Source organism: Geodermatophilus sp. SYSU D00758 (genome assembly GCF_054049955.1).
Map to the genome: position 1 here is coordinate 281,320 of NZ_JBJGYK010000001.1, position 56,410 is coordinate 337,729.

Here is a 56,410-nt window from a genome sequence, read left to right on the forward strand (position 1 = left end):
TGCCCGGGACCGAGGGCGGTCGTGAGGTCCTCGGCCGCGCGGGCGGCCAGGGCGGCAGGGTCGGCGGGGAGGGGCTCGTCCACGCCCGGACGCTAACGCAGCGAGCCGGGAGGCTCCCGGGCCACGGGTCTTAGGCAGCGCCTCACACCCGCGGCCGGACAGGTCATGGACGTCGCCGGCCGGGCCCCCGACGCTGGCCGCACCGAATGCCGACGAGGAGGTCGCCATGACGCTCGCAGCCGAACGACCCGACACCACCACCACCCCGATGCCCACGCCGGTCGAGTCACCGGGCGCGGTCCACGCCCGGTTCGGCACGACGTTCGCCGACGGCTCGGAGCTGGTGCACGCCGGTGACATCCCGTGGACGCCGTGGGGGATGCCCGGCACCCACTTCAAGCTGCTGCACGTCGACGACGACAGCTCGCTCATGGTCTTCCTGCTGCGGGTGGAACCCGGCACCGTGGCGGCCCTGCACAAGCACTACGGCGCCGCGCACGCCTTCACGCTGCAGGGCTGGTGGGGCTACGACGACCGCTACGTCGGCGAGGGCGAGTACATCAAGGAGGCCGGCGGGATCACCCACATGCCGGTGGTCAGCCCCGAGGGCACCACGATGCTCGCCTTCGGCTACGGCCCGATCGCCGGTGTCGACGAGGACGGCACGGTCCTCGGCGTCATCGACATCGACTGGATGTACGAGGCGGCGAAGGCCAACGGCGCCGCCGACCACATCCGGCGCAGGGGCGCGGCGGCGGGCTGATCGCCGTCCCCCGAGGCGCCCGACCGACCGCGTCCGTCCCCTCGGGCAGAGGAAGCTCTACCCGCGTCCGGGACCGCGCGACGTGGGGAGAGCTCCCTGTGCCGGGGTGGTCCGCAGCTCGCGGACCACCTCCAGCAGGCAGTCGACGAGCGGGTCCCGGTGGTGGCGGGGGACGACGAGGGCCACCACCGTGGGCTCGACGTCGACGACCGGCGCGAACACCAGGTCGGCGCGCGGGTACACGTGCCGGACCGACTCGGCGGTGATGGCCACGACATCGGAGACCGCGACGGCCTCGAGCATCTCCTCGATGCCGTGCACCGTCGGGCCGAACCGGGCGCGCGAGCCGTCGGGGCGGGGGTCGACCGACCACCAGCGCACCCACTCGGGCGGCGCGGCGTCGGTCCACGGCTGGACCACCCCGGCCAGGTCGGCGATGCGCAGCGGCGTGCGCCCGGCCAGCGGGTGCCCGGCGCGCATGACCGCGACCCGGGGCTCGGCCAGCACCCGCTCGACGAGCACGCCGTCCGCGGCCGGCAGGGGCGGCCGGGCGAACGCCGCGTCCACCCGGCCGCTGACCACCGCCCCCACCTGGTCGCCCCAGCCGAGGGCGACCAGCTCGACCGACGTGCCCGGGGCCCGCTCCGCCAGCCGGTCGAGGATGGGCCGGGTGAGCGGGCCGGCGACGCCCGTGAGGAAGCCGACCCGCAGCACGGCCCGGCGCGCCCGGCCGTGCCGGCGGGTGACGGCGAGGGCGCGGTCCTGCACGGCCAGCAGCTCGCGGGCCAGCGGGAGGAACTCCTCGCCGGCCGCGGTGAGCCGGGCGCCGCGGTGGTCGCGCTCGAACAGCACGCAGCCCAGCTGCTGCTCGAACCGGCGGATCTGCTGCGACAGCGACGGCGTGGCCACGTGCAGGGCGGCGGCCGCGCGCCCGTAGGTGCCCGCGTCGGCGATCGCCACGACGTAGCGCACCAGCCGCAGGTCCACGTCCACCCGGCCAGCATGCGGCGCGCGGCCCCCCGGGGGAACGGTCTTCCCCGGGGGCCCGGGACACGACCCGGCGGTCCCGGGCCGCCGAACCTAGACTCGTGGGGTGCAGATCCCCTTCCACTCCTCCGAACGCGCCAGCCTCGGCGTCGAGTGGGAGCTGCAGCTCGTCGACCCGGAGACCCGGGAGCTGACCTCCGGCGCCGTGGAGATCCTCCGCGAGCTGACGCCGGAAGGGGCCACGGAGCACCCCAAGGCCAAGCACGAGCTGCTGCAGTCGACCGTCGAGATCATCACCGGCGTCTGCACCACCGTGGCCGAGGCCAAGGCCGACCTCGCGGGCACCCTCGCCGAGGTGTGCGCGGCGGCCGAGGCGCGCGGCCTCGGTGTGATGTGCGCCGGCACCCACCCCCTCACCGACTGGCAGACGCAGCAGATCTCGCCCAAGGAGCGCTACCTGCAGCTGGTCGAGAAGATGCAGTGGCTGGCGCGGCGGCTGCAGATCTTCGGGGTGCACGTGCACGTCGGCGTCCGGGCGCCGGAGAAGGCGATCCCGATCGTCAACGCGCTCACCCAGTACGTGCCCCACTTCCTCGCCCTCTCGGCGTCCTCCCCGTTCTGGGTCGGGTGCGACACCGGGCTGGCCAGCGCCCGGTCGAAGGTGTTCGAGGGGATGCCGACCGCGGGCCTGCCCTACCAGCTCTCCGGCTGGGACCGCTTCGAGACCTACATGGAAACCCTCATCAGCACGCACACCATCGAGAGCGTGCGCGAGGTGTGGTGGGACATCCGCCCGCACCCGGACTTCGGCACCGTCGAGCTGCGCATCTGCGACGGGCTGCCGACCCTCGACGAGGTCGGTGCGGTCGCGGCGCTGTCCCAGTGCCTGGTCGAGCAGTTCGACACCCAGCTCGACCGCGGCTACACCCTGCCGACGCCGGCCGACTGGGTGCTGCGCGAGAACAAGTGGCGGGCGGCCCGCTACGGCCTGGACGCCGACATCGTGATCGACGAGAAGGGCACCGTCGTCCCCGTGCGGCAGGCCATCGCCGACCTGGTCGAGGACCTCGCGCCCACCGCCCGCCGGCTGGGCTGCTCGGCCGAGCTGGCCGACGTGGAGCGGATCCTGGCCGTCGGCGCCTCCTACCAGCGGCAGCGGGCGGCGGCCGCCGCGGCCGACGGCGACCTGCGCGCGGTCGTGGACAGCCTGCTGACCGAGCTGCGGGACGGCCTGCCGTCGGCACCGGTCGCCGCCCCGCCCGGCCCGGTGACCGGCACGGCCAGCTGCGCCGGGGGGCGATCGGCATGACAGCCGGGGGGCACGTGGCATGACACCGGTCGTCGACAAGCTCGGCGCCGCGGTCGACGAGTGGGTCGGGGAACGGCACGCGAAGCTGGTCGCCGTCCGCCGGCACCTGCACGCGCACCCCGAGCTGGCCTTCGCGGAGTTCGAGACCACCTCCTTCCTGGAGCAGAAGCTGCGCGACGCCGGGCTCGCCCCGCGGCGGCTGCCCACCGGCACCGGCCTGGTGGTGGAGGTCGGCGCCGGCGACCCGGTCGTCGTCCTCCGCGCCGACATCGACGCGCTGCCCCTGGCCGACCTCAAGGACGTCCCGTACGCCTCCACCCGCGAGGGCATGTGCCACGCCTGCGGGCACGACGTGCACACCACCGTCGTCCTCGGGGCCGTGCTGGCCCTCGCCGCGCTGGACGACCTGCCCGGGACGGTGCGCTGCGTGTTCCAGCCGGCGGAGGAGACCGTGCCCGGCGGTGCGACCGAGGTGGTGGCCGCCGGCGTGCTCGACGGCGCCTCCCGCGCGTTCGCGCTGCACTGCGACCCGTCGATCCCGGTCGGCACCGTGGGGCTGCGGACCGGCGCGATCACCGCGGCCTGCGACCGCATGGACGTCGTCCTCACCGGGCCCGGGGGGCACACCGCCCGGCCGCAGCTCACCGTCGACCTCGTCGACGCCCTGGGGCGCCTGATCACCGACCTGCCGGCCCTGCTCTCCCGGCAGGTCGACCCGCGGGCCGGGATGTCCCTGGTGTGGGGGGCGGTCAGCGCCGGGGTCGCGGCCAACGCCATCCCGCAGCGCGGCCAGCTCCGCGGGACCGTCCGGGTGCTGGACCGCAGCACCTGGCAGGACGCCGAGACGCTGCTGCGCGGTCTGGTCGAGCGGGTCGCGGCCACCACCGGCGCCCGGTGCGAGGTCGACTACGTGCGCGGCGTCCCCCCGGTGGTCAACGACCCGCGGTCGGTGGCGCTCATGCGGGCGGCCGCGCTGGAGACCGTCGGCAGCGAGTCGGTGCGGCTGTCCCCGCAGAGCATGGGCGGGGAGGACTTCGGCTGGTTCGCCGACGTCATGCCGATCTCGCTGGCCCGGCTGGGCACCAACGGCAAGGGTGCCCCGCTGGACCTGCACCGCGGCACCTTCGACGTCGACGAGCAGGCCATCTCCGTCGGCGTCCGGCTGCTGGCCCGGACCGCGCTGCACGCCCTCGCCGCCGACGCGGGCGCCCCGCCACCCGGCCCGTCACCGCACCCCGGGCGCACCGGGCGCCCCGGTCGGCGGTAGACACTCCGGGAAGACACCGCCGCCTCGCCCCGGGAGCCATCGATGACGAGCCCGCCCGAGACGGCCGGCCCCGGCGACGCCGAGGTGCCGGCCGAGCACGCGACCCCCGACGAGCTGCGGCTGGCCGACGGGTTCCCGGCCGCCACCCGCGACCGGTGGCGCGAGCTCGTCGCCGGGGTGCTGCGCAAGGCGGGGCACGAGCAGCTGCCCGACCCGGTGGAGGACGCGCTGCGCCGCACCGTCGCCACCGGCGTCACCGTGGGCCCGCTCTACACCGCCGAGGACGCCGGCGACCTCCCGGCCGCCGTCGGCGTGCCCGGCCTGGCGCCCTTCGTCCGCGGCGCCCGCCCGGGGACGGCGGACGGCGGCGTGCCCGCCGGCTGGGACCTCCGTCAGCGGCACGCCGACCCCGACGTGGCGCTCACGAAGGAGGCGGTGCACGCCGACCTGGAGAACGGCGGCACCTCGCTGTGGCTGGTGCTGGGCGAGGGCGCCGTCCCGGTCGGGGCCCTGCGGGACGTGCTCGACGGGGTCTACCTCGACCTCGCCCCCGTCGCCGTCTCCGGCGGGGTGCCCGCCGCCGAGGCGCTGCTGGCCCTGGTCGAGGGGCGCACCGACCTGGCGCCCGGTGGCTCCCTCGGGCTGGACCCGCTGGGGGAGCAGGCCGCCTCCGGGCAGGAGCAGGACCTCACCGGCCTGGCCGCCCTGGCCCGGCGCGCCCCGGCCGGGTGGCGCGCGGTCACCGTCGACGCCACCGTCTTCCACGACGCCGGGGCCTCCGCGGTGGAGGAGCTCGGCTGCTCCCTGGCCGCCGGCGTGGCCTACCTGCGGGCGCTCACCGACGGCGGCCTGACCGTGGACGAGGCCTTCACCGCGCTCGAGTTCCGCTACGCGGCCACCGCCGACCAGTTCACGACCATCGCGGCGCTCCGGGCGGCCCGCCGGCTCTGGGACCGCGTCGGGGAGGCCAGCGGCGCCTCCCCGGAGGCGCGGGCGCAGCGCCAGCACGCCGTCACCTCGTCGGTGATGACCACCCGGCGCGACCCCTGGGTCAACATGCTCCGCACGACGGTGGCCTGCTTCGCCGCCGGCGTGGGCGGCGCCGGTGTGGTCACCGTGCAGCCCTTCGACGCCGCGCTCGGCCTGCCCGACGCCTTCTCCCGGCGGATCGCCCGCAACACGCAGAGCCTGCTGGTGGAGGAGGGCTCCCTGGCCCGCGTGCTCGACCCGGCCGGGGGCTCCTGGTACGTCGAGCGCCTCACCGAGGACCTCGCGCAGGCCGCCTGGGCCTGGTTCACCGAGATCGAGCGGGCCGGCGGGCTGCCGGCGGCGCTGGGCTCCGGGCTGGTGGGCGACCGCATCGCCGCCGCCTGGGACGCCCGCGCGACGCGGCTCGCCCGGCGCAGCGACGCCATCACCGGGGTCAGCGAGTTCCCGAACCTCGCCGAGCGGCTGCCCGAGCGCCGGCCCGCGGCCGACCTGCGCCCGGCCGGGGGGTTGCCGCGGGTGCGCGCCGCGCAGGCCTTCGAGGAGCTTCGGGACGCCGCCGACGCCGCGGCGTCGGGGTCGGGCACCCGCCCGTCGGTCTACCTGGCGACCCTCGGCCCCGTCGCCCGGCACACCGCCCGCGCCACCTTCGCGGCCAACCTCTTCCAGGCCGGCGGCCTGGCCACCCCCGCCGGCGACGGGGCGGCCGGGCTGGCCGGGGCCGGGACGACGGTCGCCTGCATCTGCGGCACCGACGCCGACTACGCGGAGTCGGCCGCCGGGCTGGCCGCGGACCTGAAGGCCGCCGGCGCCACCTCCGTGTGGCTGGCCGGCAAGCCGGGCCTCGCCGTCGACGGCGTCGACGGGTACGCCCACGCCGGGTGCGACGCCCTGGACGTGCTCCGCACCGTGCACGAGCAGCTGGGAGTGAGCCGATGAGCAGCATCCCCGACTTCGGGAACCTCGAGCTGGGCCGGCCGTCGGCGGGGGCGGCGGGCGAGGAGTGGGCGAAGGCCTTCGAGGCGGCCACCGGCCGGAGCGCGGCCGAGGCGGCCTGGGAGACCCCCGAGGGCATCGCCGTCCCGCCGCTGTTCACGCCCGCCGACCTCGACGGGCTGGACTTCCTCGGGACCTACCCCGGCATCGCGCCGTTCCTGCGCGGCCCGTACCCGACGATGTACACCACCCAGCCGTGGACGGTCCGGCAGTACGCCGGCTTCTCCACCGCCGCTGCGTCCAACGCCTTCTACCGGCGCAACCTGGCCGCCGGGCAGAAGGGCCTGTCGATCGCCTTCGACCTGCCCACGCACCGCGGCTACGACTCCGACCACCCGCGCGTCGTGGGCGACGTCGGCATGGCCGGCGTCGCCATCGACTCCATCCTGGACATGCGCCAGCTCTTCGACGGCATCCCGCTGGACCGCATGACGGTGTCGATGACCATGAACGGCGCCGTCCTGCCCGTGATGGCGCTCTACGTGCTGGCCGCGGAGGAGCAGGGCGTGGCGCCCGAGCAGCTGGCCGGGACCATCCAGAACGACATCCTCAAGGAGTTCATGGTCCGCAACACCTACATCTACCCGCCGAAGCCGTCGATGCAGATCGTCAGCGACATCTTCGCGTTCACCTCGCAGCGGATGCCGCGGTTCAACTCGATCTCCATCTCCGGCTACCACATCCAGGAGGCCGGGGCGACGGCCGACCTGGAGCTGGCCTACACGCTGGCCGACGGGGTGGAGTACGTGCAGGCGGGCAAGGACGCCGGGCTGGACGTCGACGCGTTCGCCCCGCGGTTGAGCTTCTTCTGGGCCATCGGCATGAACTTCTTCATGGAGGTGGCCAAGCTGCGCGCCGCCCGGCTGCTGTGGGCGCGGCTCATGCGGGAGGCCGGTGCGGAGGACCCGAAGTCGATGTCGCTGCGCACCCACTCGCAGACCTCCGGCTGGTCGCTGACCGCGCAGGACGTCTACAACAACGTCGTCCGCACCTGTCTCGAGGCGATGGCCGCGACCCAGGGGCACACCCAGTCGCTGCACACCAACGCCCTCGACGAGGCGCTCGCCCTGCCCACCGACTTCTCCGCCCGGATCGCCCGCAACACCCAGCTGCTCCTGCAGCAGGAGTCGGGCACCACGCGGGTCATCGACCCGTGGGGTGGGTCGGCCTACGTGGAGAAGCTGACCTACGACCTGGCCCGCCGGGCGTGGGCGCACATCGAGGAGGTCGGGGAGCACGGCGGCATGGCCCAGGCCATCGACGACGGCATCCCGAAGCTGCGCATCGAGGAGGCCGCCGCCCGCACCCAGGCCCGGATCGACTCCGGCCGCCAGCCGGTGATCGGGGTCAACAAGTACCGGGTGGACGCCGACGAGGCCATCGAGGTGCTCCGCGTGGACAACGCCCAGGTGCTCGCCGAGCAGAAGGCCAAGCTGGCCGAGCTGCGCGCCTCCCGTGACGACGCCGGCGTCCGGGAGGCGCTGGGCCGGCTCACCGACGCCGCCCGCGCGGCGGCGGAGGGACGGCGGGACTCCTCCCTGGACTCGAACCTGCTGAAGCTGGCCGTCGACGCCGCGCGCGCCCGGGCCACCGTCGGGGAGATCTCCGACGCGCTGGAGGCCGTCTACGGGCGGCACGCCGGCCAGGTGCGCACCATCTCCGGTGTGTACCGCGACGAATCGCTGGGGTCGGGCCGGGCGGGGGAGGACAACCCGGTCGAGCGGACCCGCCGCATGGCCGAGGCCTTCGAGGAGGCCGAGGGCCGGCGGCCGCGCATCCTGGTGGCCAAGATGGGCCAGGACGGGCACGACCGCGGCCAGAAGGTCATCGCCACCGCCTTCGCCGACCTGGGCTTCGACGTCGACGTCGGCCCGCTGTTCCAGACGCCGGAGGAGGTCGCCCGGCAGGCCGTGGAGGCCGACGTGCACGTCGTGGGCGTCTCCTCGCTGGCCGCGGGGCACCTCACGCTGGTGCCGGCGCTCAAGCAGGCGCTCGCCGACTCCGGCGCCGACGACGTGCTCGTCGTGGTCGGCGGCGTCATCCCGCCCGACGACGTCCCGACGCTGCGCGAGATGGGGGCCGCGGCGGTCTTCCCGCCCGGCACGGTGATCGCCGAGGCCGCCCAGGAGCTGCTGCGCACGCTGTCGTCCCGCCTCGGCCACGCGTGAGCGACCTGCCCGCCGCGGTCGCCGACCGCCTCCCGGCCGGGCCCGCGGCATGAGCCGCGGGGTGGACGTCCCGGCGCTGACCGAGGGGGTGCTGGCCGGCGACCGGCGCGCGGTCTCGCGCGCCATCACGCTGGTCGAGTCCCGGCGCGCCGACCACCGGGAGCGGGCGCAGGAGCTGCTGGTCGAGCTGCTGCCGCACACCGGGGGCGCCCGCCGGGTCGGGATCAGCGGCGTCCCCGGCGTCGGCAAGTCGACGTTCATCGACATGCTGGGGGTGACCCTCACCGGAGAGGGGCACCGGGTCGCGGTGCTCGCCGTCGACCCGTCGTCCGCCCGCTCCGGGGGGTCCATCCTCGGGGACAAGACCCGGATGAGCCGCCTGGCGGTCGACCCCGCGGCCTTCATCCGCCCGGCCCCCACCGCGGGAACCCTCGGCGGGGTGGCCCAGGCGACGCGGGAGTCGATGGTGGTGGTCGAGGCCGCCGGCCACGACGTCGTCCTGGTCGAGACCGTCGGCGTCGGGCAGTCCGAGACCGCCGTCGCCGAGATGGTCGACTCCTTCCTGTTCCTCACGCTGGCCCGCACCGGCGACCAGCTGCAGGGCATCAAGCGGGGCATCCTCGAGCTCGCCGACGTCATCGCGGTCAACAAGGCCGACGGCCCGGCGGCGACCGACGCCCGCAAGGCCGCGCGAGAGCTCGCCGGCGCGATCCGGATGCTGCGCGGCCACGACGAGAACTGGGACGTCCCGGTGCTGACCTGCTCCGGGCTCTCCGGTGCGGGGCTCGACGAGGTGTGGGCCGCGCTGGTGTCGCACCAGGACCGGGCCAGGGCCTCCGGGGCGTTCGAGGAACGCCGGCGGGCCCAGCAGGTGCGCTGGACCTGGCAGCTGGTCCGCGACGGCCTCGAGCACCGGCTGCGGTCGCACCCCGGCGTCCGGGCGGCCGCACCGGAGCTGGAGAAGGCGGTGCTGGCCGGGGAGCTCACCCCCGCCCTGGCCGCCCGGCAGCTGCTGGAGACCTTCCTGTCCGCCCCCGAGGGCTCTCCCGGGGGCTGATCCCCGGGGGCTGACCCCCGGGCCGGACCGAGTGCGACGAACCCGTGGCGATCGGCCGGTGAGGACCACGAGTCCGTCGCACTCGCCGACGGCGGGCGCGGCGGTGGGGACCAGACCGCCGGGCAGACCTCCCGTTGTGCCCCTGTCGCCGTTGCCCCTGATGCTGGGGGTGCAGTTGCGACGAAATGACGACGAGCGCACCTGGTCCATTGCGGGACCGGTGCTAGCGTCGATGCACGGGGTTGCGCAGAACGATTCACCCGGCGACGCATTCGATGGCAGAGCGGCTGGGTCGGTGGTGGATCCGAGCGATTCTGGTTTGCACCCGGGCGCAATTTCGACGAGTCGGCTCGGGAGCCAGGGCGCAGCCATCACGATGCACACAGATCTCTCACCGCATCAGGCGGACGCGAAGGTGTCGCTCCCGCGTGTCCCCACGGACGACGTCCCGGTGACGGGTGCCGCGGCAACCCCAGCGGGGCCGCTCCGACGGCTGTTCGGGATGCGCCCGTCCAGGTTCGTGGCCGCGGGCCTGCTGGCCCTCGTCACCGACTACGCCACCTTCTCCGTCGCCTACGGTGTGCTCCACGCCGACGTCGGCGCGGCTACCGTGGCGGGTTTCCTGGTCAGCCTCGCCGTCAGCTTCGGCCTGAACAAGCTCTGGGTGTTCGAGAGCCGGCGGGACCCGGTGGCGCGCAGCGCGAGGCAGCTGCTGCTCTACGGGCTCCTGCTCGCGGTCAACATCGCCTTCACGTACGCCTTCGTCGCGGCGCTGCGCGACTCCTGGGACGTCGACCCGCGGGTCGGCAAGGTGCTCGCCATCGTCGTCGTGACCACCTGGAACTACGTCCTGTACAGCAAGGTCGTCTTCCCGACGGGGCAGGCCGCGCAGCCCTCCGGCAGGACGAGGACCATCGCTGCCGCCTCGCTCGGCGCCGCCTTCCTGCTGTACCTCGTGGGCGTCCCGTTCGTGCTGCTCGGGATGTGCCTGGTGATCGGGGTCCTCGTGCTCCCGCCCGTCCCCGTCATGGGGAGTGTCGCCGGACGCCTCGTCCTGTCGGTGCTCCTGTTCTTCGCCGTGTTCCAGGTCGCGGCGACGGTGCAGTTCCTCGTGCTGCCTTCCTCGCGTTTCGGGGTGTCCGCTGCTCTCACGGCGGGCGTCTACCTGACTGCCGTGGTGCTGGCCGACCTCGACGCGATCCCCGTGCGAGACCGCGTCGCCGGTCTCGTCAACCGGTACGACGGCGCCGCGGCGATCGTGGTGGCGGTCTTCCTGCTGCCCTTCACGCCGATCGTGGTCGGGGACGACGCGGTGGCGAGGGTGGCGCAGATCGGCGGCGGCACCGCGATCGACGCCACCAACCACTTCGCCATGATCGGGCGCCTCATGGGCCAGCAGCACTGGAGCTACGGGGGAGCCGACGGCTACTACCCCCAGGGCTTCCACATCGTCGTGGCCTTCGTGCAGGACGGTCTCGGCATCGCGCAGACCAGCGCGGACTGGCGCCAGGGCGTGCTCGTCTACATCGGCCAGTACCTGGTGTCCGGCGCGCTCATGGCCGCCGCCATCGGCTACTGCCTCTCCGGGCTGCTGCTCCGCCTCGCGGGACGTGGCGCGCCGGAGGGCGGCGGTCTCCTCCTCCACGCGGCCGGCACCGCCGCGGGCGCCATCGCCGGGCCCTTCCTGCTCTGGTCCTTCGTGACGCAGGGGTTCCTGAACTACTACTACGTGATCGCCACGGTCCTGGTCGCCTTCGTCCTGCTGCTGACGGGGACGCAGGACCGTCCGTTCGCCGGGGTGTCCCTGTACCTGGTCCTCGTCTTCGGGGCAGGGCTGTCGTGGCCGTTGCTGATCCCGCCGCTGCTCGCGACCGTCGTCCTGGTGGTGGGCCGGAAGGGCTGCCTGGGTGCGGTGCGCGCGATGCCCCGGCGCCAGGTGCTCGGCCTGGTCGTCGCGATCGGCATGCAGTTCGTCCCCCTCGCGCTCCAGCTGCACTACGACGGCTCGGGTGGCCGCATCAACTTCACCGGGGGGCTGCGGGACTTCCACCCGCTCAGCCTCCTGCTGAGCGCGGCGGTGCTCCTCGTGGTCGCCACCAGTAGCAGGCTGGATCGCGAGCTCAGGGAGCGGTGCATCGCGCTGGTGCTGCCCCTGCTGGCCTTCGTCGGCCTCCTGTCGCTCGTGCAGTTCTTCCTCGTCGGTGAGGTGCGGTACTACGCCATCAAGAGTGCGTTCCTGCTGGAGTCCCTCAACCTCGTCTTCCTGTGCTGCCTCGTCGCGGTGGCCCTGCTGCGCCTGGACCTCGGGGCTGCCGGGAAGTTCGCCACGGCCGCGGTGGTGCCGGTCGCGGTCGTGTTCTCGTTGCTCGCCGTGACGGCCAACCCGCTGACCGACGTGCGCAACCTGTTCCGGACGGAAGCCGGCCAGGTGAAGCCCGACTTCTACGACGCCGACCTGAGCACCTACGTCGCCCTGGGGATCGCCGGGGACGTCGGCAACTTCAACACCACGTTGCTGCACCACGACGCCGGATCGGACAAGTATTTCGCGCACATGCAGATCTCGTTCTGGGCGAACATGATGCGGTACGACGGAGAAACGATCCGCAACGATGTCCACGAGTGCAACAAGGACGTCTACGAGAACCTGGCATTCGGAACTGCGACGGATGCGGAGCAACGGCGCCTGATCGCCAGGATCAAGGAATGCGCACGGCTCACGAGAGAAGACGGTGAGGAATACGTCATCGTGACCGATCCGGCGTCGGAGAGCCTCATCAGGGACGAGTTCGGCGCGGTCGCGAGGGTCGTGGTGCACGGTGGGCGGTGATGTCGTGACCGACGCCGGGGTGGGCCGGACCCTGACCGTGATCATCCCGGCGTACAACGAGTCGGGTTCGATCGGACGTGTCGTCGGATCCATTCCCGCGACGCTGGCGGTGGGCGGCCGGACGTTCCGGACGCAGGTCGTCGTGGTCGACGACTGCTCGAGGGACTCCACCTACGAGGAGGCGCTCCGAGCGGGTGCGACCGTCATCCGGCACCTCATCAACTCGGGTGCCGGAGCCGCCACCAGGACGGGGTTCAGCTACGTGCTGAAGAACGCGGAGCAGCTGGACGTCGCGTACGTGGCGACCATCGACGCCGACGGTCAGCACTCCAGCGACGACCTCCTCCGGATGCTCGAGGCGGCGCTGGTGACCCAGGCGGACGTGGTCGTCGGCAACCGGCTGCACGAGGGCAACCGGGAGGACATGCCCCGGCACCGGACGATGGGCAACCGCGGCCTGTCCCTGATCAGCAGGATGCTCTTCGGGATCACCACCCGAGACACCCAGAGCGGCATGCGCCTGATCTCCTTCGGGGCACTTCCCCGCCTCGGCCGGTTCACCATCGACCGGTACGGCTTCTGCACCGAGATCCTCTGGCGGGCGAGGCAGAACGGGCTGAAGGTCGTCGAGGTGCCGACGGCCGTGACGTACTCGGAGGAGACCCTCGGCAAGGGGCAGACCAACTGGGGAGTGTTCGACCTGGTGACCGACCTCGTCCTGCTCCGGACGCTCGGGTAGGAGTGGCATGAGCAAGTACGTCCTGATGATCGTCATCAACGCGCCGTTGATCCTGATCGCCGTCCTCATGGCCGTGACCAGCTACAAGACCCGGCGCTCCACTCGGCGGCGCTGCAGGATCCTGGTGACCTTCTGGCTGTCGGTGGGCGTCGGCATGTTGTTCATCGAGCCGGCGTACGACTCGCTCGTGCGGGCCAACCTGACCGACTCGCCACCGATGAGCCTGTTCGACATCGTCCTGCTCACCGCGATCATCTTCCTGGTGCTGCTCCTGGTGCAGCTCTACGAGAGGCTGACCACCCTCAACCGCAAGGTGTCGAGGATGCACGAGGGGATCGCCATCCTCGAGCAGAGCAGAGCGACGGTCGACGGCTCGGTGCCCACCCCCTGAGCAGGCGTGGTGGGCCGTGGTTGCCGCGCCAGATGCCGGCCGGGCGGCTCGGCGCGCGCACGCCCCGGCCCGACGGGGTGGTCGGCGTGGCGCAGGACGCTGCCGCACCGCCGGCCCGCAGGAGCGTCACCGACGCGGGGCGGAGCGACCGGCCCGGTACGGTGCAGGACATGCGAGACGCGGTGCCGGGCGGTCAGCAGTCGGCACAGGAGGTCCTCGACGACTGGTACCGGGACCACTACTCGCACGTCGCCGCCACGGCCGACGGGTCGTTCTTCGAACGCTTCATGCACCGTGCCATGGAGCGGAGGTTCAACGGCGCCGACCGTTTCCCCGAGGTTCTGGAGGTCGGGGGGAACCGGGGGGAGCACGTCCCCTACGTCCGCCACTCCTACGACCGGTACCTCCTGACCGACCTGCGCCGCCCGGTGGTGCTCGAGGCGTTGGAGAGCGACGCGAGGATCGAGCCGCAGGCCTGCGACGTCACCCGCATGTCCTTCGAGTCCGGACGCTTCGACCGGGTCATCTCGACGTGCCTGCTGCACCACGTGGGCTCGCCCCTGGACGCTCTCTCCGAGATGCGGAGGGTCGCGCGACCCGCCGGCGGCGTCGTGACCATCCTCGTCCCCACCGACCCCGGGCTCGCCTACCGCGCCGGCCGGGCGTTGACCTCCGTCCGCGCGGCGAGGAAGCGCGGCATCGCGACCATGCAGGAGCTGGTGCACGCGATCGACCACCGCAACCACTTCCGCTCCGTCTACACGCAGGTGCGGCACGTGTTCCGCGGTGACGACGTGACGGTGGACTGGTACCCGTGGCGCGCGCCCAGCGTGGAGCTCAACGCCTTCGTCGTGATCCACGCGAGGCTGTCCGCGGCGATGCGACCCCCGCTCCGGCGCTCAGCGCAGCAGAGGGGTCAGAGGCCGGTCGAGCGGCACTCCCGGGACCGCAGCTCCTCCAGGTAGTCGTCCGGGGCGCCGGCGGCCTCCGCGGCGTCGGCCAGCGCGCCCAGGTAGCGGGCCGAGGGCAGCCCGCCCTCGAAGGCGTCGAGCACGTAGACGTAGGCCACGAGATCCCCGCCGAGGGTGTGCACCCGCAGGTGCAGCTTCCGGTACAGGCCGAGGTCGGCGCCCTCCCAGGCGTCGAGGGCCCGCTCGTCGGCCTCGGTCAGGTCGTAGAGCGCGACGAACACGCCGGGGACCTCGACGTCGTGCGGCGGCCGGTCGTCGGGGACCAGGGTGGCCAGCGCCCCCTCCCAGCCGTACTCCTCGGCGCCGAACGTCAGCCGCCACCCGCGGATCCAGCCGGTGCCGGTGTGCGGGGAGGACGGGCAGCGACGGCGCATCTGCGCGGGGTCCATGTTCGACCCGTAGGCGGCGTAGAGGCCCATCGCCGCCGAGCCTACGGGCGTGTGGCCGGGGGAACCCCCTCGGTGGGCGACGTTCCCGCGCCGTGCGGGGAGAATGGGCGCCGCACCCCCACCCCGCAGCAGAGCAGAAGGACCCCCATGACCCGCATCGTGATCATCGGCGGAGGCCCCGCCGGCTACGAGGCCGCGCTGGTCGCCGCATCGCTCGGTGCGCAGGTCACCGTCGTCGAGCGGGACGGCCTCGGCGGCGCCAGCGTGCTCACCGACTGCGTGCCCTCCAAGACCTTCATCGCCTCCGCCGGCGCCATGACCGCCGTCCGCGACTCGACGTCCCTCGGCGTGCAGGGCGCGGAGCCGGCCACCGTCGGCCTGGACCTCGCCGCGGTCAACTCGCGGGTCAAGGGCCTGGCGGTCGCCCAGTCCGCCGACATCAAGGCGCGGCTGGTCGCCGAGGGGGTGCGGGTGCTCGCCGGGCAGGGGCGGCTGGCCGACGACGTCCGGGGCCTGGTGGAGCACCGCGTCGAGGTCGTCGACCGGGACGGCGCGGTGACCGAGACGCTGACCACGGACGTCGTCCTGGTCGCGACCGGCGCCGACCCGCGCGTGCTCCCCGGCGCGGAGCCCGACCACGAGCGCGTCCTCGACTGGCGCGACGTCTACGACCTCGACGAGATGCCCGAGCACCTGGTCGTGGTCGGCTCGGGTGTCACCGGAGCCGAGTTCGCCTCCGGGTACCTGGAGGCCGGCGTGCCGGTCACGCTCGTCTCCTCCCGCGACCGGGTCCTGCCCGGGGAGGACTCCGACGCCGCCGAGGTGCTCGAGCAGGTCTTCCAGGCCCGCGGCGGGCGGATCGCCGAGCGCGGCCGCGCGGCCGCGGTCCGGCGCACGGAGAAGGGCGTCGTCGTGGAGCTCACCGACGGGCGCACCGTGGAGGGCTCCCACGCCCTCATGACCGTCGGCACCGTGCCGAACACGGCGGGGCTGAACCTGGAGCGCTGCGGGGTCGAGGTCACCGAGAGCGGCCACGTCGTCGTCGACCGCGTCTCCCGGACGACGGTGCCCGGCATCTACGCGGCAGGCGACGTCACCGGGGTCTTCCAGCTCGCCTCGGTCGCCGCGATGCAGGGGCGGATCGCCATGTGGCACGCGCTGGGCGAGGCCGTCCAGCCGATCCGCCTCAAGACGGTGGCGGCCAACGTCTTCACCCACCCGGAGATCGCCACCGTGGGGGTGCAGGAGAAGTCGCTGCCCGAGGACATGCCGATCGACGTCGTCCAGCTGCCGCTGGCCACCAACGCGCGGGCCAAGATGAGCGACCTGCGGGACGGCTTCGTCAAGCTCTTCGCCCGCCAGGCCACCGGAGTGGTCGTCGGCGGCGTGGTGGTCGCCCCGGGCGCCTCGGAGCTGGTCCTGCCGATCGCGCTCGCGGTCACCAAGGGGCTCACGGTGACCGACCTGGCGCACACCTTCGCGATCTACCCCTCGCTGTCGGGTTCGATCACCGAGGCCGGCCGGCGGCTCATGGGGGCCGACGCGCTCGCCTGAGAGATGCTCCCACCGGGGCTGACGGTGGCCGTGCGACGGGTGTGACGGCGGGTTCGGCTGGAGTCCGCGGCGCCGGTGCCGACGGGTGCGCGGCCCGCCGATGCCAGGGGGGATGCACCCCTCGCCGATGCCCCGCCCCCGGCGCCCCCTGCGGGCCCTGGGCGCCCTCGCGCTGGCCGTCGCCGTCCCGGTCGTCCTCGCGCCGGCCGGCGCGCGGGCCGACGAGGCCGAGACGGTGGTCGGCGAGGTCGTGCAGGTGTGGGCCGATCCGGCCCACGACGCCGAGGAGGACCACGCGCACGCGGCGGATGCCCCGCTGACCTGGGTCGCGACCGAGGACGGCGGCGCGGTCCGGCTGCCCGCCGCGGCCGCCGAGGGGCTGCCGGTCGGTGCCACGGTCGAGGTCAGCGTGGGCGGCGAGGTGGCCGACGAGGCGGCCGGCGACGGCTACGGGCCGGCGCGCGACCTGCTGGCCGCCGACGTGCTGGCGGCCGCCCCGGAGGTCCCGATCCGCACGGCCGCGGTCACCAACGAGGTCACCGTGGTGCGGGCCGTGCCGCCCGGCGGCGCGGCCGACACCACCACGGTCCGGGAGCTGGTCGATGCGGTCGACGGCCCGGTGGCCGAGTTCTGGGCCGGCGAGACCGGCGGGGCCCTGCGCTTCGGGGTCACCGCCGCCGTCGCCGGCTGGGTCCCCACCACGGCCGGCTGCGCCCGCCCCACCGCGCTGTGGGACGAGGTCGCCGCGGCCGTCGGCTTCTCCGCCGCGCCCGGCCGGCACCTGCTGGTCTACCTCGGCGGTGCGGCCGCGGCCGGCTGCAGCTGGGCCATGGCGGAGGTGGGCGCGGGCCCCGCGGCCGGCGGCCGGCTCTACGTCAGCGAGGTGCTGCCCTCGGTCATCGCCCACGAGCTCGGCCACAACCTCGGCCTCGGGCACTCCTCGGCCCGGCAGTGCGACGGCGAGGTGGGGACCGGGTCGTGCCGCACCGCGGCCTACCGCGACTACTACGACGTCATGGGCGCCTCCTGGAGCCGGCTCGGCTCGCTCAACGCCGTCCAGGCCGCCGCCCTGGGGGTGCTGCCGGACGCGGCGGTCGCCGCGGTCAACGGGCCCTCCAGCACCCTGACCCTCGCACCCTGGTCCGGGGGCTCGGGCACCCGGGCCGCGCGGCTCACCGACCCCGAGGGCGCCACGTACTGGCTGGAGTACCGCACGGCGGCCGGCCGGGACGAGTGGCTCGGGACCCCGGCCGACCCCTTCGGCCTCCAGCCCGGCGTCCTGCTGCGCCGCGTGGGCACGATGCCCGACACCTCGCTGCTGCTCGACGGCACCCCGTCGGCCGCGACGGGGTGGGACGGCGACCTGCAGACCGCCCTCCCCGTGGGCGTGCCGGTGCCGGTGTCCGGCGGCGACCTCACCGTGACGGTGCACGAGGTCGGCGCCGCCGGGGCCACGGTCACCGTGACCGGCGCCCCCGGTGCCGACCCGGCCACCCCGCTGCCGGAGCCGGCGTCGGCCGTCCCGTCCGTGCTGGCCGCGACCTCCGACGCCGTGGCGGCGCCTGGGTCGGGCGAGGGCGCGGTGCCCGCGGCCGGTCCGCGGTCGGCGGAGGACCCGGCCGGGAGGACGGCGGAGGACCCGGCCGGGAGGACGGCGGAGGACCCGGCCGCGGGGACGGCGGAGGTCCGGGCCGGGGCGGACGCGGTGGCGGTCGGCCGGGTGGCCCCGCGCGGGCCCGTGCCGGTGGAGCCGGCCGCGCTCGCCGACCCGGCGGGTGGGACCGGCCGCACGGCGCTCCTCGTCGCGGTGTCCGCGCTCGCCGGCGCAGCGGGACTGGCGGCGGCGCTCCGCAGGACCCACCGGCGGCGCTGAGTCACAGCTGCATCACTGCCCGTGTGTCGGACCCGCCGGAGCCGGAACTCCGGGGGGAGGGTGGCGCGGGAGCCGAGACGGGGGGCGGAGCGGTGCGGTCGTGCGGTCGGCGAGGGCTGTCCGTCGGACGGGGCGTGCTGGTCGTGGTGCTGTGCACCCTGGCGCTGAGCGGCCTGTCGGCGGTGCGGGCAGCGCCCGCGGCAGCCGGTGACCTCCCCCGTGTGGCGTGGCAGGGGGCCAACCCGTACGTGTTCGCCATCGGCGACTCGCTGCTCGAGCAGTGCCGCCAGGACTTCGGGATGGGCTGGCGCTCCCTGGGCTACATCGCCTGGCCGGGCGCGACCGCCGGGGACATGCGCGGCCGGCTCGACGGCACGGGGTCGGGCTGGCCCCGCTGGACGGTCACCGAGTCCTCCGTCGAGGAGGAACGGCTCTGGTTCCGCGACGCCGGGTCGCTGGTCGTCGCGCTCGGCACCAACGACGTCAAGTTCACCTCGGTGGCAGAGTGGCGCGACAACATCGACTGGTTCATGCAGCAGTCGCGGGGCCGGCCGGTGCAGTGGTTCACCGTCCACAACCCGCCCTTCCAGGGCATGGTCGACGCGTTCAACCTGGAGCTGCGGTTGGCGACCGATCGCTGGCCGAACCTCAAGCTCATGGACTGGGAGGCCTTCTCGCGGGCCAACCCCGGCGTGCTGCTCTCCGACGGGGTGCACCTGGCCACCTACCGCGAGGGGTGCCAGCTGGCCCGCAACCGGCTGATCCAGACAGGTGCGCCGGCCGTGCCCGGGCGCACGGCCCCGGTGGGCTGGTGGTACGAGGACCCGCGGCGGACCGGCCCCGTGTGGCTCAACGGCTGGGGCGCCGGCCGCGTGCCGAGCCCGCAGGCGCCGGTGGCGGTCAACGTGCGCGTGGACTGGCGCCACCACGCCCGCCTGCCGGTGGACCGGCCCAGCGGCGACATCTGGGCCCAGACGGCGTCCGGCCGGGCCTTCAGCCACAGCATCGCCGCCGGGTACCGCGGGCACGTCGTCTGCCTCGACCTCGTGGACAGCCGGGGCCAGTTCACCGCGCTGGGGTGCCGCCGGGTCTGAGCGGGCCGGCCCGGCCGTGCCACCCGGCCGTGCCACCCGGCGGGGGTCCAGGGCGCCCCCCCGACTGCCGATGACGGAGCAGCCCCTCTGCACTGGAGTCCTGCGTGCCCTTCCCCCGTCGCTCCCGCCCGCACCGCGCCCGGGCGGTGCTCGCCGTCCCGGCGGCGGTCCTGCTCGTGCTCACCGCACCGGCCACCGCGTCCGCCGGGGACGAGACCCCCGCGCCCACCCCGGCCCCGTCCGCCCCGGCCGGGGACGCCCCGGCCGGGGACGCCGGGGTCGACGCCGGGGGCGCCGCCGACCCCACGGGGACCGCGGCCCCGTCCTCCGCGGGCACCGGGGCCGCGCCGACGGCGGCACCGGGCACCGCGGACCCCGCGCCCACCGCCGACCCGGCCCCGACCGCCGGGCCGACCGCCGTCCCCGCCCCGACCGCCGGGGCCTCCGACGCGGACGGTCCCGCCGGGACGCCGACCGTGCCGGCCGCCCCGGGGACGACGGTCGTGGGCGAGCTGGTCGTGGCCTGGCCCGAGCACGAGGACCCCGACGAGGCCCGGGCGCACGCCCACGAGGGACCGCTCACCTGGGTCGAGACGCCCGCCGGCGCGAGCGTCCGGGTCCCGGTCGACGACATCGCCGGCTTCGTCGGCGAGGAGGACGCCGCGGTGGCCGAGGCCGGACCGGGCCTGCCGGCCGGGGCCACCGTCGAGGTGGTGCTCGGTCGCGAGGTGACCGACGAGCCGGCCCGGGAGGACGGGCTGGCCCCGGCCCGGGACGTGCTGGCCGCCGAGGTGGTGCAGGAGGCGGAGCCGGCACCGCAGGAGCCGCTGCTGCCCGCCGCCACCGTCACCAACGAGGTGACCGTGGCGATGGTCGTGCCCGCCGGGGCCACGCAGGACGCCATGACGCTGGACCGGGTGGTGGCCGCCGTGGACGGGCCGGTGGCCGACTTCTGGGCCGAGCAGAGCAACGGGGCGGTCCGGCTCGCGGTCACCGCGCAGCACCCCTGGCGGCGGACCGCCGCCGGGTGCGCGAACCCCTCCGCGCTGTGGGCGGAGGTCGCCGCGGCCGTCGGCTTCACCGAGGGCCCCGGCAAGCACCTGCTGCTCTACGTGAGCAGCACCCCGGCCACCCAGTCCAGCTGCGCCTACGGGTTGGCCACCGTCGGGAGCTCGCCCGCCTCGGGCGGCCGCCTCTACGTGCGGGGAACGGGCACCTCGGTGCTCGCCCACGAGTTCGGCCACAACTTCGGGCTCGGGCACTCCTCGGCGCTGCAGTGCGACGCCTCGGTCGAGAGCGGCCGGTGCGAGCTGCAGGCCTACCGCGACCTCTGGGACGTCATGGGCGTCTCCTGGGACGAGGTCGGTTCGCTCAACGCCGCGCAGGCCGCCCGGCTGGGGGTCCTGCCCGCCGGGGCCCAGCAGTCCCTCTCGGTCCCCACCTCGCCGGTCACGCTGACCCTCGCCCCGCTGGCCGGGGGCACGGGGACCCGCGCCGTGCGGCTGACCGACGCGAAGGGCGTCGCCTACTGGCTGGAGTACCGGGCACCCACCGGCCGGGACGCCTGGCTGGCCACCGCCGCCAACCGCTACGGCCTGGACTCCGGGGTGCAGCTGCGGCGCGCGGGCGGGCAGCCGGACACGTCGGTCCTGCTCGACGGCACGCCGTCGGCCTACGCCGGGTGGACGCGGGACACGCGGGTCGCCCTGCCGGTCGGCCGCGCGGTGAGCGTCTCCGGCGGCGACCTGCGCATCACCGTCGAGGCCGTGTCGGACGCCGGGGCCCGGGTCCGCGTCGCCCGCGGGGTGCCCCCGACGGTCCCGGCCACCGCGATCAGCCTCGCCTACGACCGCTCCGGGGGCCCGGACGGCCCCCTGGGGTACCCGACGTCCGCGGAGAGCTGCGGGCTGGCCGGCGACGGCTGCCGCCGCACCTTCGAGCGGGGCGCGATCTACTGGTCGCCGCGCACCGGGGCGCGGCTCGTGCACGGCGCCGTCCACGACGAGTGGAAGCGCCGCGGCGCCCACCGCAGCCCCGTGGGCTACCCGGTGACCGACACGCTGTGCGGGCTGGTGGCCGACGGCTGCTACCAGGGCTTCCAGAACGGGTGGTTCTACACGAGCAGGGACACCGCGCCGGCCGTCGTCCTGGGCGGCATCCGGGAGCGGTGGCAGGCCCTGCGGTCGGAGAACGGGGTGCTGGGCTACCCGACCGGTGACGAGCGCTGCGGCCTGGCCGGCGGCGGCTGCGCGCAGACCTTCACCGGCGGGGTCCTGGTGTGGTCCCCGGCCACGGGGGCGCGCCTCGTGCGCGGGGGCGTCCTGCCCCGCTGGGCGAGCTCCGGGACCGCGGCCGCCGGCTACCCGGTGAGCGACACGATGTGCGGGTTGCCGGACCGGGGCTGCTACCAGATCTTCCAGCGGGGGTCGGTGTACGCCAGCGCCGGCTCCGCGGCCAGCGTCGTCCGCGGCGGCATCCGGGAGCACTGGCAGCGCACCGGGTCCGAGTACGGGCCGCTGGGGTACCCGGCCGGCGACGAGCGGTGCGGGCTGCACGGCGGCGGCTGCCGGCAGCAGTTCACCGGCGGGGCGGTCCTCTGGTCGCCGGTGCTCGGCGCCCGGGCCCTGCGCGGCGGGGTCCTCACCCACTGGGACGCCACGGGCGGGCTCGCCGGCGTCGGCCACCCGCTCACCGACACCACCTGCGGACTGCGCGACGGCGGGTGCTACCAGCTGTTCGAGCGCGGCTCGGTCTACGACAGCGCCGCCACCCCGCCGGCCGTCGTCCGCGGCGCCGTCCGCGCGCGGTGGGAGGCGGCGCGGCTGGAGAACGGGCCGCTGGGCTACCCGACCACCGACGAGCGGTGCGGGCTGCGCGGCGGCGGCTGCCTGCAGGACTTCGCCGGCGGCACGATCGCCTGGTCACCGGCGGCCGGGGCGCACTCGGTCACCGGTGCGATCCGGTCCGCCTGGCTGGCGGCCGGCGGCCAGGACGGGAGCCTGGCCTACCCGGTGGGGCAGCCGTTCCGCTCGGGCGAGGACGTCGTCGTCCAGCACTTCCAGGGCGGCACCCTCACCTGGTCGCTGGGCGAGGGGCTGGTCCGCCGCACCTGACGGGCCGACCGGCCGCGGGGGACGGCGGGTGCCGTCCCCCGCGGCCGGTCAGCCCTCGTCGCCGATCGTGCAGATGACCGCGCCGCTGCCGACGGTCGCGCCGACCTCGGCGGCCAGCCCGCTCACCGTCCCGGCCTTGTGCGCGGTGATCGGCTGCTCCATCTTCATCGCCTCGAGCACCACCACGAGGTCACCGGCCTCGACGCTGGCGCCGTTCTCGACGGCGACCTTGACGATCGTGCCCTGCATCGGGGAGGTCAACGAGTCGCCGGAGGCCGCCGAGCCGCCGTGGCCGCCGCCCCGCTTGCGCGCCTTGGCGCCGCCCCCGCCGGCCGGGGCGCCCCCGCCGGCGGCCAGCCCCGCGGGGAGCGAGACCTCCAGCCGGCGCCCGCCGACCTCGACGACGACGGTCTGCCGCGGCTCCTCCTCGGCGCCCTCCGTGGGGACGGCGACCCAGGGCTCGACCCGGTTGTCCCACTCGGTCTCGATCCAGCGGGTGTGCACCGTGAACGGCTCGCCGGTGAAGGCGTCGTCCCGGACGACGGCGCGGTGGAACGGGACGACCGTGGGCATGCCCTCCACCACCAGCTCGTCCAGGGCGCGGCGGGCCCGCTGCAGCGCCTCCTCGCGGGTGGCGCCGGTGACGATCAGCTTCGCGAGCATCGAGTCGAAGGCCCCGGCGACCTCGCCGCCAGCCTCGACGCCGGAGTCCCAGCGCACGCCCGGCCCCTGGGGGATCTCCAGCCGGGTGACCGGCCCGGGGGCGGGCATGAAGTTGCGGCCGGCGTCCTCGGCGTTGATCCGGAACTCGATGCTGTGCCCGCGGGGGGCGGGGTCCTCGGTGATCTCCAGCGGCAGGCCGTCGGCGATGCGGAACTGCTGGCGCACCAGGTCGATGCCGCTGGTCTCCTCGGAAACGGGGTGCTCGACCTGCAGCCGGGTGTTGACCTCGAGGAAGGAGATCGACCCGTCGGTGCCGACCAGGTACTCGACCGTGCCGGCGCCGTGGTAGCCGGCCTCCCGGCAGATCGCCTTGGCCGAGGAGTGGATGCGCGAGCGCTGCTCGTCGGTCAGGAACGGCGCCGGGGCCTCCTCGACCAGCTTCTGGTTGCGCCGCTGCAGCGAGCAGTCGCGGGTGCCGACGACGACCACGGTGCCGTGCGTGTCGGCCAGCACCTGCGCCTCGACGTGCCGCGGCTTGTCGAGGAACCGCTCGACGAAGCACTCGCCGCGGCCGAAGGCGGCGACGGCCTCCCGGACGGCGGAGTCGAACAGCTCGGGGATCTCCTCGAGCGTGCGGGCCACCTTCAGCCCCCGCCCGCCACCGCCGAACGCGGCCTTGATCGCCACCGGCAGGCCGTGCTCGCGGGCGAACGCGACGACCTCGTCGGCGCCGGAGACGGGGTCCTTGGTGCCGGGCACCAGCGGGGCGCCGGCGCGGGTGGCGATGTGCCGGGCGGCCACCTTGTCGCCGAGGTCGATGATCGACTGCGGGGAGGGGCCGACCCAGGTCAGCCCGGCGTCGATGACCGCCTGCGCGAACCCGGCGTTCTCGGACAGGAAGCCGTAGCCGGGGTGGACGGCGTCGGCACCCGACCGCTTCGCGGCGTCGAGGATCTTGTCGATCACCAGGTACGAGTCGGCGGGCGTCGTCCCGCCGAGCGCGAAGGCCTCGTCGGCGGCCCGGACGTGCAGCGCGTCCCGGTCCGGCTCGGCGTAGACGGCGACGCTGGTCAGCCCGGCGTCCCGGCACGCGCGGGCGACCCGCACGGCGATCTCTCCGCGGTTGGCGATGAGGACCTTCTGCACCACGCCTCCTCTGTGGGGAACCGTTCGGAGGGTAGTGCGTGCCGTCGGCGGCCCTCGCGGCGTCCGGCGGCGGAGGTGCGTCGGCAGGGGGCCGCGGCTCCGGCCGGCCGCTAGCCTTCCGCCATGCTGGCCGCCCACCGGTTCCTGCTCACCCGTCTCCCCGGCGTGTACTTCCACCTCCGCAACGTCGGCCGGAAGGTGGTCGGCACGCGCCGCAACCAGCGCCGCCTGTTCGCCGAGCTGGTCCGGCCCGGGGACCTGGTCTTCGACGTCGGGGCCAACATCGGCGAGTTCACCGGCGCCTTCCGCGACCTCGGTGCCCGGGTGGTCGCCGTGGAGCCCCAGCCGCGACTGGGGGACCACCTGCGCCAGCGCTTCGGCTCCGACCCGGACGTCACCGTGGTCGCGACGGCGGTGTCCGACCACCCGGGCGAGGCCACGCTGTACTGCACGACGGCCGACGCGCTGGCCACGCTGGAGGAGGCGCGGGCGGAGGGGGCGAGCGGCCCCGGTGCCGAGCTGGAGTGGAACGACACCATCGTCGTCCCGCTGCAGACGCTGGACGCCCTCGTGGCCGAGCACGGCACCCCGGTCCTGGTCAAGATCGACGTCGAGGGCCACGAGCACGGCGTCGTCCGGGGGCTGACCACGGCCCGCCCGAGCGTCTTCTTCGAGGTCAACCGGCCGGGGGCGTTCGACGTGCTCGAGACCCTGGCGGCCCGGGGGTACGGCGAGTACTACGTCCGGGTGGCCGAGCGCCCCGACTGGGTGTCCCGCCGGCCCATGACCGCGGCGGAGGCCGCCGACTGGCTGCGGGCGTCCACCGACGACTGCGACTGCCTGGCGCTCGCGCCGGGGGCCGGTACCGACCGCCGTCCGGCCCCGGCAGCCGGCTGACGGCGGGGGAGACATCGTCCGGCGTCGTCGTCCCCTTCCCGGACATGCCCGCTGCCGGAACCGCCGGTAGGGGGACGGTGAGCCCCGGGGTGGCCGGCTAACGGCGCCAGAGGTCGGTGAGGGAGAGCCCCCGCTTGGCCAGCTGGGTGCGCAGGGTCGCCAGGGACAGCCCCACGACGGCGGCCGGGTCGCCGTCCACCCGCCGCACGAAGGGTGCGCCGAGGCCGTCGAGGGTGAAGGCGCCGGCGACGGCCAGCGGCTCCCCGGTGGCGAGGTAGGCCTCGATCTCCCGCGGCGTCGGCTGGGCGAAGTGCACGGTCGTGGACACGACGGCGACGTCGCGGCTGACCACCCTGCCGTCCTGGACGTCGAACAGCGCCTGCCCGGTGTGCAGCACCCCGCTGCGGCCGCCCATCCGCTGCCACCGGTCGCGGGCCTCCTGCACGTCCGCCGGCTTGCCCATCGGGCGGCCGCGGAACTCGAGCAGCGAGTCGGCGCCGACGACCAGCGCATCGGTCTCCCGCGCGGCCACGGCCCCCGCCTTGGCGGCCGCGAGCAGGGCGACCAGCTCGCCGACCCGGGGCGCGCGGACGGCGGACTCGTCGACGTCGCTGACCACAACCTCGGGCGCCAGCCCGGCCTGCCGCATGAGGGCCAGACGGGCCGGGGACGCCGAGGCCAGGACCAGCCGGCGTGCGGCGCTCATGCGCCCCACCCGGAGGCCCGCCAGCCGCCGGGGCCGGCGTGCAGGGCCCGGCGGTGGGCGTGCCCTGCCCAGCCCCAGGCCCCCACCGGTGCCGGGCGGCGGCGCGGCCGCGGCCGGGCGAGCGCGGCGACGACGACGGTGAGGGCGGCGAGCTCCTCCGCCGAGGGCTCGCCGCGGACCACCCGCAGGAGCGGTGCTTCGCTCATCACAGCGGGATGTTCCCGTGCTTCTTCGGCGGCAGGGTCTGGCGCTTGTTGGCCAGCAGGCGCAGCGCCTTGGTGATCTCGACGCGGGTCTCCGAGGGCCGGATCACCTGGTCGACGTACCCGCGGTCGGCGGCGATGTAGGGGGACAGCAGCGCGTCCTCGTACTCGGTGATGAGCTCGGCGCGGCGGGTCTCGGCGTCCTCGGCGTCGGCGAGCTCCCGCCGGTAGAGGATGTTGACCGCGCCCTGCGCGCCCATGACGGCGATCTGCGCGGTCGGCCAGGCGAGGTTGAGGTCGGCGCCGAGGTGCTTGGAGCCCATGACGTCGTAGGCGCCGCCGTAGGCCTTGCGGGTGATGACGGTGATCTTCGGGACCGTCGCCTCGCCGTAGGCGTAGATCAGCTTGGCGCCGCGGCGGATGATGCCGTCCCACTCCTGGGAGGTCCCGGGCAGGAAGCCGGGCACGTCGACGAAGGTGAGCACCGGGACGTTGAACGCGTCGCAGGTGCGGACGAAGCGGGCGGCCTTCTCGCTGGCGTCGATGTCGAGCGTGCCGGCGAACTGGGTGGGCTGGTTGGCGACCACGCCGACCGGCCGGCCCTCGACCCGGCCGAAGCCGACCACGATGTTGGGCGCGAACAGCGCCTGCACCTCGAGGAACTCGCCGTCGTCGAGGACGTGCTCGATGACGGTGTGCATGTCGTAGGGGGTGTTCGCCGAGTCCGGGATGAAGGTGTCGAGCTCCCGGTCGGTGTCGGTGAGCGCCTCGGGCAGGGCCGTGGCGGCCGGCGCCTGCTCCACGGCCGGGAGCGGGTCGAGGTTGTTGCTGGGCAGGTAGGACAGCAGCGCCTTGACGTAGTCGAGGGCGTCGGTCTCGTCCTCGGCCAGGTAGTGGGCGACGCCGGACTTGGTGTTGTGGGTGCGCGCCCCGCCGAGCTCCTCGAGGGTGACGTCCTCCCCGGTGACGGTCTTCACCACGTCGGGGCCGGTGATGAACATCTGGCTGGTCTTGTCGACCATCACGACGAAGTCGGTGAGCGCGGGGGAGTAGACGTGCCCGCCCGCGGCCGCGCCCATGACCAGCGAGATCTGCGGGATCACGCCGGAGGCCAGCACGTTGCGCTGGAAGATCTCCCCGTAGAGGCCCAGGGAGACCACGCCCTCCTGGATCCGCGCGCCGCCGCCCTCGTTGATGCCGATGACCGGGCAGCCGTTGCGCATGGCGAGGTCGAGGACCTTGACGATCTTCTCGCCGTAGACCTCGCCGAGGCTGCCGCCGAACACGGTGACGTCCTGGGAGAAGACGCAGACCGGCCGGCCGTCGACGGTGCCGTAGCCGGTGACCACGCCGTCGCCGAAGGGCCGGCGGTCGGCCATGCCGAAGTTGGTGGACCGGTGCCGGGCGAACTCGTCGAGCTCGGTGAACGAGCCCGGGTCCAGCAGCGCCTCGATCCGCTCGCGGGCGGTCATCTTCCCGGCGGCGTGCTGCTTGGCGACGGCCCGCTCGGAGCCGGCGTGCGTCGCCTCCTCGACCCGCCGCTCGAAGTCGGCGAGCTTGCCCGCGGTGGTGTGGATGTCGATGTCGTCGGGGACGTGGTCGCCCGCGCTCTCCAGTTCGGCCGCGCTCACGGGTGGTCCTCCTCGCTGGCGCTCGTGGGGCCGCGATCGCGGCGCTGACGTCCGGGGGGTGAGCTCGCCAGCCGGCTCACGGGTTCCGTAGCGTAGGGGAGTGCCGGAAGCGACGCCGTCCCCCTCGGCAGGGCCCGCCCGTCCGCCGCTCGAGGGGCCGGCCCTCGCGGCGGAGCTGACCGGCGGCAGCCGGCTGTGGCGCTCGCTGGAGGTCGTCGAGGAGATCGGGTCCACCAACGCCGCGCTGCTCCACGCCGCGGCCGAGGACACCGGCGAGGGGGCGGTGCTGGTCGCCGAGCACCAGGCCGCGGGCCGGGGGCGGCTCGACCGGGTGTGGACCTCCCCGCCGCGGGCCGGGCTCACCGTCTCGCTGCTCCTGCGCCCGGACGTGCCGGCGGCCCGGCGCGGCTGGCTGCCGCTGCTCACCGGGGTGGCCCTCGCCGAGGCGGTGGCCGGGACGACGCCGGTCCGGGTCTCGCTCAAGTGGCCCAACGACCTGCTCGCCGCCGACGGGGCGAAGCTGGCCGGGATCCTCGCCGAGGTCGCCTCCGGCGCGGTCGTCGTCGGGGTGGGCCTCAACGTCTCCACGCACGCCGGCGAGCTGCCCGAGGGCGGGACGTCGCTGGCGTTGGCCGGCGCGGGGCCCGTCGACCGGGGGGCGCTGCTGCTGGCCTTCCTCCGCGGGCTGGAGCGCCGCTACCTCGACTGGGTCGCCGCGCTCGGCGACCCGGTGGGCACGGGGCTGGGCCGCGACTACCTGGCCTGGTGCTCGACCGTGGGTTCCGAGGTCGAGGTCACCCTGCCCGACGGCTCGGCGCTCGCGGGGACGGCGGAGTCGGTCGACTGGGACGGCCGGCTGGTGGTCCGGGGGCCGGAGGGCACCGTGGCCCTGGCCAGCGGCGACGTCCGCCACGTCCGGACACGCGCGCCCGGCTCCTGACCGCGGGGCCGGCGCCGGGCGATCCTGTCCGACGTGCCCTACCCCGACAAGCTGCTGGCCGACGACGAGGAGGTCGTCCGGCACCTGCACCCGCACTGGTCCACCGTGGCCCGCCCGCTGGCCCTCCTCTTCCTCGTCGTGGGCGGGGCCTCCTACGCGGCCGCGCTCGTCCCGGCCGGCGACGCCCGGGGCACGGTCCGGCTGGCCCTCCTCGGGGTCGCCGCCGCCCTCGTCGTCGTGTTCGTGGCCGGCCCGCTGCTGCGCCGGCGGTGCACGCACTACGTCATCACCACGCACCGGCTGCTGTTCCGGGAGGGGGTGCTGTCCCGGCACGGCCGGGACATCGGGCTGTCCCGGATCACCGACGTCTCCTACCGCCAGACCCTGCGGGAGCGGGTGCTGGGCTCCGGCACGCTCACGATCGAGTCGGCCGGCGACGCCGGGCCCACCGTGCTGCACCGCATCCCGGACAGCGACGGCGTCGCGCAGCTGCTGGCGCACATGATCGAGGAGGACGCCGAGAGGCGCGCGTGGCCCGGCGCCGGGCACCCGACCGCCTCGCTGTGACGCACGCCGTGACCGATCCGTCACGGCGTGCCTGGGCGGTTCTGTCGCACCCCCGACCTACCTTCTGCGCCCATGCGGCTGCTGCACACCTCCGACTGGCACATCGGCCGCACGCTGCACGGGGCCGACCTGCTGGCCGAGCAGGAGGCGGTCCTCGGCTCGCTCGCCGACGTCGTCGCCGCCGAGTCGGTCGACGCGGTCCTCGTCGCCGGTGACGTCTACGACCGCGCGGTGCCCTCCGCCGACGCCACCGGCGTCCTGGACCGGGTCGTCGGGCGGCTGCTGGGCGCCGGCGCGGCCGTCGTCCTCACGCCGGGCAACCACGACTCGGCCCGCCGGCTCGGCACCTTCTCCGGGCTGCTGGCCGCGGCCGGGCTGCACGTCCGGGCCGAGACCCGGCGGCTGGACGAGCCGGTGCTCCTGGCCGACGAGCACGGCCCGGTGGCCGTCTACGGGGTGCCGTACCTGGAGCCGGAGATCGCCCGGCACGAGCTCGGCGGGGGTGGGCGGGAGAGCGCTCTGCGCAGCCACGAGGCGGTGCTGGCCGAGGCGGTGCGGCGGGTCCGGGCCGACCTCGCCGGGCGGCCGGGCGCGCGCTCGGTCCTGCTGGCGCACGCCTTCGTCGGCGGCGGCGTCCCCAGCGACAGCGAGCGCGACATCTGCGTCGGCGGGGTCGACCTCGTGCCGGCCGGCGTCCTCGACGGGGTGGACTACGTCGCCCTGGGCCACCTGCACCGGCCGCAGACCCTCACCCCGCGGCTGCGCTACAGCGGCTCGCCGCTGGCCTACTCCTTCGGTGAGGCGGGGCAGGACAAGCAGGCGTGGCTGGTCGACCTCGACGCCGGCGGGCTGGCCGGCGTCCGGCCGGTGCCGCTCCCGGCGCCGCGCCCGCTCACGGTGCTCACCGGCGTGCTCGAGGAGCTGCTCGCCGACCCCGCGCACGACGCGGTGACCGGGCACTTCGTCTCCGCGCGGCTGACCGACCCCGTGCGGCCGGTCGACCCGATGCGCCGGCTGCGCACCCGGTTCCCGCACTGCGTGCACCTCGAGTGGTCCGGCGGCGGGGCCCGCGACGGCCGCAGCTACCGGGAGCGCCTGCACGGCCGGGGCGACCTCGAGGTGGCCGGCGAGTTCGTCGGCCACGTGCGCGAGGGGGTGGGCGCCACGGCCGGGGAGCGGGAGCTGCTCGCCCGGGCCCTCGGGGCGGCCGGCCGCGAGGAGCGCGCCCGGTGAGGCTGCACCGGCTGGGCATCAGCGCCTTCGGCCCCTTCGCGGGCACCGAGACCGTCGACGTCGACGCGGTCGCCCGCGACGGGCTGTTCCTGCTCTGGGGGCCCACGGGCGCGGGGAAGACGACGGTGCTCGACGCGGTCGTCTTCGCCCTGTACGGCACGGTGCCCGGTGCCCGGGGCGAGGAGAAGCGGCTGCGCAGCGACCACGCCGGCGCCGGCACGCGCACCGAGGTCAGCTGCGAGCTCACCCTCGCCGGTGAACGGCTGCTCGTGGTGCGCCGGCCGGAGCAGAGCCGGCCCAAGAAGCGCGGCACGGGCGAGACCACCGAGCAGGCGCGGCTCACCGTCGCGCGTCTGCGCGACGGCGGTTGGGAGCCGGTCAGCACCCGCATCGACGAGGGCTCGGAGTACCTGCGGCAGCGCCTGGGCCTGTCGGCCGAGCAGTTCTGCCAGGTCGTCCTGCTCCCGCAGGGAGACTTCGCGCGGTTCCTGCGGGCCGAGCCCGAGGACCGCTCCCGCCTGCTGCGCACCCTCTTCGACGTCGACCGCTTCGCGCGCGCCGAGGAGTGGCTGGCCACCGAGCGGCGGGCGGCCGAGGAGTCGGTCCGCGCCGACCGGCACCGGATCAGCACGCTGCTGCACCGGGTCGCGCAGATCGCCGACGAGGAGGTCCCCGAGGCCCTCGCGCCGGAGCTCGTCGGCGCGCGGTCCGGAGCCGGTGTCGACGGCTGGGTCGCGGGCGTGCGCGCCCGCGCTGCGGCCGAGCTGACCCGGGCGGGGGAGGCGGCCCGGGCGGCGAGCGCGCGGGCCGCCGAGGTCGACGCCGACCTCGCCGCCGCGCGGTCGCTGGCCGACCGGCACACCCGGCGGGACCGCGCCCGGGCGCGGCTCGCGGCGCTCACCGCCGAGGAGGATCAGCTGGCCCCGCAGCGCCGCCGGGCCGATGCCGGCCGGCGGGCCGAGGCCCTGCGGGACGTGCTCGTGGCCGCCGGCCGCGCCGCCCTCGCCGCCGAGGCCGCGGCGCGGTCCCGGGAGGCGGCCACCGGGGCCTGGGCGCAGCTCGCCGGGGGGCGGGTCGCCGACGCCGACCTGGCCCGCGCCCTCCGCGACGAGGCCGCCGCCGCCCGTGCCCTCCTCCCCGACGTCGACCGCGCCGACCGGCTCGCCGGGGAGGTGGAGCGGCTCGCCGCGGTGGTGGCGGACCTGACCGGGCGGTGCGCCACCGGGGGCGCCGAGGCCGAGGCGTGGCCCGCGCGGGTGGCGGCCGCCCAGGAGCGGGTCGAGGCCGCTGCCGCGGGGGTCGCCCGGCTGCCCGGGCTGGTGGCCGCCGAGGAGGCCGCCCGTGCCGCGCTGGCCGCCGCCGCCCGGGCCGGGGAGGTTGCCGCGGCGCTGCCCGCGGCGCAGGCCGCGGCGGCCGGCGCCCGCGAGGCATGGCTCACCCGCCGCGAGCGGCTGGTGGAGGTGCGCACGGCCCGGCTCGACGGCATGGCCGCCGAGCTCGCCGCCGGGCTCGCCGACGGCGGCGCCTGCCCGGTCTGCGGGGCGACCGAGCACCCCTCGCCGGCCCGCCCGGCCGGCCGCCCCGTGTCGGCCGAGGACGAGGAGCGGGCCCGCGCGTCGGTGGACGCCGCGGAGGGGGCCGCCGCGGCCGCCCGCCACCGGGTCGAGGAGCTGGAGCGCGACCTCGCCGTCCTCCGGGCCCGTGCCGGCGACGGGTCCGTGGCCGAGCTGCGGGCTCGGGCCGAGCGCGCCACCGCCGAGCGGGCCGAGGTCGCGGTGCTCGCCGCGGCCGCCGAGCCCGCCCGCCGGGAGCTCGCCGACCTGGAGCAGCGGCGTGCGGCCGCCGCGGCCGCGCTGGCCGCGAGCCGGGAGGAGCTGCAGCGCGCCGGTGCCGAGCACACCGCCCGGTCCGGCGAGCTGCGCGAGCTGAGCGGCCGGCTCGAGGCCGCCCGCGGCGAGGACCCCGACCTGCGCACCCGCGTGGCCCGGCAGACCCGCGCCGCGGAGCGCTGCGAGGCGGCCGTCGCGGCCGCGGCCGACGAGCAGCGCGCCCGCGCCGCGGCCGACACCGCCCGGCTCACCGCGGAGGAGCGGGCGGCCGCGGCGGGCTTCCCCGACGTCCTGGACGCCTCGGCCGCCCTGCTGCCCGACGGCGCGCTGGCCGCGCTCGACCGGCGCATCCGTGAGCACGAGGCCGCGCGGGCCGCCGCGGCCGCCGTCCTGGCCGACCCCGAGCTCGCCGACCTCCCCGGCCCGCCGGACGTCGCCGCGTGCGAGCGGCGGTGCGCGGAGGTCACCGCCGAGCGCGAGGCGGCCGTGGCCGCCCTGGAGCAGGCCCGCCGGCGCACCGAGGCCCTGGACCGGCTCGCCGGGGACGTCGTCGCCGCCGAGATCGAGCTCGCCGACCGGCTGGCCGCGGCCGGCCGGGTCACCGCCCTGGCCGACCTCGTGGCCGGTCGGGGCGCCAACACGCTGCGGATGCGGCTGCAGTCCTTCGTGCTCGCCGCCCGGCTGGAGCAGGTGGCCGAGGTCGCCAGCCGGCGGCTGCAGGAGATGTCCGCGGGCCGCTACACCTTCCTGCACAGCGACGCCGCGGCCCGCCACGGCGCCCGCAGCGGCCTGGGCCTCGACGTCCTCGACGAGTACACCGGCACCCGCCGGCCGACCAAGACCCTCTCCGGAGGGGAGAGCTTCATGGCCTCGCTCGCCCTGGCGCTCGGCCTGGCCGACGTGGTCACCGCGGAGGCGGGCGGCGTGCAGATGGACACCCTCTTCGTCGACGAGGGGTTCGGCACGCTCGACGCCCAGGCGCTCGACGCGGTGATGACGGTGCTCGACGAGCTGCGCCGCGGCGGGCGCACCGTCGGGGTGATCAGCCACCTGGAGGAGCTGCGCACCCGCATCCCCACCCGGCTGGAGGTCGTGGCCGGCCGGCACGGGTCCCGGCTGGCCGGCTGACGGCGGGTCAGCCGGCCGGCGGGCTGACGCCGGGCCCCGGCGGGTCAGCCGGCGGGTCAGCCGGCGGGGGCGGGAGCCGCCTCCCGGGCCGGCGCGGCCACGGGCGCCACCCGCGCCGGGAACACCCAGCGGCGGTAGGCCAGGAAGCGGATGACCGTGCCCAGCGCGATGGAGGCGACGTTGGCCACCTGGAGCACCAGCGCGTCCTCCTGGCCCAGCGGGTACCGCACGAGGGCCACGATCGCCAGGCCCAGCAGCAGCGTCACCCCGTTGACCAGCGCGAAGAGCAGGGACTCCCGGCGCAGGCCGGTCCGGGACCGGTGGGAGAACGACCAGAAGCGGTGCCCGAGGAAGGCCACGGTGGTGCTGACGAGGGTGGCGGTCAGCTTGGCCGTGACCGCGCCCACGCCGGCGGTCGCGTAGAGGACCTGGAAGAGCACCAGGTCGCAGGCGAAGGCCGCCGCGCCCACCACCCCGAACGCCGAGACCTCCTTGAGCAGGAGCCGCCACGTCGAGCGCAGGCGCTGACGGAGGGCGGGGGCCGGGGACACCCCGGCGAGTCTAGGGAGCCGGACGCGCCTCCGGCGTCGCGCCGGTGCGGTCGGGACGCACGGGGTGCCGGCGGTGGCCGGGACCACGGGGGAGCGGTGCGCGGGGCGGGGATAGCCTCGCGGTCACCATGGCAGCAGCTCTCGACCCCGCGACCGGGCTGCCGGTGGTCGCGATGGTGGGTGGCGGGCAGCTGGCCCGCATGACCCACCAGGCGGCCATCGCCCTCGGTCAGTCCCTCCGCGTCCTCTCCACCGGGCCGGCGGAGTCCGCCGCCCTCGTCGCCGCCGACGTCCGCCTCGGTGACCACCGCGACCTCGCCGCGCTGACCTCGCTGGCCGCGGGGGCGACCGTGGTCACCTTCGACCACGAGCACGTGCCCACCGAGCACCTGCACGCGCTGGAGCAGGCCGGGCACCGGGTCGCCCCCGGCCCGGCGGCGCTGGTGCACGCCCAGGACAAGCTCGTGCTGCGCCGGGCCCTCGCCGAGGCCGGCGAGCCGCAGCCGGCGTGGGCCGAGGTCCGCTCGGCGGAGGACGTCGAGCGGTTCGCCGCCGGCACCGGGTGGCCCGTCGTCGTCAAGACGCCCCGCGGGGGGTACGACGGCAAGGGGGTCTTCGTGGTCTCCGACGCCGCGGAGGTCGCCGACCTGCTCGCCGCGCACGGCACCCTGCTGGTCGAGGAGCGGGTGCGGCTGGTCCGCGAGCTCGCGGCCGTCGTCGCCCGCTCGCCCTACGGGCAGGTCGCCGCCTGGCCGGTCGTGGAGACCGTCCAGCGCGACGGCGTCTGCCACGAGGTGCTGGCACCCGCGCCCGGTCTGGACGACGAGCGGGCGACCGCCGCGCAGGAGCTGGCGATCCGCATCGCCGAGCGCACCGGCGTGGTGGGCCTGCTCGCCGTCGAGCTGTTCGAGACCCCCGACGGCGTGCTCGTCAACGAGCTGGCCATGCGCCCGCACAACTCCGCGCACTGGACGATCGAGGGCTCGCGGACCAGCCAGTTCGAGCAGCACCTGCGCGCGGTGCTCGACTACCCCATGGGCGCCACCGCGATGACCGCCCCGGTGGTGGTGATGGCCAACGTGCTCGGCGGGCGGGCCGCGGGCCCCGGCTGGACCGGGCCCGGCCTGGACGAGCGGGTGCACCACCTCATGGCCCACTGGCCGGACGTCAAGCTGCACTGGTACGGCAAGGGCCAGCGCCCCGGCCGCAAGCTCGGCCACGTGACCGCGCTCGGCGACGACCTCGCGACGGTGCGGGCCCGGGCCGCCGCGGCCGCGCGCTACCTCGCCGACGGCGAGGTCGACCCGGCCTTCGCCTTCGCTCCCGAGGAGGATCCCCGTGGCTGATCCGCGCGGAGACGGCCCGCTGGTCGGCATCGTCATGGGCAGCGACTCCGACTGGCCCGTGATGGAGCCGGCCGCGGCCGCGCTGGCCGAGTTCGGCGTGCCCCACGAGGTGCACGTGGTCTCCGCGCACCGCACGCCGCGCCGGATGCTCGACTACGCCGAGGCCGCCGCCGGGCGGGGGCTGCGGGTCGTCATCGCCGGGGCCGGGGGAGCCGCGCACCTGCCCGGCATGGTCGCCGCGGCCACGCCGCTGCCGGTGATCGGCGTCCCGCGGCCGCTGGACCGCCTCGACGGCCTGGACAGCCTGCTGTCCATCGTGCAGATGCCGGCCGGCGTGCCGGTGGCCACCGTGTCGATCGGCGGTGGCCGCAACGCCGGGCTGCTCGCCGTCCGGATCCTCGCCGCGGCCGACCCGGAGCTGCGGTCCGCGGTCGAGCGCTTCCAGGCCGACCTCGCCGACTCCGTCGTCGCCCGCGACGCGGCGCTGCGGGAGCGGCTCGCTTCACCCTGACCTCCGGTCGTCCTAGCATCTACCCGTGAGTAGCACTGGGCTGTACGCGCTGACCGAGGAGCACGACGAGATCCGGGCGGCGGTCCGCGAGATCGCCGAGAAGGAGATCGCCCCGCACGCCGCCGAGGTGGACGCCGAGTCCCGCTACCCGATCGAGGCCCAGAAGGCCCTGACGGCGGCCGGGTTCCACGCCACGCACATCCCCGAGGCCTACGGTGGGGAGGGCGCCGACCCGATCGCGACCTGCATCGTCATCGAGGAGGTCGCCCGCGTCGACGTCTCGGCCTCGCTGATCCCGGCGGTGAACAAGCTCGGGTCGATGCCGATCATCCTGTCGGCCTCGGAGGAGCTCAAGCAGAAGGTGCTTCCGTCGATCGCCTCGGGGGAGGCGATGATCAGCTACGGGCTCTCCGAGCGGGAGGCCGGCTCGGACGCCGCAGCGATGAGGACCCGCGCCCGGCTCGAGGGCGACTCCTGGGTGCTCAACGGCACCAAGGCCTGGATCACCAACTCCGGCGTCTCCGAGTGGTACACGGTCATGGCCGTCACCGATCCGGAGAAGGGGGCGAACGGCATCTCCGCGTTCGTCGTGCACGAGGACGACCCGGGCTTCGCCGTCGGCCCCAAGGAACGCAAGATGGGCATCAAGGGCTCGCCCACCTGCGAGCTGTACTTCACCGACTGCACCATCCCGGCCGACCGCGTCATCGGCGAGCCCGGCACCGGCTTCAAGACCGCGCTGCGCACGCTGGACTTCACCCGGCCGACCATCGGCGCCCAGGCCGTCGGCATCGCGCAGGGCGCACTCGACGCCGCCGTGGAGTACACCCGGGAGCGCCGGCAGTTCGGCAAGGCGGTCAGCGACTTCCAGGGCGTGCAGTTCATGCTCGCCGACATGGCCATGCAGATCGAGGCCGCCCGGCACCTGGTGTACGTCGCCGCCGCCCGCGGCGAGAACGGCGGCCCGGACCTCGGCCGGCTCTGCGCGGCGGCCAAGGCCTTCGCCTCCGACGTCGCGATGAAGGTGACCACGGACGCCGTCCAGCTCTTCGGCGGGGCGGGCTACACGCAGGACTTCCCGGTCGAGCGGATGATGCGCGACGCCAAGATCACCCAGATCTACGAGGGCACCAACCAGATCCAGCGCATGGTGATCGCACGGAGCCTGCTGAAGTAGTCGTCAGCCGAGCCGACCCGCGAGGTCGGTCAGGCCGCCGGCGCGCAGCGTCGGCGGCCTGAAGGACTGCGGGTAGGGGCTCCCGGCGCGGTCGATCCACGCGGTGGTCAGCCCGGCGCGGGCGGCCCCGTCGATGTCCCAGGGGTGCACGGCGACCAGCAGCATGTCCGCGGGGTCGGTGCCGCAGGTGCGGGCGGCGTACTGGTAGGCGGCGCGGGCCGGCTTCCAGGCCCCGGCGTCCTCGACCGACAGCAGGGCCTCGAACTCCTCCCGGATGCCGGCGCCGGTGAGCAGCCGCTCCGACACCTGGGTCGAGCCGTTGGTGAGGGTGACCAGGCGCCGCCCCGACGCGCGGAGGGCCCGGATCCCGTCGGGCACGTCCGGGTGCACGGTGAGCTCGCCGAAGCCGCCCATGACGTGTTCGACGGCCGCGTCGGTGCCCCGGTCGAGGTCGACGCCGTGCAGCACCGTCCGCAGCGCGTCGGCACCGAGTTCGGCGAAGGGCCGGGAGTCGCCGGCGGCGGTGAGGGCGAACCCGTCGCGCAGCAGGGTGGCGAACCACAGCTTCGCCAGGTGGCCGGGTGCGCCGACGTCGGCGAACCGGTGCGCCATCGGGCTCATGTCGGAGAGGGTCTCGTTGACGTCGAAGACGATCACGGACGGCGAGGCGGTCATCGGGTGCTCCTCGAGGACGGTGCGTCGAGCAGCTCGTCGACGGCGGCGGCGACGACCTCGGGGTGGTCCTCGGGGGTGAAGTGCCGGCCGCCGGGGATGGGCTGCAGGGGGGTGCCGAGGTCGGCGGCCAGGCGGCCGTGGTCGACCTCCTGGGAGCGATCGGCCTCGCCCCGGACGACCCGGGCGGGCAGGCCGAGGGTGGGCAGCCGGTCGGCGACGGCGAGGGTGTCCTCGACCGGCAGGGCACGGACCTGGCGCACCAGGCCGCGGGCGGCGCCGTGGGTGACGTAGCGCTGCCAGTGCACGCCGATGGACTCCAGGGCCCGCGCCCGGTCGTCGTGCCCGCGGTGGATCAGCTGGACGAAGGACGGGTAGAGGGCGGTCTCCGGCAGGTGGCGCAGCACCGGTGCGGCGCGCTGCACGGCCTTGACGCTGGGGATGGGCCAGGAGTCGTAGCAGACGGCGTTGGTCAGCACGAGCCCGGGGAACCGGTCCGGCGCGCGGACGGCGGCGATCTGCGCGACCCCGCCGCCGAGGTCGTGACACACGAGCACCGGCGTCTCGACGCCGAGGTGGTCGAGCCAGCGCAGCAGCCGGTCGGCCTGGGCGGCCAGGCCGAGATCGCGACCCTCGCCGTCCGGGATGGAGCTGCCGTAGCCGCGCATCTCCAGCGCCAGGCTGCGGCCGTGCACCAGCGGCAGCACGTGCCGCCACAGCCGCGGCGAGGTCGGGATGCCGTGCACGAGCACCACCGGGGGCCCGTCGCCGTGCTGGAGCCAGCGGACCGGCTCGCCGTCCAGCCGGTCCTCGTGCAGGTGCCCGCCGGGCCAGGTCACGCCCGGCTCCGCAGGCGGCGGAGGGCGGACCGGGCCTCGGGGACCGCGAGCGGCAGGGTGGCCACCTGCGCCAGGGCCGCGACGGTGCACCAGGAGCAGACCCTGCGGTGCCTGGTGACCTGCTCGGCGAACAGGTAGAGACCGCCCCCGGCGTCGGCGGCCGTCTTGGCCGCCAGCGCGAGCGGCAGCCACGGTCGGGTGCGCGCGCGGTCCCGGTCGCCCATCCCGGCCAGCACGAGCGTGACGCCGGCGCTGAGCAGCCCGAGGGCGGCGTCGGGGGTCCGCAGCTCCTGGTAGGCCTCGCCGGCCGCGTCCACCGCGTCGGCACCGAGGAAGGGCAGCGGTGGCTCGGGGACCCGGCGGATGATCCCGAACTGGTAGAGCCCGACGACCCCGAGGGCGGCCGAGGCCAGGGACGTCAGCCCCGCGACCCGGCGCCGCTGCTCCAGGAAGTCCCCGGTGCCGCGGCGCAGGTCGTCGCTGACCCGTTCCGCGGCCGCCGAGCTCCGCCGGCCGATCCCGCCGGACCCCGGTCGCACCGAGGCCGCCGGCGGGCCGGCCGGGCGCGGTCGTGTCGCTGTTCGTCGCACGGCGCCCCCTCCCCGTCCACTCGTCACCGGTGCCATGCCCGTCCGGTGGCCGGATGACTCCCCGGCGGCGCGCGGTTCCCCCCGGCGTCCGACGTCGACGCGGACGCCCGGGTGCGCCGGTGGCCACCGCCCACCGTCCTCGGCGGCACCTGCACCGCCGCTCGAGGACCCCGGGCGGCAGGGCCTGGCCGAGCTGGGCCACGGGCTGGCCCGGCTCCTGACGACGGCCTGCGGCGGGTGCGCAACCGCTGGTCCCGCGCCCGCCCGCGCGTGCCGCCCGAGGCGTTCAGCCCAGCTCGGTGGTGATCTCGATGGCTCCCCGGAGGCTGCGCGCCACCGGGCAGCCGTCCGCATGGACGGCCAGCACCCGCTGCACCTTCTCGGCGTCCTCCTCGGCGAACGCCAGGCCCGTGTAGGTGACCCTGATCCGCTTGATGACGAGGACCTTGCCCTCCAGCTCGACCTCGCCCCGCGCGTGCCCCACCAGACCGGTGGGGTCGATCCGCCGGGCCGCCAGGGCCCCGGCGAACGTCCCGGTCAGCTAACCGGCCGCGGCGCCGATGACGTGGTCGATCGTGCTGGCGTGGTCCGGGAACTCACCCGGCTTCCTGCCGTAGTGCTCCGCGACCGCGCCGTGCATGCCGTACACGACCGGTTCGTCCTCCCCGGGCAGGTGTGCCGCGCGCAGCGGGCCACCGAGCCGCTCGACGCGGACCTCGCAGACGTACGCCACCTCGCTCATCGGTCCTCCTCGCGCACCGGGGGTCTACCCCCACGGTTCGCCTCGTCCTGCGGTCGGGATCGGCAGCCGACACCCCGGTCGCTCCGGTCCTACCCGCACGTCCTCCCGTCGACTCACCGCCGCTGCCCGGGCAGCGGGCCTCCGGACGGCAGAGCCACTCGACCGTCGTCCGCAGGGCCCGTCCGGGCCGAGGGCCGGTGTCCGCGCGGGGGACGCACAGGGTTCCTCGCATCTGACGGCGGCACCGGCCGTCGCCGGAGGAGCTCGGTGCACCCGTCCTGCGGCCCGCGCGTGGCGCACCGGTATCAGCGAGGGGGGGCGGCGGCCGGCGGGCCCCCGGCCTCGCCAGGGGAGCCGGCCGCGTCGTCCGGGTCGTCCGGCGCCGTCCGGCGCACCTCCCGGCGCCAGCCCTGCACCGCGGCCGCGAGCACGCCGGCGACCGGCACCGCGACGAACAACCCCAGCAGCCCGAACGCCGAGGCGGCCCCGGTCGTCAGCAGCAGGACGACGAGGGGGTGGAAGCTGATCGCGCGGGACAGCAGCAGCGGCGCCAGCAGGTTGCCCTCGATCTGCTGCACCAGGATGACGAGGAGCAGGGCCCACAGCGCCGTCACCCAGCCGCTGGTGACCCCGGCGACCGCCACCGCCACCGCGCCCGCGATCGTCGCCCCCACCAGCGGCACGTAGCCGAGCAGGAAGGTCAGCGCGCCGATCGGCAGGGCCAGCGGGACGTCGAGCAGCCACAGGCCGGCGCCGATGAGGACGCCGTCGATGAAGCCGGTGGCGGTGGCCGCGTAGAACCAGGCGCCGGCCGTGCGCAGGCCGGAGCGGAAGGCGGCGTCGGTCGGGGCGCGGTACTCCACGGGGAGGGCCCGGACGAACTGCCGCCAGAGCCGGTCGCCGCTGGTGAGCGCGAAGAGGGTGAAGAACACCGCGATCAGCAGGACGGTGGCGACGTTGCCGACCGCGTTGAGCCCCGAGGCCGCGGCGCCGCCGAGGCCGCTCATCGCGGTGCCCACCGACGACTCGAGCTGGTCGAGGACCTGGTCCAGCCCGGCGTTGTCCAGGTCCTCGGTCCGCTCCTGCACCCAGGCGGTGACCGAGTCCACCGCCTCGGTGCCCGCAGCGACCAGGCCGGACCACGCCCCGATCAGCTGGAACACGAGGAAGACCAGGACGCTGACGAAGAAGGCCAGGTAGGCGACGACGCAGAGGATCGCGGCCAGCACGGCCGGGACGCCGTGCTGCCGCAGCCAGCGGGCGATCGGCCACAGCATCGCGACCTGGGCCACCCCGAGCATCGCCGCGGCCGCGACGAACTGGACCTGGAGCAGGAGCCAGATCGCCCCCACGGCCGCCACGCCGATGACCAGCGCACGCCCGGCGATCGTCGCCTCGCGCTGCAGCAGCGTCAGCCGACCGGCCGTCGGCGGTGGGGTCGCGGGCCGGGCCCCGTGCACGTACGCCCGGACGGGGCCGCGCCGGGGTGCGGGGCCGTCGCCGGCCGCGCCCGGTGCCGGCTCCGCCATGCCCTGCCTCCCTCAGCTCGCGCCGGGGTGCGCCTCCCGCCCGGGTCGGCCGCACCTCGTGGACGCCCATCCTGGCCCCTCGGCCGGTCCGGTGACCGGCGGACGCGCGCGGTCCGTGCGCCCGCACGGTCGGGTCGCCGGGGTAGGGCGGAACGCCGGCGTCCGGGCCGGGGTACCGGGACCCGCCTACCGTCGGTGCATGTCGCTCACCCTCGGCACCGGACCGCGCGCCCGGCCCTCCACCGGCCGGCTCAACGCCGACCTGTGGTCGGTCGCGCCCGGCCTGCTGAGCCCGAGAGCGACCCGCACCACCTGCCCGTTCAAGGGCGCGGCGAGCCACTGGCACCTCGAGGTCGACGGCTCCCGGGTGGAGGACGCCGCGTGGTCCTACCCCGACCCGGTGGACGGCTGCCCGCCGGTGGCGGGGCTGGTCTCCTTCCACCTCGGGGGGCTGGACACCTGGTACGTCGAGGACGAGGAGCTGCTGGGACACCCCCGGGACCCGTTCCACCGGGTCGACGCCCGCCGCTCCTCGCGGCACGTGGTGGTGCGGGTCGGCGGCGAGGTGGTGGCCGACGCGCGGGCGCCGGTCGCGGTGTTCGAGACCGGCCTGCTGACGCGCTGGTACGTGCCCGAGGACGACGTGCACGACGGCGTCCTCACCCCCAGCGGCACCACCACGGTGTGCCCCTACAAGGGGGCGGCCACCTACGAGCACGTCGCCGTCGACGGACGGCGGTACCCCGACGTCGCCTGGTGCTACCGGGAGCCGCTGCTCGAGGCGCTGCCCGTCGCCGGCCACCGGTCGTTCGACGGCGAGGGCGTGGGGGTCGAGGTCACGACCTGACGGAGGACCTCGCCCTCGCGGGTCCGCGGTGGGGGCCGCACTGTCAGGCCAGGGAGAGGAACAGCTTCTCCAGGCGGGCGCGGTCGACGCCGTTCTCCGAGGTGATGCACTGCTCGAGCCCGGTGGCGATGATCGCGAAGCCGGCCTTGTCCAGCGCCCGGGAGACGGCCGCGAGCTGGGTGACGACGTCCTCGCAGTCCCGCCCGGACTCCATCATGCGGATCACGCCGGCGAGCTGGCCCTCCGCGCGCCGCAGTCGCTTGATGACGTCGCCGACGACCTGGGCGTTCTCCAGCTGCATGGACTCATCCTCCCTCGGCGGGCACACACCCGGGCCGGTACAGAACCCGTGCAGCACCGCGGGACGACGCGTCATTCCCGCCCCGCTCAGGCCGGTGCCGCGGTGCGCGGTCCGCGGCTGCCGGCGTGCCGCAGCGGGCAGCGCGGGACGAGAACCGAGCACGCGCCCAGCGCGGCCGCGAGGCCGGCCAGCACGAGCACTCCCGGGACGCGCAGATCGGCCGGGGCCTGCTGCACGAGCACGAAGGCGCCCATCGCCAGGACGAACCAGCCGAAGGCCTCGCGCAGGGCGTCGGCGGGGATGCGGCCGACCAGCCGGGCCCCGACCAGGCTGCCGGCGACGGCGGCCGCCGTGACCGCGCCGGTGAGCGCCCAGTCGATCGGCACGGTGGTCAGGTAGCCGGCCAGGCCGGCGAAGGACTTCATCGCGATGACCAGCAGCGACGTGCCGACGGCCACGCCCATCGGCAGCCCGCCCAGGAGGGCCAGCGCGGGGACGACGAGGAAGCCGCCGCCCGCACCGACCAGCCCGGTGACCAGGCCGACCACGACTCCCTCCGCCAGGACCGGCAGCACCGGCAGCTCGGCGCGCGCCCTCGAGGGGGCGACCGCCCTGCGCCCGCGGATCATGGCGAACGCGGTGGCGATCATCATGAGCGCGAAGGCGACGAGGAGCACGGTGCCGGGCAGGTGCCCGCCGATGAACCCGCCGGCGAACGCGCCGGCCATGCCGGCCAGCCCGAAGAGCAGGCCGGTGCGCCAGCGCACCCGGCCGGCCCGGGCGTGGCCGACGACGCTGACCGCCGCGGTGACACCGACGACCACGAGGGAGGCGGCGATCGCCTCCTTGGCGTCCATGCCGGCCACGTAGACCAGCAGCGGGACCATCAGGATCGACCCGCCGCCGCCGAGCAGCCCGAGGGCCAGCCCGACGACGACGGCCAGCGTCACCGTGACGGCGAGCAGCACGACGATCACCGCTCCCTGATCAGCCGGTCCGGCGCCGAGCCGGGGGACCGGGCGCCGCGCCGGTTCCACGGCATGCGGGCCAGCAGCGCCCCCAGCACGCAGGTGTCGGTCAGCGCGGCGACGATCAGGCCGCCACCCACGAGGCCGGACAGCCACGAGGCCCTCGGCGCCACCGTGCCGGCGAGGAGGCCGGCGAGGACGAGGGCACCCGCAGCCAGGCGCACCTGGCGCTCCGGCTCCCAGCTCGGCCGGCCGCGGTGCACGTCGCCACCGGTCGCCTCCCAGCCGGTGAGACCGCCGTGCAGCACGGCGGCCCGGTCGTGCCCGGCCGCGGCGAGCGCGTCCTGCGCCTGACCGGCGCGGGCGCCGGACCGGCACACGAGGACGACGTCGTGGTGGTCGCCGAGCGCGCGGCAGACCTGGTCCAGGGAGCCGCGCAGCTCGTCGAGGGGGACGTTGACCGCCCCGGGGATGTGGCCGGCCTCGAACTCGACGGGGGTCCGGACGTCGATCAGCGTCGGGGCCGGGCCGGTGCCGTCGCCGAGGCGCTCGGCGAGGGTCGGGGCGTCGACGGTGCGGGTCATGCGTGCTCCTCGGGGGTCTTTCCGGTCAGGGGGAGGCCGGCGGGGCCGGCGTTGTCGAAGGAGTCGTCGATGGCGACGACGTCGACGCCGTGTGCGTCGAGCAGGGCGGCGACGACGCCGGCGCGGTAGCCCCCGGCGCAGTGCACCCAGACCTCGCCGTCCGGGACCTCGTCGAGGCGGTGCAGCACCTCGTGGATCGGGATGTGGGTCGAGCCCTCGAGGTGCGCCTCGGCGCGTTCGGTGTCGCGGCGGACGTCGAGGACGGCGGTGCGCGGGTCGCGGCGCAGCTGCGCGGCGAGGTCGGCGAAGGTCGCCGTCCGGTAGCTCGCCAGCGGCTCCCCGCCGGACCAGTCCTCGGGCCGTCCGGTGGCCATCGCGGCCGGCCGGTCGATGCCGACGCGGACCAGCTCGCGCTGGGCCTCGGCGACGTCCTCTGCGGTCTCGCCGAGGAGCGTGACCGGCGTGCCCCACGGCAGCAGCCAGGCCAGGTAGGTGACGAACTGCCCGTCCAGACCGAAGTTCACCGAGCCGGCCAGGTGCCCGGCCGCGAAGGCGGTGCGGGTGCGCAGGTCGACGACCCACTCGCCGGCCTCGATGCGGCGGCGCAGTTCGGCGGGGTCGGCCACCGCCGGCGGGGAGAGGTCCACGTCGGCCGGGCCGGCGGTGTTGAGCGGCGCCATGTGGGCGTAGTACGCCGGGTAGGCGTCCAGGCCTGCCAGCAGGTCGGCGACGTAGCGTTCCTCGTCCTGGGTGAGCGCCGCGTTGGCCAGCTTCTCCTGGCCGATGGTGCTCGCGGTCCCGCCGGACCGGGTGGCGGAGCAGAAGCTGCCGAAGCCGTGCGTCGGGTAGACCGCGGTGGCGTCGGGCAGCTCGGTGGCCAACCGGCGGGCGGAGTGCCACTGCGCGTGGGCCAGCGCCTCGGTGGAGTCCGGCCCCAGCAGGTCGGGACGGCCGGTGGAGCCGTGGAGCAGCGACCCGCCGGTGAAGACGGCCACCGGCTCCTCCCCGTCGGAGAGCGCGTAGGACAGGTGGGTGTGGGTGTGGCCGGGGGTGAGCAGCACCCGCACCCGCATCCGCGCCCCGACCTCGACGACGTCGCCGTCGCGCAGCCCGACCCGGTCGAAGGAGACCGGGTCGTCGGCGTTGAGGAGGTACTGGGCGCCGGTCGCGCGGGCCAGCTCGTACCCACCCGTCACGTAGTCGTTGTGGACGTGGGACTCGAACACGTGGGTGATCCGCACCCCGGCGGCCCGCGCCAGGGCCAGCACCCGGTCGGAGTCGCGCTGCGGGTCTACCACGAGGGCGACCTCGCCGTCGTGTGCCAGGTAGGTGCGGTCACCGAGTCCCGGCGTGTCCAGGGGTTCGACGGTGATCGTCATCGGGGCTCCTCTCGAGCCGTTCCTGCCGAACGGCGTCGACTGCGTCTTCATACCCAGGGGGGTATGTGTCGACCAACGGTAGCACCGCCCGGACCGTTCCCCCGGGGTATGGCGGCGGTACTGGTCGGACGAGGGCCTGGGGTGCCCGGCGGGGGCGCGGGTGGGCCGCGTCCCCGCCGGGCGGCGGCCGCGTCAGCCCAGCGAGTCGATCAGCTCACGGCAGGCCTGCTCGCAGCGCCGGCAGGACTCCGCGCAGATGCGGCAGTGCTCGTGCATGGAGGCGTGCTCGCCGCACTCGTCGCCGCAGGCGCGGCAGGCGGCGGCGCAGGCCTCGAGCACCGCGCGGGTGAGGGCGGCGTCGTGGCCGGTCCGCCGCGACAGCACCCGGCCGGTCGCCTCGCAGACGTCCGCGCAGTCGAGATTGGTGCGGATGCAGGTCCTGAGCTCCGCGACCGACTCCTCGCCCAGGCATGCGTCGGCGCAGGCCGTGCACGCCTGCGCGCACTCGAGGCAGGCGTCGATGCAGGCGCGGAGCCTCTCGCGGTCGACCCCGCCGAGGTCCTGGGGGTGGGTCTCGAGCATCTGCCCTGTCACGGTCATGGGCACCTCCTGGGTCGCTCGGCGCCGGGCGGCTCGGCTGCCGCCCGGGGCGATCGCCGAGGCTCCCGCGATACCCGGAGGTCGGTCCGGGTATGAGGGCGCCGGAGGTGTTCGCCGATGACGGGGTCCGCCCCGCACGCCCACCCGGTCGACCCCGGTCGCGTCGCCCACGCGCGCGCGAGGGTGCCCGACCGGGACGGGGTCGCGCGGCTCACCGGCGTGCTGAGCCTGCTGGCGGACCCCACCCGGGCGCGGGTCCTCTGCGCGCTCGACGTCGTCGAGGAGCTGTGCGTCGGCGACCTCGCCCTGGCGCTGGAGGTCAACGAGGACGCGGTCGGGTACGCGCTGCGGGTGCTGCGGGCGGCCGGGCTGGTCGTCAACCGCCGGCAGGGGCGCGTCGTCTTCTACCGCCTCGCCGACGGCTTCCCCGAACCGCTGCGCGACCAGTTCCTGCGTCGGCTCGCCCCGCTCGCGGGCGCGCCCGACGCCGGGAGCGGGTGACCGCCGCCCGTCCTCCGGCGGCGGGCGGGCACGGGCAGGGCTACCGTCGCGACATCCGCACGGTCGTCCGGGTGTTCCGGGGTGGTACCACCCGCGCGGGCCGGATGACGACTCGGTGACATGTGCCGGGCCGGGGGTCGGGTCCTCCCGCGGGGGTAGGACGGCCCCGTCCCGCCCGGCCGCTCCGGTCGGGGACGGCCGGAGGGCGCCCGGGACGAGGAGGAGCCGGTGATCGCGCTGCTGAGCCTGCTCGGCGTCGCCGCCGCGCTGGTCGTCACCCTCTACGGAGCCTCCCGGGTGCTCACCGCGCCGGTGGCGCGCGTGCTGCCCTACGAGTCGGGGATGCTGCCGCAGCAGCACGCCGTCTCCCGGTACCACGCCCGCTGGTACGCCGTGACCATCCTCTTCCTGGCCTTCGACATGGAGATGGTGTTCATGTACCCGTGGGCCGTGGTCGTCGCCGAGATGGGCGCGACCGCGGTGGTGGAGATGTTCGGCTTCCTCCTGGTGCTGCTGGTCGGCGTCGTCTACGTCTGGCGCGAGGGGGCCCTGCGGTGGACCTGACCGCCCGGCTGCGTGCCTGGGCCCTGGCCCGACCGCGGGTGCTGGTCGTCGACCCGCCGGGCAGCGATTCGCTGCGCTGGGCCGTCGAGGAGGAACTCGACCGGCGCGGGTGGCCGCGGGCCGCGGTGCCGGCGGAGACCGACGTCCTGCTCGTGCTCGGCGAGCCGGGACCCGGGCTGGCCGCGGCGGTCGACGTGCTCTGGACCCAGGTGCCGGCCCCCCGCCACCGGGCCCGGCTGACCGCCGGTTTCGAGGTCGCCGCCGCGCTCGACGCCGGGCGCGCCGCGCTGCTCGCCGGCGGCGACGCCGACCGGCCCGATCCGGAGGCGCTGCTCGGTGGCGGCGAGGAGCACGGGGACGAGGAGTCCGGAGCGGACGACGGCTCCGACCAGGGCGACGCCCCGGACGCCGGCGACGACGCCCGTGACGACCCCGGCGACGACTCCGGGCAGGACGAGGCGTCGCCGCACGAGGACGCCGGCGAGGGCGGAATGGATCACGGGGGCATGGACCACGGGGGCATGGACCACGGGGGCATGGACCACGGGGGCATGGACGACGGGGGCATGGACGACGGGGGCATGGACGACGGGGGCATGGACGACGGGGGCATGGACGACGGGGGCATGGACGACGGGGGCATGGACGACGGGGGCATGGACGACGGGGGCATGGACCACGGGGGCATGGACCACGGGGGCATGGACCACGGGGGCATGGACCACGGGGGCATGGAGATCGCCGGCCTGCCGATGGCGCAGACCGGGCCCGACCGGGACGGCCTCGAGCTCGACGTCCTGTCGGTGAACCTGGGTCCGGTGCTGCCCGCCTGGCCGACCGGGCTGGTCCTGCGCGCCGAGGTCCAGGGCGACGTGGTCACCGGCGCCGAGCTGTCCTGGACCGACGACCCGGCCCCGGCCGCGGACCCCGAGCCGCAGCGGCTGGCGCTGGACCGGCTGGCCCGCCTCCTGGAGGTCGCCGGCTGGTCGGCGGCCGCGCGCGACGCCCGGCGGGCGCGTGACGGGCTCGGCTCGGCGGACCCCGACCGCGTGGTCGCGGCCGGCGCCCTCGCCGCGGCGCTGACCCGGCGGGTGCGCCGCTCGCGCACCCTCGCCTGGTCGCTGCGCGGTGCCGGCCGGCCGGCGGACGAGCCGGGCGACGGGGTGCTCGACCTGGTGCGGGACTGGTGCGCCGCGGCCACCGGCGACGCGCCACCGCCCGCCGGGGCACCGCTCGACGAGCTCGCCGGCCGCCTGGAGGGCGCGGAGCTGGGCAGCGCGCGGCTGCTCGTGGCCGCGCGGGCGCCGGCTCCCGTCCCGGTGGGGGCCGACCGTGGGTGAGACCGCGACCCTCGCCGACGCCTGGGGTGCGGTCCCCGCGGCCCTCGTGGTCGTGGCGGTCGCGCTGGCCCTGGGCTGGGCGGTCACCGCAACCGACCGCGCCGTGCTCGCCGGCGGCGTCCCGGTGCGCGGGCCCGGGCGCGACGCCGCCCGCCTGCTGCTCGAGCAGCGGCGCACGACCCCGGCCCCGGACCGGCTGCTCTGGCGGCTGGGCTGCGCCGGCGTGGCGGTGCTCGCGCTGGCGTCGTGGGCCGTCGTCCCCCTGGGCTCGCGGACCCTGTGGTCGACCAGCGCCGACCTGGTCTGGTTCAACGCCGCCGAGGCCGTGCTGTGGGCCGCGGTCTGGCTGGTCGGCTGGGGCCCCAACGCCTTCGCCGCGCTGACCGGCGGGTACCGGTTCCTCGCGCAGGGGCTGGCCTACGAGCTGCCGCTGATGTTCGCGCTCATCACCGCGGGGCTGGCGGCCGGTTCCCTGCGCACCACCGACGTCGTCGCCGCCCAGGCCGGCCTCTGGTTCGTGGTCACCATGCCGGTGGCCTTCGTCGTCTTCCTGGCCGCCGCCGCGGCCTTCGCCTTCTGGGGCCCGTTCGACGCGCCGGCGGGCACGGACGTCGCCGGTGGGGTCACCTCCGAGCTGTCGGGTGTCGACCGGCTGCTGGTCTCCGCCGGACGGGCGGTGTTCCTGGGTGCCGCGGCCGCGATGGGCGTCGCCCTCTTCCTCGGCGGGGGAGCGGGGCCCTGGCTCCCGGGGCCGGTCTGGCAGCTGGTCAAGACCCTCGCCGTCGTGGCGCTGCTGGTCTGGGCCGGGCGGCGGCTGCCGCTGCTGCGCCCCGACCGGGCCGTCGAGGTGGCCTGGGTGGTCGTGATCCCCGTCGTCCTGCTGCAGGCGCTGGTCGTCGCGGTGCTCGTGCTGGCCGGGTTCTACGGGTGAGGGAGGAGTCGTGCTGACCGCATCGACCGGGTGGCTGCTGGCCGCCGCCGCGGTGCTCGGGGTGCTCTCGGTGGCCTCCGGGGTCGCGGTCTTCGTCGTGGACTCGATGGCCCGGGCCACCTTCGCGCTGCTGGGCTCGTTCCTGGCCGTCGCCGGGGTGCTGCTCGCCCTCGACCTGGCCTACCTGGCGGTGGTGACCGCGCTGATGATGACGATCGAGATGGCGATCATGGCCGTCTTCATGATCGCGTTCATGATGAACCCGGCCGGCCTCATGCCGATGACGATGGTGCACAACACCACGGGGTCGGCGGTGGTCGGCGCGGGGGCGTTCGTCGTGCTGACCGCCGGGACCTGGCTGGTCGACTGGCCGGTGCGGCGGACGGCGGTACCCGCGGACCCCACCCGCCAGCTCGGCGAGGCCCTCATGGGCAGCCACATGCTCGTCATGCTGGGGATCGGCGTCGCGCTGTTCGCCACGATCCTGGCCGGCACGGTCCTGGCCACCGCCCGCGGGCGCTACGACCGCTTCGGCCCCGACCTCACCGCCCGCCGGCCCGCCGACCCCGTGCGCGGGGGGCTGCCCCGGTGAGCGCGGAGGTGGTGCTCCAGGTGGTGCTGACCGTCGCCGCCGGCCTGGTGGGGGTCGGGCTGTTCGGCGCCCTCTCCCAGCAGACGGTGGTCATGGTCATGATGGGCCTCGAGCTGGTCCTGAACGGCGTGCTGCTGGCCGGGGGCGCGGCCTGGTACTTCCTCGCCCCCGGGCTTCCCGACGCCCAGGTGCTGGTCGTCGTCGTGCTCGTGGTCATGGCCGTGGAGATGGCCATGGGCTTCGCGGTCACGATCGCGCTGTACCGGTCGCGGCAGGTCGAGATGATCGACATGGCCGCGGACCTCCGCGGGTGACGGGCACGGCCGCGGGGCTGCGCGGGTGAGCGCCGCCGTCCTGGCCGCGCTGACGGGGCTGCCCACCGTCGCCGGTGCCGCGCTGCTGCTCTGCGGACGGCGGGCCGACCGGGCCGCCGCGCCGGTGGCCGTGGCGGTGACCGCGGCGACCCTGGTGCTGGCCGCCGCGGCCGCGGTGGGCCGGCCGGAGCTGTCCGCCCCGTTCCTCACCACCGTCGAGGGCGGGGACCTGCGGCTGGTCGTCGACGGGCTGTCGGCCGTCCTCGTCGTCCTGGTGGCGGCGGTCGCCCTGCCGGTCGCGGTCTTCGCCGCCGCCGACCTGCCCCGCGACACCGCCCGGGCCCGCTTCGCCGGCTTCCTGCTGCTGTTCGTCGCCGCCATGCTGGTCACGGTCACCGCCGTCACGCTGCCGGCGCTGCTCCTGGCGTGGGAGGTCATGGGGGCGACGTCCTACGCGCTGATCGGCTTCCGCTGGGACCAGCCGGGCAAGCTCGCGGCCGGCACCCGGGCCTTCCTGACCACGCGCGCCGCCGACCTGGGTCTCTACGTCGCCGCCGGGGCGGCCCTGGCGGCGACCGGCAGCCTGGCGCTGCCCGACCTCCGCGCCGCCGACGGCGGCTGGGCCGACCTGGCCGCGGCCGGCGTCCTGGTGGCCGCGCTCGGCAAGTCCGCGCAGCTGCCGTTCTCGGCCTGGCTGTCCAGCGCCATGCAGGGACCGAGCCCGGTGAGCGCCCTCCTGCACTCGGCCACCATGGTCGCCGCCGGCGGCTACCTGCTGCTGCGGCTGCACCCGCTGCTGGCCGGGACCGGCTGGGCGGCGACCGCGGCCGCCTGGGCCGGCGCGCTCACCGCGCTCGTGCTCGGGCTGGTCGCGCTGGCGCAGACCGACGTCAAGCAGCTGCTGGCGGCCAGCACCGCCGCCCAGATCGGCTTCGTGGTGCTCGCCGCCGGGGCCGGCGCGACCGCCGGCGGCACCGCCCAGCTGGTCGCGCACGCCGCGGTCAAGGCAGCCCTGTTCGTCGCCGCCGGGGCGTGGCTGACCGCCCTGGGCACGCGGGAGCTGGCGGGGCTGCGCGGCGCCGCGCGCCGCTACCCGGGGGTCGGCGCCGCGGCGACGGTGGCCGCGCTCGCGCTGGCCGGGGTCCCGCCGCTGTCGCTGTGGGCGAGCAAGGACGAGGTCCTGGCCGGGGTGGAGAGCACCGCGCTGCACGCGGTGGGCCTGGCCGCGGCGGTGGTGGCCGCCGGCTACTCCGGCCGGCTGCTGGCCGTGGTGCTCGCCCGGCCCGGCGGGGAGGAGGCCTTCGACGGCGAGGAGCCGGGGACCCGCCGCGTGCCCGCGGCCACGACCGCGGTCGCCGCCGCGCTCGCCGTGCCCGCCGCCGGGCTGGGGGTGCTCGCGCTGCCGGCGGTCGCCGAGGCGCTGCGCCGGGTGCTCGGCGCCGAGGGGGAGCCCGCCCCGACGCTGGGCGCGCTCGTCCTGTCGGGTGCGCTGGCCGTCGCCGCGCTCGCCGGCACCGTCCTGGTCGTGCGGGCGCGCCCCGGGCTGGTCCGCGCCGCCGAGCGCGGCCCGCTGCACCGCTGGGCCGGGCTGGGTCGGCTGCTCACCCCCCGGCCGGGCCTGGCGCTGGCCCGGGCGCTGGCCGTGGCCGACGACCGCGGCCTCGACCGGGTGGTGCACGCGGCGGCCGGGGGTGTCCGCCGGCTGGCCGCGGCGGTCGCCCGGGCCGACGACGGCGTCCTGGACCGGGCGGTCGCCGGGGTCGCCGGGGCGACCCGCCGGGCGGCCGACGGCTCCGCCCGCGCCGACGGCGGCCTGGTCGACGGCGCCGTCCGCGCCACCGCCCGGGCGGTGCGGCGGGCCGGGACGGCCGCCCGCCGCCCGCAGACCGGCCTGCTGCACCAGTACTACGCCCAGGCCGCCGCCGGCCTGGCCGTCCTGCTCCTCCTGCTGCTCGTCGCGAGGTGACCCGGTGCTCCTGACCGTCGTGATCTTCCTGCCGCTGGCCGTGGCGGCCGTGCTCGCCGCCGCCCGCGGCCTGCCCGGCCGGACGGCGAGCGCGGTGTGGGTGGCGGCCTCGGCCGCCGATCTTGCGCTCATCGCCTGGCTGTGGTGGCGGTTCGAGCCGGGCACCGGTGCCTCCGGCGTCGTGGACGGGTTCGCCTCCGAGGTCGACCTGCGGTGGATCCCGACCGTCGACGCGGGCTACCACGTCGGCGCCGACGGGCTGTCGCTGCCGCTCATGGCGCTCACCGGCGTGCTGTTCCTGGCCTGCGCGGTCTACTCGCTGCGGGAGACCGACCGGCCGCGCACCTACGCGGCGCTGTTCCTCTTCCTCCAGACCGCCTGCCTGGGGACCTTCGCCGCGCTGGACCTCATCCTGTTCTTCGTCTTCTTCGACCTGACCATCGTGGGGATGTACTTCGTCATCGCCGGGTGGGGGCACGGCGACGCCCGGCGCAGCGCGCTGAAGTTCTTCCTCTACACCTTCGTCGGGTCGCTGGCCCTGCTGGTCGGCTTCATCGGCCTGTTCCTCGGCAGCGAACCGCGGACCTTCGACATGGTGGCGCTGGCCGCCGACCCGCCGCTGGCCGGATCCCCCGTGGCCGCCGGCCTCGTGCTGCTCGCGATCGGGCTGGGCCTGGCGGTGAAGACCCCGCTGTTCCCGTTCCACACCTGGCTGCCCGACGCGCACACCGACGCCCCCGCCACCGGGTCGGCCGTCCTCGCCGGGGTGCTGCTCAAGCTCGGCACCTACGGCTTCGTGCGGATCGCCATGCCGATCCTCCCGGAGGCCTGGCAGCGCTGGGCCACCGTCGCCGTGGTGCTCGGCGTGGTCAGCGTCCTGTGGGGCGCGCTGGTCGCCCTGGCGCAGACCGACGTGAAGCGGATGATCGCCTACACCTCGGTCAACCACATGGGCTACGTGCTGCTCGGCCTGGGCGCCGCCGGCATGGTGGCCGCCGCCGACGAGGGGGCGCGTGCGGTGGCCACCGTGGGGGCGGTCTACCAGATGGTCAGCCACGGCCTGCTCACCGGCGCGCTCTTCCTGCTGGCCGGCGTGCTGTGGTCGCGCGGGCACACCTACGCCTTCGACCGCTGGGGCGGGCTGGGCCGACCGGCTCCGCTGTTCGCCGCGGCGCTCGCGGTCGCCGCGTTCGGCTCGCTCGGGCTGCCGGGGCTGTCCGGGTTCGTCGCCGAGTTCCAGGTCTTCACCGGCGCCCTGGAGGCGGTGCCGGTCGCGGCGGTGGTCGCCGTCCTCGGCATCCTGGTCACCGCCGGGCTGTTCCTGCTCGCGCTGCAGCGGCTGCTCACCGGGGAGACCACCGCGCCGTCGCCCGGCGGAGGGCCGGGACCGGCCGGCGGGGGCGAGGGTGCCACCGCCGTGCGGGAGCGCACCGCGGTGCGGGTGGCCGACCTGCGCGCGCCCGAGCTCGTCGCGATCGTGCCGCTGCTGGCGCTCTCGGTCGTCCTCGGGCTGCTCCCGTGGGTGCTGCTCGACGTCATCGCGCCGGCCGCCGCCGCGGTGGTGGAGCTGGTGGGCCGGTGAGCGGCGGCGACGAGCAGTGGGGCGCCCTCCTGCCGGAGGGCCTGCTCCTGCTGGGCGCCGTCGCCGGGCTGCTCGTCGGGCTGTGGACCCCGCAGCAGCGCCAGGCCCGGGTGCGCTGGGTGGTCACGGCGGCCTGCCTGGCGGCGGCCGCGGTGGCGGCCGTGCGGCTGCCCGGCCCCGACGAGCGGGTCTTCGACGGCGTGTGGGTGGTCGACACCACCACCGGGGTGGTCCGGGTGGTCGTCGCCCTCGCCGTCCCGGTGCTGGTGTGGCTGGCCGTGCCGACGCTGGCCGGCCACCCGCGGGAGACCGAGGCCTGGGTGCTCATGGTGCTCGGCGGCCTGGGCGCGGTCACCCTGGCCGGGGCGGGGGACCTGCTGCTGCTCGTCGCGGGCTACCTGCTGGCCAGCGTGCCGCTCTACGCGCTCGCGGGCTTCGCGAAGGACGCGCCCGGCGTCGAGGCGGCGATGAAGTACTACCTCTTCGGCGCCTTCTCCGGGGTCCTCCTGCTGCTCGGCGTGGCCGGCCTGGTGCTGGCCGGCGGGGCCGGCGGCTACGAGCAGCTGGCCCGGGCGCTGCCGGGCGCCTCGCCGGCGCTGGTGGCCGTCGGCGTGCTCGGCGTGCTCGCCGGCGTCGGGTTCAAGGCCGGCGCCGTCCCGGTGCACTTCTGGGTGCCGGACGTGGCGGCGGGGACGCCGCCGGCCGTCGCGGCCTACCTGACCACCGTGCCCAAGGTCGGCGCGGTGGCGGCGGCCTACCGCCTGGTCGACGAGCCGCTGGCCGGGGCGCCGGTCGACGTCCCGCTGGTGGTGGCGGTCGTCGCCGCGGCGAGCATGACCCTGGGCAACCTGGCCGCCTTCGCCCAGACCCACCTGCTGCGGCTGCTCGCCTACTCGACGATCAGCCAGGTCGGCTACCTGTTCATGGTGGTGGCCGTCGCCGGGCGCTCCGCCCTCGCCCCGGGTGCCCTGGCGGTCTACCTGGCCGGCTACGCGGTCACGAACGTCGGCGCCTTCGCAGCGGTGGCGGCGGCCCCGGCGGCGCGCACCATCACCGACTGGACGGCCGCCGTGGGGCGGCACCGGTGGCTGGTGGTCAGCCTCGTGGTGTGCCTGCTCGGCCTGGTCGGGACCCCGCCGACGGCGGTGTTCGTCGGCAAGCTCGCGGTCTTCGCGGCGGCCTGGGACGGCGGCCTGGTCTGGCTGGTGGTGCTCGCGGCGGTGAACACCGTGGCCAGCCTCTTCTACTACCTGCGCTGGTTCGCCCCCGCCTTCGCCGGCGTCGCGGCGGCACCCGGGGCGGGGGAGCCCGCTCCGGGCGGCGGGCCCCGGACCGCCGCCGGCACCGCCCAGCTGCTGCGGCCGGGCCTGCCCGTGGGGGTGCTGCACGCCGCGGCTGCCGGGTCACTGGCCCTGGGGCTGGCCGCCGGCGGCTGGATCGCCGTGGCGGCGTAGCCGTACCGGGCGCCGGTCAGGCCCGCCCGGCCACCTCGAGGAACAGCGCCTCGTAGGCGTCGAGCACCGTGCCCAGCGCGTACCGCTCCCGGGCCCGCGCCCGCCCGCGTCCCCGGTCGGGGGGATCGGCGGCCAGCCGCCGCAGCCCGTCGGCGATCGCCTCGACGTCCCGCGGGGGGACGACGACGCCGAAGCCGGTCTCCTGCACCGGCGTGCGCACCCCCGGCAGGTCGCTGGCCAGCACCGGGACCCCGGCCATCATCGCCTCCACCTGCACGATGCCGAAGGCCTCGAAGGCGTTGACCGACGGCAGCGTGAACACGTCGAGCGAGGCGTACAGGTCGGCGATCCCGTCGTCCGGGAGGAAACCGAGCAGCCGGACCCGCGGGTCGCCGTCGACGACCCGGCGCACCTCCTCGACCACCGACCCGCCGGCCACCTCGGCGAAGTCCCCGCCGATGAGCAGCCGCGCGGCGGGGTCGTCGAGCGCCCGGAAGGCCCGCACCAGGTACTGCAGCCCCTTCTCCTCGACGATCCGGCCGAGGAACCCCACGTGCAGCCCGTCGCCGTCCCGGAACCGCGGAGCGCCGGCCGGCCGCTCCCGGCAGGGCGGGGGGATCGCCGCCGTCCGCCCGGCCATGGCCGGCCACAGCCGGCTGTGCCGCGCGTAGTCGTCGCTGGAGACCACGACCCGGTCGCTGCGCCGCAGGGTGCGCCGGCTGGCCGCGTCGACGCCGAGGGTCTGCACCCGGTTGAGCGCCCCCGGCGGCAGGCTCACGTCGCAGTGGTAGGTCGTCACCAGGCGCCCGGACCCGGTCAGCAGCCCGGACTCGGGCATCGGCAGGTGCAGGTTGGTCACCGAGGCGGTGCGCGCCGCGGACCGCACCCGGCCGACCAGCGCCGGGCTGAGCACGCCCTTGCCGAGGCGGGCCACGACCGGCGCCCGGTCCACCTCGACCCCCCGGAGCACCTCCCGCTCGGGCAGGCCGCGGTCGTGCCGGCTGGTCACCACCCGCACCCGGTGCCCGCGGGCGGCCAGGCCCTCGGCGACGTCGCGGGCGACGTTGGTCAGGCCGCTGACGTACGGGGCGTAGTAGTC

General features: G+C 76.0%; 52 protein-coding genes (2 of these 52 running past the window's edge). 32 read left to right on the plus strand and 20 right to left on the minus strand.

What is annotated here, in order from left to right:
* Positions 1-83 carry the 5' end (the start) of a purine-nucleoside phosphorylase gene (locus ACI8AC_RS01460; RefSeq protein WP_456894477.1) on the minus strand. 727 nt of this gene lie to the left of the window's left edge, so the window shows 83 of its 810 coding nt (coding positions 1-83); it begins with the start codon at positions 81-83; its stop codon lies beyond the left edge, outside the window.
* A 143-nt stretch (positions 84-226) separates the two neighbouring features.
* Here ACI8AC_RS01460 and ACI8AC_RS01465 point away from each other — a divergent pair, with 143 nt between their 5' ends.
* Positions 227-763, plus strand: a complete 537-nt coding sequence (locus tag ACI8AC_RS01465) for a 2,4'-dihydroxyacetophenone dioxygenase family protein (RefSeq protein ID WP_456894479.1) — start codon at positions 227-229, stop codon at positions 761-763.
* Between the two features lie 57 nt (positions 764-820).
* On the opposite strand, the gene ACI8AC_RS01470 is transcribed toward ACI8AC_RS01465, so the two are convergent.
* Positions 821-1,756: a LysR family transcriptional regulator gene (locus ACI8AC_RS01470; protein ID WP_456894481.1), complete on the minus strand. Its 936-nt coding sequence runs from the start codon at positions 1,754-1,756 to the stop codon at positions 821-823.
* Positions 1,757-1,856: 100 nt separating this feature from the next.
* Here ACI8AC_RS01470 and ACI8AC_RS01475 point away from each other — a divergent pair, with 100 nt between their 5' ends.
* The 9 genes from ACI8AC_RS01475 to ACI8AC_RS01515 all read left to right on the plus strand — a co-directional run bounded on the left by ACI8AC_RS01475 (position 1,857) and on the right by ACI8AC_RS01515 (position 14,459).
* Complete coding sequence (locus tag ACI8AC_RS01475; RefSeq protein WP_456894483.1) at positions 1,857-3,059, plus strand: glutamate--cysteine ligase; 1,203 nt, start codon at positions 1,857-1,859, stop codon at positions 3,057-3,059.
* 19 nt (positions 3,060-3,078) lie between these two features.
* Complete coding sequence (locus ACI8AC_RS01480; protein WP_456894484.1) at positions 3,079-4,326, plus strand: amidohydrolase; 1,248 nt, start codon at positions 3,079-3,081, stop codon at positions 4,324-4,326.
* A gap of 42 nt (positions 4,327-4,368) precedes the next feature.
* Positions 4,369-6,252: a methylmalonyl-CoA mutase family protein gene (locus tag ACI8AC_RS01485; RefSeq protein ID WP_456894486.1), complete on the plus strand. Its 1,884-nt coding sequence runs from the start codon at positions 4,369-4,371 to the stop codon at positions 6,250-6,252.
* Positions 6,249-8,477: a methylmalonyl-CoA mutase gene (scpA, locus tag ACI8AC_RS01490; protein WP_456894488.1), complete on the plus strand. Its 2,229-nt coding sequence runs from the start codon at positions 6,249-6,251 to the stop codon at positions 8,475-8,477. Before ACI8AC_RS01485 ends, scpA begins: the two co-directional genes overlap by 4 nt.
* A gap of 49 nt (positions 8,478-8,526) precedes the next feature.
* Positions 8,527-9,534 (plus strand): methylmalonyl Co-A mutase-associated GTPase MeaB, encoded by a 1,008-nt coding sequence (gene meaB, locus ACI8AC_RS01495; RefSeq protein WP_456894490.1) that lies wholly within the window; start codon positions 8,527-8,529, stop codon positions 9,532-9,534.
* 502 nt (positions 9,535-10,036) lie between these two features.
* Complete coding sequence (locus tag ACI8AC_RS01500; protein WP_456894492.1) at positions 10,037-12,364, plus strand: GtrA family protein; 2,328 nt, start codon at positions 10,037-10,039, stop codon at positions 12,362-12,364.
* A 4-nt stretch (positions 12,365-12,368) separates the two neighbouring features.
* Positions 12,369-13,103 carry a glycosyltransferase family 2 protein gene (locus tag ACI8AC_RS01505; RefSeq protein ID WP_456894494.1) on the plus strand — a complete coding sequence of 245 codons (735 nt, stop codon included), beginning with the start codon at positions 12,369-12,371 and terminating at the stop codon, positions 13,101-13,103.
* Positions 13,104-13,110: 7 nt separating this feature from the next.
* Positions 13,111-13,494, plus strand: coding sequence for a hypothetical protein (locus tag ACI8AC_RS01510; RefSeq protein ID WP_456894496.1), 384 nt, complete (start codon positions 13,111-13,113; stop codon positions 13,492-13,494).
* A 170-nt stretch (positions 13,495-13,664) separates the two neighbouring features.
* The gene (locus ACI8AC_RS01515) at positions 13,665-14,459 is read left to right on the plus strand and encodes a class I SAM-dependent methyltransferase (RefSeq protein WP_456894497.1); all 795 of its coding nucleotides are present in this window, start codon (positions 13,665-13,667) and stop codon (positions 14,457-14,459) included.
* On the opposite strand, the gene ACI8AC_RS01520 is transcribed toward ACI8AC_RS01515, so the two are convergent.
* Positions 14,411-14,884 (minus strand): gamma-glutamylcyclotransferase family protein, encoded by a 474-nt coding sequence (locus ACI8AC_RS01520; protein ID WP_456894499.1) that lies wholly within the window; start codon positions 14,882-14,884, stop codon positions 14,411-14,413. The two genes, ACI8AC_RS01515 and ACI8AC_RS01520, sit on opposite strands and share 49 nt — an antisense overlap.
* Before the next feature lie 117 nt (positions 14,885-15,001).
* Between ACI8AC_RS01520 and ACI8AC_RS01525 the strand changes: the two genes are divergently transcribed.
* The 4 genes from ACI8AC_RS01525 (at position 15,002) to ACI8AC_RS01540 (ending at position 22,488) form a co-directional block, all read left to right on the plus strand.
* A complete protein-coding gene (locus tag ACI8AC_RS01525) occupies positions 15,002-16,408 on the plus strand; it encodes an NAD(P)H-quinone dehydrogenase (RefSeq protein WP_456894501.1) in 1,407 nt (468 codons plus the stop codon).
* Between the two features lie 127 nt (positions 16,409-16,535).
* Complete coding sequence (locus tag ACI8AC_RS01530; protein WP_456894503.1) at positions 16,536-18,281, plus strand: reprolysin-like metallopeptidase; 1,746 nt, start codon at positions 16,536-16,538, stop codon at positions 18,279-18,281.
* A gap of 134 nt (positions 18,282-18,415) precedes the next feature.
* On the plus strand, positions 18,416-19,375 hold the full coding sequence (locus tag ACI8AC_RS01535; protein ID WP_456894505.1) for a hypothetical protein: 960 nt from the start codon (positions 18,416-18,418) through the stop codon (positions 19,373-19,375).
* A gap of 104 nt (positions 19,376-19,479) precedes the next feature.
* The gene (locus ACI8AC_RS01540; RefSeq protein WP_456894507.1) at positions 19,480-22,488 is read left to right on the plus strand and encodes a hypothetical protein; all 3,009 of its coding nucleotides are present in this window, start codon (positions 19,480-19,482) and stop codon (positions 22,486-22,488) included.
* A gap of 48 nt (positions 22,489-22,536) precedes the next feature.
* Here the strand turns inward: ACI8AC_RS01540 and ACI8AC_RS01545 are convergent, their stop codons facing one another.
* A complete protein-coding gene (locus ACI8AC_RS01545) occupies positions 22,537-24,300 on the minus strand; it encodes an acetyl/propionyl/methylcrotonyl-CoA carboxylase subunit alpha (protein WP_456894509.1) in 1,764 nt (587 codons plus the stop codon).
* Positions 24,301-24,420: 120 nt separating this feature from the next.
* Here ACI8AC_RS01545 and ACI8AC_RS01550 point away from each other — a divergent pair, with 120 nt between their 5' ends.
* Positions 24,421-25,194: an FkbM family methyltransferase gene (locus tag ACI8AC_RS01550; protein ID WP_456894511.1), complete on the plus strand. Its 774-nt coding sequence runs from the start codon at positions 24,421-24,423 to the stop codon at positions 25,192-25,194.
* A 97-nt stretch (positions 25,195-25,291) separates the two neighbouring features.
* On the opposite strand, the gene ACI8AC_RS01555 is transcribed toward ACI8AC_RS01550, so the two are convergent.
* The 3 genes from ACI8AC_RS01555 to ACI8AC_RS01565 are packed head-to-tail and all read right to left on the minus strand — an operon-like array spanning position 25,292 to position 27,734.
* Entirely contained in the window at positions 25,292-25,900 is a 609-nt protein-coding gene (locus ACI8AC_RS01555) for a Maf family protein (protein ID WP_456894512.1), read from the minus strand.
* On the minus strand, positions 25,897-26,106 hold the full coding sequence (locus tag ACI8AC_RS01560) for an acyl-CoA carboxylase subunit epsilon (RefSeq protein WP_456894514.1): 210 nt from the start codon (positions 26,104-26,106) through the stop codon (positions 25,897-25,899). The genes ACI8AC_RS01555 and ACI8AC_RS01560 overlap by 4 nt, the downstream gene beginning before the upstream one ends.
* On the minus strand, positions 26,106-27,734 hold the full coding sequence (locus ACI8AC_RS01565; protein ID WP_456894515.1) for an acyl-CoA carboxylase subunit beta: 1,629 nt from the start codon (positions 27,732-27,734) through the stop codon (positions 26,106-26,108). The genes ACI8AC_RS01560 and ACI8AC_RS01565 overlap by 1 nt, the downstream gene beginning before the upstream one ends.
* A 100-nt stretch (positions 27,735-27,834) precedes the next feature.
* Here ACI8AC_RS01565 and ACI8AC_RS01570 point away from each other — a divergent pair, with 100 nt between their 5' ends.
* The 4 genes from ACI8AC_RS01570 to ACI8AC_RS01585 all read left to right on the plus strand — a co-directional run bounded on the left by ACI8AC_RS01570 (position 27,835) and on the right by ACI8AC_RS01585 (position 33,431).
* Positions 27,835-28,674, plus strand: a complete 840-nt coding sequence (locus tag ACI8AC_RS01570) for a biotin--[acetyl-CoA-carboxylase] ligase (protein ID WP_456894517.1) — start codon at positions 27,835-27,837, stop codon at positions 28,672-28,674.
* A gap of 33 nt (positions 28,675-28,707) precedes the next feature.
* Positions 28,708-29,241, plus strand: coding sequence for a PH domain-containing protein (locus tag ACI8AC_RS01575; RefSeq protein WP_456894519.1), 534 nt, complete (start codon positions 28,708-28,710; stop codon positions 29,239-29,241).
* A 72-nt stretch (positions 29,242-29,313) separates the two neighbouring features.
* Positions 29,314-30,474, plus strand: coding sequence for an exonuclease SbcCD subunit D (locus ACI8AC_RS01580; protein ID WP_456894521.1), 1,161 nt, complete (start codon positions 29,314-29,316; stop codon positions 30,472-30,474).
* A complete protein-coding gene (locus tag ACI8AC_RS01585) occupies positions 30,471-33,431 on the plus strand; it encodes an AAA family ATPase (RefSeq protein WP_456894523.1) in 2,961 nt (986 codons plus the stop codon). Before ACI8AC_RS01580 ends, ACI8AC_RS01585 begins: the two co-directional genes overlap by 4 nt.
* 56 nt (positions 33,432-33,487) lie before the next feature.
* On the opposite strand, the gene ACI8AC_RS01590 is transcribed toward ACI8AC_RS01585, so the two are convergent.
* On the minus strand, positions 33,488-33,982 hold the full coding sequence (locus tag ACI8AC_RS01590) for a GtrA family protein (RefSeq protein WP_456894524.1): 495 nt from the start codon (positions 33,980-33,982) through the stop codon (positions 33,488-33,490).
* 128 nt (positions 33,983-34,110) lie between these two features.
* Here ACI8AC_RS01590 and ACI8AC_RS01595 point away from each other — a divergent pair, with 128 nt between their 5' ends.
* Genes ACI8AC_RS01595 through ACI8AC_RS01605 form a run of 3 tightly spaced genes read left to right on the plus strand, consistent with a single transcriptional unit; the run spans position 34,111 to position 37,016 of the window.
* Positions 34,111-35,328 (plus strand): 5-(carboxyamino)imidazole ribonucleotide synthase, encoded by a 1,218-nt coding sequence (locus ACI8AC_RS01595; protein ID WP_456894526.1) that lies wholly within the window; start codon positions 34,111-34,113, stop codon positions 35,326-35,328.
* On the plus strand, positions 35,321-35,839 hold the full coding sequence (purE, locus tag ACI8AC_RS01600) for a 5-(carboxyamino)imidazole ribonucleotide mutase (protein ID WP_456894528.1): 519 nt from the start codon (positions 35,321-35,323) through the stop codon (positions 35,837-35,839). The genes ACI8AC_RS01595 and purE overlap by 8 nt, the downstream gene beginning before the upstream one ends.
* 25 nt (positions 35,840-35,864) lie before the next feature.
* On the plus strand, positions 35,865-37,016 hold the full coding sequence (locus tag ACI8AC_RS01605; protein ID WP_456894530.1) for an acyl-CoA dehydrogenase family protein: 1,152 nt from the start codon (positions 35,865-35,867) through the stop codon (positions 37,014-37,016).
* Between the two features lie 3 nt (positions 37,017-37,019).
* Here the strand turns inward: ACI8AC_RS01605 and ACI8AC_RS01610 are convergent, their stop codons facing one another.
* From ACI8AC_RS01610 to ACI8AC_RS01635, 6 genes are all read right to left on the minus strand, one after another.
* A complete protein-coding gene (locus tag ACI8AC_RS01610) occupies positions 37,020-37,691 on the minus strand; it encodes a haloacid dehalogenase type II (protein WP_456894532.1) in 672 nt (223 codons plus the stop codon).
* A complete protein-coding gene (locus ACI8AC_RS01615) occupies positions 37,688-38,527 on the minus strand; it encodes an alpha/beta fold hydrolase (RefSeq protein WP_456894534.1) in 840 nt (279 codons plus the stop codon). Before ACI8AC_RS01615 ends, ACI8AC_RS01610 begins: the two co-directional genes overlap by 4 nt.
* Complete coding sequence (locus tag ACI8AC_RS01620) at positions 38,524-39,066, minus strand: vitamin K epoxide reductase family protein (protein ID WP_456894536.1); 543 nt, start codon at positions 39,064-39,066, stop codon at positions 38,524-38,526. The genes ACI8AC_RS01615 and ACI8AC_RS01620 overlap by 4 nt, the downstream gene beginning before the upstream one ends.
* A gap of 337 nt (positions 39,067-39,403) precedes the next feature.
* Positions 39,404-39,658: an OsmC family protein gene (locus ACI8AC_RS01625; RefSeq protein ID WP_456894665.1), complete on the minus strand. Its 255-nt coding sequence runs from the start codon at positions 39,656-39,658 to the stop codon at positions 39,404-39,406.
* Positions 39,659-39,859 (minus strand): hypothetical protein, encoded by a 201-nt coding sequence (locus ACI8AC_RS01630; protein WP_456894538.1) that lies wholly within the window; start codon positions 39,857-39,859, stop codon positions 39,659-39,661. It lies immediately after the preceding gene.
* Positions 39,860-40,164: 305 nt separating this feature from the next.
* A complete protein-coding gene (locus ACI8AC_RS01635) occupies positions 40,165-41,388 on the minus strand; it encodes an AI-2E family transporter (RefSeq protein WP_456894540.1) in 1,224 nt (407 codons plus the stop codon).
* A 199-nt stretch (positions 41,389-41,587) separates the two neighbouring features.
* On the opposite strand from ACI8AC_RS01635, the gene ACI8AC_RS01640 reads away from it, so the two are divergent.
* Positions 41,588-42,235, plus strand: a complete 648-nt coding sequence (locus ACI8AC_RS01640) for a DUF427 domain-containing protein (RefSeq protein ID WP_456894542.1) — start codon at positions 41,588-41,590, stop codon at positions 42,233-42,235.
* 43 nt (positions 42,236-42,278) lie between these two features.
* Here the strand turns inward: ACI8AC_RS01640 and ACI8AC_RS01645 are convergent, their stop codons facing one another.
* The 5 genes from ACI8AC_RS01645 to ACI8AC_RS01665 form a co-directional block, all read right to left on the minus strand.
* The gene (locus ACI8AC_RS01645; RefSeq protein WP_456894544.1) at positions 42,279-42,536 is read right to left on the minus strand and encodes a metal-sensitive transcriptional regulator; all 258 of its coding nucleotides are present in this window, start codon (positions 42,534-42,536) and stop codon (positions 42,279-42,281) included.
* A gap of 86 nt (positions 42,537-42,622) precedes the next feature.
* Positions 42,623-43,513, minus strand: a complete 891-nt coding sequence (locus tag ACI8AC_RS01650) for a sulfite exporter TauE/SafE family protein (protein WP_456894546.1) — start codon at positions 43,511-43,513, stop codon at positions 42,623-42,625.
* Entirely contained in the window at positions 43,510-44,088 is a 579-nt protein-coding gene (locus ACI8AC_RS01655) for a rhodanese-like domain-containing protein (RefSeq protein WP_456894548.1), read from the minus strand. The genes ACI8AC_RS01650 and ACI8AC_RS01655 overlap by 4 nt, the downstream gene beginning before the upstream one ends.
* Positions 44,085-45,467 carry an MBL fold metallo-hydrolase gene (locus ACI8AC_RS01660; protein WP_456894550.1) on the minus strand — a complete coding sequence of 461 codons (1,383 nt, stop codon included), beginning with the start codon at positions 45,465-45,467 and terminating at the stop codon, positions 44,085-44,087. The genes ACI8AC_RS01655 and ACI8AC_RS01660 overlap by 4 nt, the downstream gene beginning before the upstream one ends.
* A 192-nt stretch (positions 45,468-45,659) precedes the next feature.
* Positions 45,660-46,067, minus strand: coding sequence for a four-helix bundle copper-binding protein (locus tag ACI8AC_RS01665; protein ID WP_456894552.1), 408 nt, complete (start codon positions 46,065-46,067; stop codon positions 45,660-45,662).
* A gap of 117 nt (positions 46,068-46,184) precedes the next feature.
* Here ACI8AC_RS01665 and ACI8AC_RS01670 point away from each other — a divergent pair, with 117 nt between their 5' ends.
* The 9 genes from ACI8AC_RS01670 to ACI8AC_RS01710 all read left to right on the plus strand — a co-directional run bounded on the left by ACI8AC_RS01670 (position 46,185) and on the right by ACI8AC_RS01710 (position 55,311).
* Positions 46,185-46,568, plus strand: coding sequence for an ArsR/SmtB family transcription factor (locus ACI8AC_RS01670; RefSeq protein WP_456894554.1), 384 nt, complete (start codon positions 46,185-46,187; stop codon positions 46,566-46,568).
* Positions 46,569-46,796: 228 nt separating this feature from the next.
* Entirely contained in the window at positions 46,797-47,132 is a 336-nt protein-coding gene (locus tag ACI8AC_RS01675) for an NADH-quinone oxidoreductase subunit A (RefSeq protein ID WP_456894556.1), read from the plus strand.
* Positions 47,123-48,472 carry a hypothetical protein gene (locus tag ACI8AC_RS01680; RefSeq protein ID WP_456894558.1) on the plus strand — a complete coding sequence of 450 codons (1,350 nt, stop codon included), beginning with the start codon at positions 47,123-47,125 and terminating at the stop codon, positions 48,470-48,472. Before ACI8AC_RS01675 ends, ACI8AC_RS01680 begins: the two co-directional genes overlap by 10 nt.
* Positions 48,465-49,403 carry an NADH-quinone oxidoreductase subunit H gene (locus ACI8AC_RS01685; protein ID WP_456894560.1) on the plus strand — a complete coding sequence of 313 codons (939 nt, stop codon included), beginning with the start codon at positions 48,465-48,467 and terminating at the stop codon, positions 49,401-49,403. Before ACI8AC_RS01680 ends, ACI8AC_RS01685 begins: the two co-directional genes overlap by 8 nt.
* Before the next feature lie 10 nt (positions 49,404-49,413).
* The gene (locus ACI8AC_RS01690) at positions 49,414-49,995 is read left to right on the plus strand and encodes an NADH-quinone oxidoreductase subunit J (RefSeq protein ID WP_456894562.1); all 582 of its coding nucleotides are present in this window, start codon (positions 49,414-49,416) and stop codon (positions 49,993-49,995) included.
* Positions 49,992-50,309, plus strand: coding sequence for an NADH-quinone oxidoreductase subunit NuoK (locus tag ACI8AC_RS01695; protein ID WP_199522214.1), 318 nt, complete (start codon positions 49,992-49,994; stop codon positions 50,307-50,309). The genes ACI8AC_RS01690 and ACI8AC_RS01695 overlap by 4 nt, the downstream gene beginning before the upstream one ends.
* Positions 50,310-50,334: 25 nt before the next feature.
* Positions 50,335-52,275: a proton-conducting transporter transmembrane domain-containing protein gene (locus ACI8AC_RS01700; RefSeq protein WP_456894564.1), complete on the plus strand. Its 1,941-nt coding sequence runs from the start codon at positions 50,335-50,337 to the stop codon at positions 52,273-52,275.
* A 4-nt stretch (positions 52,276-52,279) separates the two neighbouring features.
* Positions 52,280-53,857: a complex I subunit 4 family protein gene (locus ACI8AC_RS01705; RefSeq protein WP_456894566.1), complete on the plus strand. Its 1,578-nt coding sequence runs from the start codon at positions 52,280-52,282 to the stop codon at positions 53,855-53,857.
* Complete coding sequence (locus ACI8AC_RS01710) at positions 53,854-55,311, plus strand: NADH-quinone oxidoreductase subunit N (protein ID WP_456894568.1); 1,458 nt, start codon at positions 53,854-53,856, stop codon at positions 55,309-55,311. Before ACI8AC_RS01705 ends, ACI8AC_RS01710 begins: the two co-directional genes overlap by 4 nt.
* 16 nt (positions 55,312-55,327) lie before the next feature.
* Here ACI8AC_RS01710 and ACI8AC_RS01715 read toward each other — a convergent pair whose 3' ends face one another.
* Positions 55,328-56,410, minus strand: the 3' portion of a protein-coding gene (locus ACI8AC_RS01715) for a glycosyltransferase family 4 protein (RefSeq protein WP_456894570.1). Its footprint extends 33 nt past the window's final position; only the last 1,083 of its 1,116 coding nucleotides appear in the window; its start codon lies off the right edge, out of view; its stop codon occupies positions 55,328-55,330.

What these genes read in the sequence shown, in the direction of transcription:
- ACI8AC_RS01465 (WP_456894479.1), top strand. Translation starts at nt 227, where the DNA reads ATGACGCTCGCAGCCGAACGACCCGACACCACCACCACCCCGATGCCC.
- ACI8AC_RS01480 (WP_456894484.1), top strand. Translation starts at nt 3,079, where the DNA reads ATGACACCGGTCGTCGACAAGCTCGGCGCCGCGGTCGACGAGTGGGTC.
- ACI8AC_RS01485 (WP_456894486.1), top strand. Translation starts at nt 4,369, where the DNA reads ATGACGAGCCCGCCCGAGACGGCCGGCCCCGGCGACGCCGAGGTGCCG.
- scpA (WP_456894488.1), top strand. Translation starts at nt 6,249, where the DNA reads ATGAGCAGCATCCCCGACTTCGGGAACCTCGAGCTGGGCCGGCCGTCG.
- meaB (WP_456894490.1), top strand. Translation starts at nt 8,527, where the DNA reads ATGAGCCGCGGGGTGGACGTCCCGGCGCTGACCGAGGGGGTGCTGGCC.
- ACI8AC_RS01500 (WP_456894492.1), top strand. Translation starts at nt 10,037, where the DNA reads ATGCGCCCGTCCAGGTTCGTGGCCGCGGGCCTGCTGGCCCTCGTCACC.
- ACI8AC_RS01510 (WP_456894496.1), top strand. Translation starts at nt 13,111, where the DNA reads ATGAGCAAGTACGTCCTGATGATCGTCATCAACGCGCCGTTGATCCTG.
- ACI8AC_RS01515 (WP_456894497.1), top strand. Translation starts at nt 13,665, where the DNA reads ATGCGAGACGCGGTGCCGGGCGGTCAGCAGTCGGCACAGGAGGTCCTC.
- ACI8AC_RS01520 (WP_456894499.1), bottom strand. Translation starts at nt 14,884, where the DNA reads ATGGGCCTCTACGCCGCCTACGGGTCGAACATGGACCCCGCGCAGATG.
- ACI8AC_RS01525 (WP_456894501.1), top strand. Translation starts at nt 15,002, where the DNA reads ATGACCCGCATCGTGATCATCGGCGGAGGCCCCGCCGGCTACGAGGCC.
- ACI8AC_RS01530 (WP_456894503.1), top strand. Translation starts at nt 16,536, where the DNA reads ATGCCCCGCCCCCGGCGCCCCCTGCGGGCCCTGGGCGCCCTCGCGCTG.
- ACI8AC_RS01550 (WP_456894511.1), top strand. Translation starts at nt 24,421, where the DNA reads ATGCTGGCCGCCCACCGGTTCCTGCTCACCCGTCTCCCCGGCGTGTAC.
- ACI8AC_RS01555 (WP_456894512.1), bottom strand. Translation starts at nt 25,900, where the DNA reads ATGAGCGCCGCACGCCGGCTGGTCCTGGCCTCGGCGTCCCCGGCCCGT.
- ACI8AC_RS01560 (WP_456894514.1), bottom strand. Translation starts at nt 26,106, where the DNA reads ATGAGCGAAGCACCGCTCCTGCGGGTGGTCCGCGGCGAGCCCTCGGCG.
- ACI8AC_RS01580 (WP_456894521.1), top strand. Translation starts at nt 29,314, where the DNA reads ATGCGGCTGCTGCACACCTCCGACTGGCACATCGGCCGCACGCTGCAC.
- ACI8AC_RS01595 (WP_456894526.1), top strand. Translation starts at nt 34,111, where the DNA reads ATGGCAGCAGCTCTCGACCCCGCGACCGGGCTGCCGGTGGTCGCGATG.
- ACI8AC_RS01610 (WP_456894532.1), bottom strand. Translation starts at nt 37,691, where the DNA reads ATGACCGCCTCGCCGTCCGTGATCGTCTTCGACGTCAACGAGACCCTC.
- ACI8AC_RS01630 (WP_456894538.1), bottom strand. Translation starts at nt 39,859, where the DNA reads ATGAGCGAGGTGGCGTACGTCTGCGAGGTCCGCGTCGAGCGGCTCGGT.
- ACI8AC_RS01635 (WP_456894540.1), bottom strand. Translation starts at nt 41,388, where the DNA reads ATGGCGGAGCCGGCACCGGGCGCGGCCGGCGACGGCCCCGCACCCCGG.
- ACI8AC_RS01640 (WP_456894542.1), top strand. Translation starts at nt 41,588, where the DNA reads ATGTCGCTCACCCTCGGCACCGGACCGCGCGCCCGGCCCTCCACCGGC.
- ACI8AC_RS01645 (WP_456894544.1), bottom strand. Translation starts at nt 42,536, where the DNA reads ATGCAGCTGGAGAACGCCCAGGTCGTCGGCGACGTCATCAAGCGACTG.
- ACI8AC_RS01655 (WP_456894548.1), bottom strand. Translation starts at nt 44,088, where the DNA reads ATGACCCGCACCGTCGACGCCCCGACCCTCGCCGAGCGCCTCGGCGAC.
- ACI8AC_RS01660 (WP_456894550.1), bottom strand. Translation starts at nt 45,467, where the DNA reads ATGACGATCACCGTCGAACCCCTGGACACGCCGGGACTCGGTGACCGC.
- ACI8AC_RS01665 (WP_456894552.1), bottom strand. Translation starts at nt 46,067, where the DNA reads ATGACCGTGACAGGGCAGATGCTCGAGACCCACCCCCAGGACCTCGGC.
- ACI8AC_RS01670 (WP_456894554.1), top strand. Translation starts at nt 46,185, where the DNA reads ATGACGGGGTCCGCCCCGCACGCCCACCCGGTCGACCCCGGTCGCGTC.